Origin of the sequence: Acidithiobacillus sp. AC3 (genome assembly GCF_050261095.1) — a bacterium.
GTDB classification, from domain to species: Bacteria; Pseudomonadota; Gammaproteobacteria; order Acidithiobacillales; family Acidithiobacillaceae; genus Igneacidithiobacillus; species Igneacidithiobacillus copahuensis.
This window is the reverse complement of the sequence record NZ_CP189838.1, coordinates 286,576-342,228: the sequence shown is the minus strand read 5'-3', so window position 1 is coordinate 342,228 and position 55,653 is coordinate 286,576. Positions and strand designations below refer to the sequence as shown.

General features: G+C 59.2%; 56 protein-coding genes, 5 tRNA genes and 1 pseudogene (2 of these 62 cut by a window edge). 15 read left to right on the top strand and 47 right to left on the bottom strand.

Annotated features, from left to right (window positions below; translation table 11 throughout):
- The 24 genes from rplV to ACQAYK_RS01490 form a co-directional block, all read right to left on the bottom strand.
- Positions 1-277: the 5' portion of a 50S ribosomal protein L22 gene (gene rplV, locus ACQAYK_RS01605; RefSeq protein WP_215871590.1), read on the bottom strand. It extends 56 nt beyond the left edge of the window; 277 of the gene's 333 nt are visible here — the first part of the coding sequence; its start codon is at positions 275-277; its stop codon lies beyond the left edge, outside the window.
- 10 nt (positions 278-287) lie between these two features.
- Entirely contained in the window at positions 288-563 is a 276-nt protein-coding gene (gene rpsS, locus ACQAYK_RS01600; protein ID WP_215871591.1) for a 30S ribosomal protein S19, read from the bottom strand.
- Positions 564-583: 20 nt separating this feature from the next.
- A complete protein-coding gene (gene rplB, locus ACQAYK_RS01595; protein WP_480082224.1) occupies positions 584-1,408 on the bottom strand; it encodes a 50S ribosomal protein L2 in 825 nt (274 codons plus the stop codon).
- A gap of 18 nt (positions 1,409-1,426) precedes the next feature.
- Positions 1,427-1,720: a 50S ribosomal protein L23 gene (rplW, locus tag ACQAYK_RS01590; RefSeq protein WP_215871593.1), complete on the bottom strand. Its 294-nt coding sequence runs from the start codon at positions 1,718-1,720 to the stop codon at positions 1,427-1,429.
- On the bottom strand, positions 1,717-2,334 hold the full coding sequence (gene rplD / locus ACQAYK_RS01585; RefSeq protein ID WP_215871594.1) for a 50S ribosomal protein L4: 618 nt from the start codon (positions 2,332-2,334) through the stop codon (positions 1,717-1,719). The genes rplW and rplD overlap by 4 nt, the downstream gene beginning before the upstream one ends.
- Positions 2,335-2,348: 14 nt before the next feature.
- The gene (gene rplC / locus ACQAYK_RS01580) at positions 2,349-2,981 is read right to left on the bottom strand and encodes a 50S ribosomal protein L3 (protein ID WP_215871595.1); all 633 of its coding nucleotides are present in this window, start codon (positions 2,979-2,981) and stop codon (positions 2,349-2,351) included.
- A 10-nt stretch (positions 2,982-2,991) separates the two neighbouring features.
- Positions 2,992-3,300 (bottom strand): 30S ribosomal protein S10, encoded by a 309-nt coding sequence (gene rpsJ / locus ACQAYK_RS01575; protein ID WP_215871596.1) that lies wholly within the window; start codon positions 3,298-3,300, stop codon positions 2,992-2,994.
- Positions 3,300-4,490 carry an elongation factor Tu gene (gene tuf, locus ACQAYK_RS01570; RefSeq protein WP_255790042.1) on the bottom strand — a complete coding sequence of 397 codons (1,191 nt, stop codon included), beginning with the start codon at positions 4,488-4,490 and terminating at the stop codon, positions 3,300-3,302. Before tuf (ACQAYK_RS01570) ends, rpsJ begins: the two co-directional genes overlap by 1 nt.
- A 22-nt stretch (positions 4,491-4,512) precedes the next feature.
- Entirely contained in the window at positions 4,513-6,612 is a 2,100-nt protein-coding gene (gene fusA / locus ACQAYK_RS01565; RefSeq protein ID WP_215871763.1) for an elongation factor G, read from the bottom strand.
- Between the two features lie 33 nt (positions 6,613-6,645).
- Positions 6,646-7,116 carry a 30S ribosomal protein S7 gene (gene rpsG, locus ACQAYK_RS01560; protein WP_215871764.1) on the bottom strand — a complete coding sequence of 157 codons (471 nt, stop codon included), beginning with the start codon at positions 7,114-7,116 and terminating at the stop codon, positions 6,646-6,648.
- A 27-nt stretch (positions 7,117-7,143) separates the two neighbouring features.
- On the bottom strand, positions 7,144-7,515 hold the full coding sequence (rpsL, locus tag ACQAYK_RS01555) for a 30S ribosomal protein S12 (RefSeq protein ID WP_215871765.1): 372 nt from the start codon (positions 7,513-7,515) through the stop codon (positions 7,144-7,146).
- Between the two features lie 110 nt (positions 7,516-7,625).
- Positions 7,626-11,774: a DNA-directed RNA polymerase subunit beta' gene (gene rpoC / locus ACQAYK_RS01550; RefSeq protein WP_215871766.1), complete on the bottom strand. Its 4,149-nt coding sequence runs from the start codon at positions 11,772-11,774 to the stop codon at positions 7,626-7,628.
- Positions 11,775-11,807: 33 nt separating this feature from the next.
- On the bottom strand, positions 11,808-15,896 hold the full coding sequence (gene rpoB, locus ACQAYK_RS01545) for a DNA-directed RNA polymerase subunit beta (RefSeq protein WP_215871767.1): 4,089 nt from the start codon (positions 15,894-15,896) through the stop codon (positions 11,808-11,810).
- Positions 15,897-16,008: 112 nt separating this feature from the next.
- Positions 16,009-16,398 (bottom strand): 50S ribosomal protein L7/L12, encoded by a 390-nt coding sequence (rplL, locus tag ACQAYK_RS01540; protein ID WP_215871768.1) that lies wholly within the window; start codon positions 16,396-16,398, stop codon positions 16,009-16,011.
- Positions 16,399-16,422: 24 nt separating this feature from the next.
- Positions 16,423-16,941: a 50S ribosomal protein L10 gene (rplJ, locus tag ACQAYK_RS01535; protein WP_215871769.1), complete on the bottom strand. Its 519-nt coding sequence runs from the start codon at positions 16,939-16,941 to the stop codon at positions 16,423-16,425.
- 148 nt (positions 16,942-17,089) lie between these two features.
- Positions 17,090-17,779: a 50S ribosomal protein L1 gene (gene rplA / locus ACQAYK_RS01530; protein ID WP_215871770.1), complete on the bottom strand. Its 690-nt coding sequence runs from the start codon at positions 17,777-17,779 to the stop codon at positions 17,090-17,092.
- Positions 17,780-17,782: 3 nt separating this feature from the next.
- On the bottom strand, positions 17,783-18,211 hold the full coding sequence (gene rplK / locus ACQAYK_RS01525; protein WP_215871771.1) for a 50S ribosomal protein L11: 429 nt from the start codon (positions 18,209-18,211) through the stop codon (positions 17,783-17,785).
- Between the two features lie 49 nt (positions 18,212-18,260).
- A complete protein-coding gene (gene nusG, locus ACQAYK_RS01520; RefSeq protein ID WP_215871772.1) occupies positions 18,261-18,794 on the bottom strand; it encodes a transcription termination/antitermination protein NusG in 534 nt (177 codons plus the stop codon).
- Between the two features lie 2 nt (positions 18,795-18,796).
- On the bottom strand, positions 18,797-19,144 hold the full coding sequence (gene secE / locus ACQAYK_RS01515) for a preprotein translocase subunit SecE (RefSeq protein WP_215871773.1): 348 nt from the start codon (positions 19,142-19,144) through the stop codon (positions 18,797-18,799).
- Between the two features lie 20 nt (positions 19,145-19,164).
- A tRNA-Trp gene (locus ACQAYK_RS01510) sits at positions 19,165-19,240 on the bottom strand.
- 68 nt (positions 19,241-19,308) lie between these two features.
- Positions 19,309-20,499, bottom strand: coding sequence for an elongation factor Tu (gene tuf, locus ACQAYK_RS01505; protein WP_255790039.1), 1,191 nt, complete (start codon positions 20,497-20,499; stop codon positions 19,309-19,311).
- Between the two features lie 44 nt (positions 20,500-20,543).
- A tRNA-Thr gene (locus ACQAYK_RS01500) sits at positions 20,544-20,619 on the bottom strand.
- Between the two features lie 6 nt (positions 20,620-20,625).
- Positions 20,626-20,699 (bottom strand) — tRNA-Gly (locus ACQAYK_RS01495).
- Between the two features lie 20 nt (positions 20,700-20,719).
- A tRNA-Tyr gene (locus ACQAYK_RS01490) sits at positions 20,720-20,804 on the bottom strand.
- Positions 20,805-21,096: 292 nt separating this feature from the next.
- Between ACQAYK_RS01490 and ACQAYK_RS01485 the strand changes: the two genes are divergently transcribed.
- From ACQAYK_RS01485 to ACQAYK_RS01475, 3 genes are all read left to right on the top strand, one after another.
- A complete protein-coding gene (locus ACQAYK_RS01485) occupies positions 21,097-21,687 on the top strand; it encodes an OmpA family protein (protein WP_215871285.1) in 591 nt (196 codons plus the stop codon).
- A gap of 79 nt (positions 21,688-21,766) precedes the next feature.
- Positions 21,767-23,452, top strand: a complete 1,686-nt coding sequence (gene ubiB / locus ACQAYK_RS01480; RefSeq protein ID WP_215871280.1) for a ubiquinone biosynthesis regulatory protein kinase UbiB — start codon at positions 21,767-21,769, stop codon at positions 23,450-23,452.
- 9 nt (positions 23,453-23,461) lie between these two features.
- Entirely contained in the window at positions 23,462-23,806 is a 345-nt protein-coding gene (locus tag ACQAYK_RS01475; protein ID WP_215871279.1) for a LapA family protein, read from the top strand.
- 4 nt (positions 23,807-23,810) lie between these two features.
- On the opposite strand, the gene ACQAYK_RS01470 is transcribed toward ACQAYK_RS01475, so the two are convergent.
- The 9 genes from ACQAYK_RS01470 to ACQAYK_RS01430 all read right to left on the bottom strand — a co-directional run bounded on the left by ACQAYK_RS01470 (position 23,811) and on the right by ACQAYK_RS01430 (position 30,843).
- Entirely contained in the window at positions 23,811-24,362 is a 552-nt protein-coding gene (locus tag ACQAYK_RS01470; protein WP_215871278.1) for a tetratricopeptide repeat protein, read from the bottom strand.
- 75 nt (positions 24,363-24,437) lie between these two features.
- Positions 24,438-24,899 carry a transcription antitermination factor NusB gene (gene nusB, locus ACQAYK_RS01465; protein WP_255790038.1) on the bottom strand — a complete coding sequence of 154 codons (462 nt, stop codon included), beginning with the start codon at positions 24,897-24,899 and terminating at the stop codon, positions 24,438-24,440.
- Positions 24,896-25,363 (bottom strand): 6,7-dimethyl-8-ribityllumazine synthase, encoded by a 468-nt coding sequence (ribH, locus tag ACQAYK_RS01460; RefSeq protein ID WP_215871277.1) that lies wholly within the window; start codon positions 25,361-25,363, stop codon positions 24,896-24,898. The genes nusB and ribH overlap by 4 nt, the downstream gene beginning before the upstream one ends.
- Complete coding sequence (gene ribB, locus ACQAYK_RS01455; RefSeq protein WP_483167769.1) at positions 25,360-26,490, bottom strand: 3,4-dihydroxy-2-butanone-4-phosphate synthase; 1,131 nt, start codon at positions 26,488-26,490, stop codon at positions 25,360-25,362. Before ribB ends, ribH begins: the two co-directional genes overlap by 4 nt.
- The gene (locus tag ACQAYK_RS01450) at positions 26,490-27,143 is read right to left on the bottom strand and encodes a riboflavin synthase (protein WP_215871275.1); all 654 of its coding nucleotides are present in this window, start codon (positions 27,141-27,143) and stop codon (positions 26,490-26,492) included. Before ACQAYK_RS01450 ends, ribB begins: the two co-directional genes overlap by 1 nt.
- Positions 27,143-28,255 carry a bifunctional diaminohydroxyphosphoribosylaminopyrimidine deaminase/5-amino-6-(5-phosphoribosylamino)uracil reductase RibD gene (gene ribD / locus ACQAYK_RS01445; RefSeq protein ID WP_226827086.1) on the bottom strand — a complete coding sequence of 371 codons (1,113 nt, stop codon included), beginning with the start codon at positions 28,253-28,255 and terminating at the stop codon, positions 27,143-27,145. The genes ACQAYK_RS01450 and ribD overlap by 1 nt, the downstream gene beginning before the upstream one ends.
- Positions 28,245-28,730: a transcriptional regulator NrdR gene (gene nrdR, locus ACQAYK_RS01440; protein ID WP_215871274.1), complete on the bottom strand. Its 486-nt coding sequence runs from the start codon at positions 28,728-28,730 to the stop codon at positions 28,245-28,247. Before nrdR ends, ribD begins: the two co-directional genes overlap by 11 nt.
- A 2-nt stretch (positions 28,731-28,732) precedes the next feature.
- Positions 28,733-29,974, bottom strand: coding sequence for a serine hydroxymethyltransferase (glyA, locus tag ACQAYK_RS01435; protein WP_215871273.1), 1,242 nt, complete (start codon positions 29,972-29,974; stop codon positions 28,733-28,735).
- 98 nt (positions 29,975-30,072) lie between these two features.
- Positions 30,073-30,843, bottom strand: a complete 771-nt coding sequence (locus ACQAYK_RS01430; RefSeq protein ID WP_226827088.1) for a hypothetical protein — start codon at positions 30,841-30,843, stop codon at positions 30,073-30,075.
- 88 nt (positions 30,844-30,931) lie between these two features.
- On the opposite strand from ACQAYK_RS01430, the gene ACQAYK_RS01425 reads away from it, so the two are divergent.
- The 3 genes from ACQAYK_RS01425 (at position 30,932) to ACQAYK_RS01415 (ending at position 34,006) form a co-directional block, all read left to right on the top strand.
- Complete coding sequence (locus tag ACQAYK_RS01425) at positions 30,932-31,486, top strand: hypothetical protein (RefSeq protein WP_215871272.1); 555 nt, start codon at positions 30,932-30,934, stop codon at positions 31,484-31,486.
- 64 nt (positions 31,487-31,550) lie between these two features.
- A complete protein-coding gene (locus ACQAYK_RS01420; RefSeq protein ID WP_215871271.1) occupies positions 31,551-32,420 on the top strand; it encodes a tetratricopeptide repeat protein in 870 nt (289 codons plus the stop codon).
- A gap of 65 nt (positions 32,421-32,485) precedes the next feature.
- Entirely contained in the window at positions 32,486-34,006 is a 1,521-nt protein-coding gene (locus ACQAYK_RS01415; RefSeq protein WP_215871270.1) for a Do family serine endopeptidase, read from the top strand.
- Positions 34,007-34,008: 2 nt separating this feature from the next.
- Here the strand turns inward: ACQAYK_RS01415 and xerD are convergent, their stop codons facing one another.
- The 13 genes and pseudogenes from xerD to ACQAYK_RS01350 all read right to left on the bottom strand — a co-directional run.
- Positions 34,009-34,923 carry a site-specific tyrosine recombinase XerD gene (gene xerD, locus ACQAYK_RS01410; protein ID WP_226827090.1) on the bottom strand — a complete coding sequence of 305 codons (915 nt, stop codon included), beginning with the start codon at positions 34,921-34,923 and terminating at the stop codon, positions 34,009-34,011.
- On the bottom strand, positions 34,910-35,398 hold the full coding sequence (locus tag ACQAYK_RS01405; RefSeq protein WP_215871268.1) for a methylated-DNA--[protein]-cysteine S-methyltransferase: 489 nt from the start codon (positions 35,396-35,398) through the stop codon (positions 34,910-34,912). The genes xerD and ACQAYK_RS01405 overlap by 14 nt, the downstream gene beginning before the upstream one ends.
- Positions 35,395-36,606 carry a hypothetical protein gene (locus tag ACQAYK_RS01400; RefSeq protein WP_215871267.1) on the bottom strand — a complete coding sequence of 404 codons (1,212 nt, stop codon included), beginning with the start codon at positions 36,604-36,606 and terminating at the stop codon, positions 35,395-35,397. The genes ACQAYK_RS01405 and ACQAYK_RS01400 overlap by 4 nt, the downstream gene beginning before the upstream one ends.
- Positions 36,606-36,950 carry a 50S ribosomal protein L19 gene (gene rplS, locus ACQAYK_RS01395; RefSeq protein ID WP_215871266.1) on the bottom strand — a complete coding sequence of 115 codons (345 nt, stop codon included), beginning with the start codon at positions 36,948-36,950 and terminating at the stop codon, positions 36,606-36,608. The genes ACQAYK_RS01400 and rplS overlap by 1 nt, the downstream gene beginning before the upstream one ends.
- Positions 36,951-36,961: 11 nt before the next feature.
- Positions 36,962-37,708: a tRNA (guanosine(37)-N1)-methyltransferase TrmD gene (gene trmD / locus ACQAYK_RS01390; protein ID WP_215871265.1), complete on the bottom strand. Its 747-nt coding sequence runs from the start codon at positions 37,706-37,708 to the stop codon at positions 36,962-36,964.
- Positions 37,708-38,217: a ribosome maturation factor RimM gene (gene rimM, locus ACQAYK_RS01385; RefSeq protein ID WP_215871264.1), complete on the bottom strand. Its 510-nt coding sequence runs from the start codon at positions 38,215-38,217 to the stop codon at positions 37,708-37,710. The genes trmD and rimM overlap by 1 nt, the downstream gene beginning before the upstream one ends.
- Positions 38,201-38,461, bottom strand: coding sequence for a 30S ribosomal protein S16 (gene rpsP, locus ACQAYK_RS01380; protein ID WP_215871263.1), 261 nt, complete (start codon positions 38,459-38,461; stop codon positions 38,201-38,203). The genes rimM and rpsP overlap by 17 nt, the downstream gene beginning before the upstream one ends.
- Positions 38,462-38,535: 74 nt before the next feature.
- A complete protein-coding gene (gene ffh, locus ACQAYK_RS01375) occupies positions 38,536-39,912 on the bottom strand; it encodes a signal recognition particle protein (protein ID WP_215871262.1) in 1,377 nt (458 codons plus the stop codon).
- A 221-nt stretch (positions 39,913-40,133) separates the two neighbouring features.
- Entirely contained in the window at positions 40,134-40,682 is a 549-nt protein-coding gene (locus ACQAYK_RS01370; RefSeq protein WP_226827092.1) for a hypothetical protein, read from the bottom strand.
- A gap of 21 nt (positions 40,683-40,703) precedes the next feature.
- On the bottom strand, positions 40,704-43,814 hold the full coding sequence (locus tag ACQAYK_RS01365) for an efflux RND transporter permease subunit (RefSeq protein ID WP_215871261.1): 3,111 nt from the start codon (positions 43,812-43,814) through the stop codon (positions 40,704-40,706).
- On the bottom strand, positions 43,807-45,186 hold the full coding sequence (locus ACQAYK_RS01360; protein WP_215871260.1) for an efflux RND transporter periplasmic adaptor subunit: 1,380 nt from the start codon (positions 45,184-45,186) through the stop codon (positions 43,807-43,809). Before ACQAYK_RS01360 ends, ACQAYK_RS01365 begins: the two co-directional genes overlap by 8 nt.
- Positions 45,183-46,478 carry a TolC family protein gene (locus ACQAYK_RS01355; protein ID WP_215871259.1) on the bottom strand — a complete coding sequence of 432 codons (1,296 nt, stop codon included), beginning with the start codon at positions 46,476-46,478 and terminating at the stop codon, positions 45,183-45,185. The genes ACQAYK_RS01360 and ACQAYK_RS01355 overlap by 4 nt, the downstream gene beginning before the upstream one ends.
- 725 nt (positions 46,479-47,203) lie before the next feature.
- Positions 47,204-47,485 (bottom strand): annotated as a pseudogene (locus ACQAYK_RS01350) (IS5/IS1182 family transposase); the annotation flags it as partial.
- A gap of 31 nt (positions 47,486-47,516) precedes the next feature.
- Here ACQAYK_RS01350 and ACQAYK_RS01345 point away from each other — a divergent pair.
- The 7 genes from ACQAYK_RS01345 (at position 47,517) to sppA (ending at position 54,051) form a co-directional block, all read left to right on the top strand.
- Positions 47,517-48,785 (top strand): ISNCY family transposase, encoded by a 1,269-nt coding sequence (locus tag ACQAYK_RS01345; RefSeq protein WP_483167768.1) that lies wholly within the window; start codon positions 47,517-47,519, stop codon positions 48,783-48,785.
- A gap of 151 nt (positions 48,786-48,936) precedes the next feature.
- Positions 48,937-49,800, top strand: coding sequence for a diiron oxygenase (locus ACQAYK_RS01340; RefSeq protein WP_215873140.1), 864 nt, complete (start codon positions 48,937-48,939; stop codon positions 49,798-49,800).
- Positions 49,797-50,087: a hypothetical protein gene (locus ACQAYK_RS01335; RefSeq protein WP_226826838.1), complete on the top strand. Its 291-nt coding sequence runs from the start codon at positions 49,797-49,799 to the stop codon at positions 50,085-50,087. Before ACQAYK_RS01340 ends, ACQAYK_RS01335 begins: the two co-directional genes overlap by 4 nt.
- Positions 50,088-50,097: 10 nt before the next feature.
- The gene (locus ACQAYK_RS01330; RefSeq protein WP_215873139.1) at positions 50,098-51,729 is read left to right on the top strand and encodes an alpha-D-glucose phosphate-specific phosphoglucomutase; all 1,632 of its coding nucleotides are present in this window, start codon (positions 50,098-50,100) and stop codon (positions 51,727-51,729) included.
- Positions 51,730-51,741: 12 nt separating this feature from the next.
- A complete protein-coding gene (locus tag ACQAYK_RS01325) occupies positions 51,742-52,095 on the top strand; it encodes a YtxH domain-containing protein (RefSeq protein WP_215873138.1) in 354 nt (117 codons plus the stop codon).
- A gap of 34 nt (positions 52,096-52,129) precedes the next feature.
- Positions 52,130-52,206, top strand: a tRNA-Pro gene (locus tag ACQAYK_RS01320).
- A gap of 30 nt (positions 52,207-52,236) precedes the next feature.
- A complete protein-coding gene (gene sppA / locus ACQAYK_RS01315) occupies positions 52,237-54,051 on the top strand; it encodes a signal peptide peptidase SppA (RefSeq protein WP_215873137.1) in 1,815 nt (604 codons plus the stop codon).
- A 78-nt stretch (positions 54,052-54,129) separates the two neighbouring features.
- Here sppA and ACQAYK_RS01310 read toward each other — a convergent pair whose 3' ends face one another.
- The gene (locus ACQAYK_RS01310) at positions 54,130-54,993 is read right to left on the bottom strand and encodes an MBL fold metallo-hydrolase (protein WP_226826840.1); all 864 of its coding nucleotides are present in this window, start codon (positions 54,991-54,993) and stop codon (positions 54,130-54,132) included.
- A gap of 174 nt (positions 54,994-55,167) precedes the next feature.
- On the opposite strand from ACQAYK_RS01310, the gene ACQAYK_RS01305 reads away from it, so the two are divergent.
- Together ACQAYK_RS01305 and ACQAYK_RS01300 are read left to right on the top strand one after the other, a co-directional pair.
- Positions 55,168-55,596: a YeeE/YedE family protein gene (locus tag ACQAYK_RS01305; protein WP_215873136.1), complete on the top strand. Its 429-nt coding sequence runs from the start codon at positions 55,168-55,170 to the stop codon at positions 55,594-55,596.
- A gap of 18 nt (positions 55,597-55,614) precedes the next feature.
- Positions 55,615-55,653: the 5' portion of a YeeE/YedE family protein gene (locus tag ACQAYK_RS01300; RefSeq protein WP_215873135.1), read on the top strand. Its footprint extends 411 nt past the window's final position; only the first 39 of its 450 coding nucleotides appear in the window; its start codon is at positions 55,615-55,617; its stop codon lies beyond the right edge, outside the window.

Genomic DNA, 55,653 nt, shown 5'->3' with positions numbered 1-55,653 from the left:
CGCGTCCCTTCGCGCGGGCAGCGAAGCGCTTCAACACCGAACCGCCGTCGATCATGATCGATTCAACCACCAAGGCATCGACATCGGCGCCTTCGTTGTTCTCGGCATTGGCGATGGCGGACTCCAAGCATTTGCGAATCGGCAACGCCGCCTTTTTCTGGGTAAAACGCAGGATATCCAACGCCTTATCCACCGGCATTCCGCGCACCAGGTCAGCCACCAGGCGAGCCTTTTGCGGCGACATCTGCAATCCTTTCAATACTGCCGTTGATCTCATCTCCGTGTCCTCAACGCTTGGCTTTCTTGTCGGCTACGTGGCCCTTGAAGGTCCGGGTCAGGGCAAACTCGCCGAGCTTGTGCCCCACCATGTTCTCGTTGACCACAACGGGTATGTGCTGTTTTCCGTTATGCACGGCAAAGGTCAAACCGATAAAATCGGGCGTAATGGTGGAACGACGCGACCAGGTCTTGATCGGCTTGCGACTATTGCTCGCCTGAGCTTCCTGGACTTTTTTGTCGAGATGCTGGTCCACGAAAGGACCCTTCTTGATGGAACGTGGCACGACGAATTCCTCTCCCCTGATCAGGACTTCCGGCGGCGGACGATCATGCCGCTGGTACGTTTGTTGCGACGGGTACGATACCCCTTGGTCGGCTGCCCCCAGGGCGACACCGGATGACGCCCACCCGAGGTGCGACCCTCACCACCACCGTGTGGGTGATCGACCGGGTTCATGGCCACGCCGCGTACCGTGGGACGGATACCCCGCCAGCGGGTGGCACCGGCCTTGCCCAACTGCCGCGTCCCATGCTCGTCGTTGCCGACAACACCCAATGTGGCGCGGCAGGATACATGAATTTTGCGCACTTCACCAGAGCGCAAGCGAATCTGCGCGTAGTCTCCCTCACGCGCCATCAGCTGCGCGGAGGCGCCAGCCGAACGGGCAATCTGCCCGCCCTTGCCAGGACGCAATTCGATATTGTGGACCACGCTACCTACCGGAATCTTGCGCAGCGGCATACAGTTACCGGCACGCACCGGCGTCTCTTCGCCAGAGATCAGGGTGTCACCAGCGGACACGCCTTTGGGAGCGAGGATATAACGACGCTCACCGTCGGCGTAACAGAGCAGAGCCAAATGGGCGCTGCGGTTGGGATCGTATTCGATCCGCTCCACCTTGGCAGGTATGTCATTCTTGTTACGACGAAAATCAACCAAGCGATAATGCTGACGATGTCCACCACCGGCATGCCGGCGCGTCACTCGTCCATTGTGGTTGCGACCGCCAGTGTGTGCTTGACTGGAGGTCAACGCTTTGACCGGAGCGCCTTTGTGCAGCTCCGGATTGACCACCTTGATGACGAAACGACGTCCAGCGGAGGTCGGTTTGGTTCGTACGAGAGCCATGTTTATCCCCTATCTCTCTCAGGCAATGCCAAGGTCGATGCTGTTGCCTTCGGCAAGACGCACGTAGGCTTTCTTCCAGGAAGAGCGACGCCCAGCATGGCGTCCCATACGCTTCGCCTTACCCGCGTAGTTCAGTGTCTGTACGGACAGTACATTGACTTGGAACAGCCGTTCGACCGCGGACTTGATCTCGCTCTTGGTGGCGTCACGCGCGACCCGGAAAGCGTACTGATTTGCTGCCTGGGTCTGCATGGTGCTTTTCTCGCTCACGATCGGCGCAAGCAAGACCAGAAACTGACGTTCGTTATTCATCCATACACCTCCGCAAACTTGTTGGCGGCGGCGGCGTCCATCAACACTCGCCCGTATCGCAGGAGGTCTGCGGGACCTACATCCTGCCACTCGGCCAAGCCGACGTGCGGAAAATTCCGCAGCGACAAAAAGAAATTGATCGGGGCTTCTGCCAACACTACCAGCACGTCATCACCACCTGCGGCTTGCAACCAAGTCCGTCCGTGCTTGGCCTTGGGTTCGGCAAAATCTTCTGCGGCGATGATCTGTAACCGATCCTGCCGAAGCAACTCCGCCAGCGCACTGCGCATGGCACCGGCCCACATTTTCTTGTTGACCTTTTGTTTGTAACTTTGCGTCACGCCAGGGAAGGCGCGGCCACCGCCGCGCCAGATGGGACTCCGGATACTGCCCGCACGCGCACGACCGCCACCTTTCTGTTTCCAGGGCTTGCGACCGCCGCCGCGAACGGCGGCACGATTCTTCTGCACCGCTGTACCGCTGCGCAGGCCCGCCAGTTGCGCGACCACCACCTGATGCAGTAACGCTTCGTTGTAGGGCGCGTCGAACACGGCGTCCGCCAGCTCTATCTTATCGCCCTTGCCACTACTGATATGAATGCTTTCTACTTCCATCGTCGTGCTCCCGTTTACCCGCGCACGGTGGGACGCAGTACAACATCCCCCTCGTTAGCGCCGGGCACACTGCCCTTAATCATCACGAGACGCCGCTCGACATCGACACGTACGACCTCGAGATTCAGAGTCGTTACCCGCTCGTTGCCCAAATGCCCGGCCATCTTCTTGCCTTTGAACACCCGACCGGGAGTCTGACGACAACCAATGGAGCCCGGGGCCCGGTGGGATAGCGAATTACCGTGGCTGGCGCGATTACTGCGAAAGTTGTGACGCTTGATGGCACCCGCAAAACCCTTACCCTTGCTGATACCCGTCACGTCAATCCGCTGTCCCACCGTAAACATGTCCAGCGACAGCTCTTGTCCAGCTTGATAAGAACCGGACTCATTCAGCCGAAACTCACGCAAAAAACGGCGCGGCTCAACGGCGGCCTTACGGAAATGTCCGGCCATTGCCGAGCTCAAACGTTGTGGCCGGACACTACCTACACCGACCTGGATCGACTCATACCCGTCGCCGTCTTTGCTCTTTACCTGGGTCACGACGTTTTCTGCGACGTGGATAACGGTAACCGGAACCACCTTGCCACCCTCGCCAGCCACCCGCGTCATACCGATCTTGCGACCTATCATGCCGATCGTCATTATTTTCTCCTTACAGCTTGATCTCTACATCGACGCCCGCCGCAAGGTCGAGCTTGATGAGCGCATCGACGGTCTTGTCGTTGGGGTCAAGAATATCCATGAGCCGCTTATGAGTGCGTTGCTCGAACTGGTCACGGGCATTTTTGTCCACGTGCGGCGAACGCAGCACGGTGAAGCGCTCGATCTTGGTGGGCAGCGGAATCGGACCACAGACCCGCGCGCCGGTGCGGCGCGCAGTCTCGACGATCTCCGCGGCGGAGATGTCGAGCATCCGGTAGTCGTAAGACTTCAGGCGAATACGAATCTTGGAACCTTCCATCACTCCACCACCTTCGAAACGACGCCGGCGCCGACGGTACGGCCGCCTTCGCGCACCGCAAAACGCAGACCGTCTTCCATCGCGATCGGGGCGATCAGCGTGACCTTGAACTGTACGTTGTCTCCCGGCATCACCATCTCCACGCCTTCCGGCAGATCAACCGCTCCCGTCACGTCCGTGGTACGGAAGTAAAACTGCGGTCGATAGCCATTGAAAAACGGCGTGTGGCGACCACCCTCTTCCTTCGACAAGACGTACACTTCGGCTTCAAACTTGGTGTGCGGCTTGATGGTACCCGGCTTCGCCAGGACCTGCCCACGCTCCACTTCGTCCTTCTTGGTGCCGCGCAGCAAGACGCCAACATTGTCTCCCGCCTGCCCCTGATCCAGAATCTTGCGGAACATCTCGACACCCGTCACCGTGGTCTTGGTCGTCGGACGAATACCCACAATCTCGACTTCCTCACCAACCTTGACCATGCCGCGCTCAATACGCCCCGTCACTACCGTACCACGACCGGAAATACTGAAAACGTCTTCAATCGGCATCAGGAAGGTCTTGTCCACCGGACGCTCGGGCATCGGAATGTAGCTGTCCATCGCGTCCGCCAACTTGAAAATCGCCGGCTCGCCAATGTCACTCTGATCCCCTTCCAGGGCCTTCAGCGCCGAGCCAATCACCACCGGAATGTCATCACCCGGGAACTCGTACTTGGACAGCAGCTCGCGCACTTCCATCTCGACCAGTTCCAGCAACTCGGCGTCATCTACCATGTCAGCCTTGTTCAGGAATACAACGATGTACGGCACGCCCACCTGACGCGCCAACAGGATGTGCTCGCGGGTCTGCGGCATCGGGCCATCAGCAGCCGAGCAGACGAGAATCGCGCCGTCCATCTGTGCAGCGCCGGTGATCATGTTCTTGACGTAGTCGGCGTGCCCAGGGCAGTCCACATGCGCGTAGTGACGGTTCGCCGTCTCATACTCCACATGCGAGGTCGCAATCGTGATGCCGCGCGCACGCTCTTCCGGCGCGTTGTCAATCTGATCATAGGCCCGAATCTCGCCACCAAACTTCGCCGACAATACCTTCGTCAGCGCCGCCGTCAGCGTGGTCTTGCCGTGATCCACGTGACCAATCGTTCCCACGTTTACGTGCGGCTTCGTCCGCTCAAACTTTCCTTTGGACATGACTACCTTCTCCCGTTACAACTCAGCGCTGACTTTTCTTGACGACGGCCTCGGCAACATGCCCAGGCACTTCCATATACTTCTCGAACTGCATACTGTAAGTGGCTCGCCCCTGCGACAGGGATCGCACCGTGGTGGCATACCCGAACATCTCTGCCAGCGGGACTTCGGCCTTGATGATCTTGGCGCCTGCCTCATCATCCATACCTTGCATCACTCCGCGGCGACTATTGATGTCGCCAATGATGTCGCCCATGTACTCTTCCGGCGTCACCACTTCCACTGCAAAGATGGGCTCGAGCAACACCGGGTTTGCCTTGGCGGCACCTGCCTTGAAGCCCATGGATCCAGCGATCTTGAACGCCGCCTCGGAAGAGTCGACGTCATGATAGGAGCCATCGAAGATGGTAACCTTGACATCCACCACCGGAAAGCCGGCGACTATACCACTTTCCAAAGCCTCTTGCACACCCTTTTCGGTTGGCCCGATGTATTCTTTAGGGACCACACCGCCGACTACCGCGTTTTCGAACAGAAAGCCTGAACCGGGCTCGAGTGGCTCAAGACGCAACCAGACGTGGCCGTACTGACCACGACCACCGGACTGCCGCACGAACTTACCCTCGGCCTCGACAGACTTACGAATCGTTTCGCGATAAGCCACCTGTGGCGCACCTACGGTCGCCTCGACGTTGAATTCGCGCTTCATACGGTCGACGATGATCTCCAGATGCAGCTCCCCCATACCAGAGATGATAGTCTGACCGGATTCCTGGTCGGTGCGCACCCGGAAGGAGGGATCCTCTTGGGCCAATTTGCCCAGCGCGATACCCATCTTCTCCTGATCACTCTTGGTCTTGGGCTCTACCGCCACGTGAATGACCGGCTCAGGGAATTCCATCTGCTCCAGGATGATGGTCTTATCCATATCACAGAGGGTATCGCCGGTGTATGCCGTTTTCAGACCCACAGCCGCGGCGATGTCGCCGGCCAGCACTTCCTTGATTTCCTGCCGTTCATTGGCATGCATCTGCAGGATGCGGCCGATGCGCTCGCGCTGTCCGCGTCCTGGGTTATAGACCGTGGATCCTGCATTGAGTACGCCGGAATACACGCGGAAGAAGGTGAGCTGTCCGACAAAAGGATCCGTCATGATCTTGAACGCCAACGCCGAGAACGGCTCCGTATCACTGGCAGCACGACTCATATCAGCGCCGGTATCGGGATCCGTCCCCTTCACGGCCGGGATGTCGACTGGCGAGGGCATGTAATCCAGAACTGCGTCCAACATGGCCTGCACGCCCTTGTTCTTGAACGCACTACCACAAAGCACCGGAACGATTTCGCTGGCAATTGTCGCCTTGCGCAGGGCAATCTTGAGCTCGTCAATGGAAATCTCCTCGCCCTCGAGGTATTTCATCATCAACTCTTCATCGGTGTCGCAAATCGCTTCCACCATCACATGATGCGCTGCCTCAGCGGCTTCCTGGAGGTCGGCAGGGATCTCTTCTTCGACAAAGGTGGTGCCTTGGGTCGCGTCGTCCCAGTTGATCGCCTTCATCTTCATCAGATCGATCACACCACGGAAGCGCTCTTCCTCACCAATCGGCAGCTGGATGGCCACGGCGTTGCCTTTCAGCTTGCTGCGGATCTGTTCCACCACGCGCTGAAAATTGGCACCCTGGCGGTCCATCTTGTTGACGAAGGCCATGCGTGGCACGCCATATTTGTTGGCCTGCCGCCATACGGTTTCCGACTGCGGCTGCACGCCGCCAACAGCACAGAATACGGCGACGGCGCCGTCGAGCACACGCAGAGAGCGCTCGACTTCGATGGTGAAATCGACGTGTCCGGGCGTATCGATGATGTTGATACGATGCTCGGCACGCTTGGCATCCATACCCTTCCAGAAACAGGTGGTCGCCGCGGAGGTGATAGTGATGCCACGCTCCTGCTCCTGCGCCATCCAGTCCATGACCGCTGTACCTTCGTGCACCTCACCGATTTTGTGGGAGACACCGGTGTAGAACAGGATGCGTTCGGTAGTAGTGGTCTTACCAGCATCAATGTGGGCCATGATGCCGATGTTACGATAACGTTCGATGGGGGTTGTGCGCGCCACGAATGAGTCCTTGCGATTGCGAAGCGAAAAGGGTTACCAGCGGAAGTGCGAGAATGCCTTGTTGGCCTCGGCCATACGATGCGTCTCTTCCCGCTTGCGAACGGCGTTTCCACGATTTTCCGCTGCCTCGAGAATCTCCGCTGCCAGGCGATTGCCCATGGACTTCTCATTCCGCTTGCGCGCGGAGTCGCGCAGCCAGCGCATAGCCAACGCCATTCGGCGATCGCTACGGATTTCGACCGGCACCTGGTAGGTGGCACCACCAACACGCCGGCTTTTGACTTCCACTACCGGACGCACGTTGTCCAAAGCCTTGCGGAAGATCTCCATGGCATCTGCCTTGCTCTTCTCGGCGACGATATCCAGGGCGCCATATACAATCTTTTCGGCGACACTCTTTTTGCCATCGCGCATGAGGACGTTGGCAAATTTGGCAAGGACTTCTTCCTTATACTTAGGATCCGGCAACACGATCCGCTTGGGCACTTCTCTACGTCTTGGCATCTCTCTACTCCTTGGAATCCGGAACCCTTACTTGGGCCGCTTGGCGCCGTACTTCGACCGTCGCTGCTTGCGATTCTTGACGCCAGCGGTGTCGAGGGTGCCGCGAATGATGTGGTAGCGAACACCCGGCAGATCCTTCACGCGTCCACCGCGGATCAGAACGACAGAGTGCTCCTGCAAGTTATGCCCCTCACCCGGTATATAGCTACTGACTTCGTAACCGTTCGTCAGACGCACACGCGCAACTTTCCGCAACGCAGAATTGGGCTTTTTCGGCGTGGTGGTGTACACGCGGGTACAGACACCCCGCTTCTGCGGATTAGCCTCTAGGGCGGGTACCTTGCTCTTGGCCACCGGAGCCTTGCGCGGCTTGCGGACCAACTGGTTCAGTGTGGGCATACCTTCTCCAAAAACGAAGGGCGGCTCGTCACCTGCCGCCAATGAGAGCGCGCATTTTATGGACGCGCGCCCGAACTGTCAAGAAAGATCAGGGCACTGCGAAGTCTCGTTCAGCTGGCAGCGACCGTTTCCGTCTCGCTCTCGCTGCCACCGTCGAACAGACTCTCGCCACGATTGCGGCGACGGCGGTGCTCGTGATAAGCAAGCCCAGTGCCCGCAGGCACCAGACGACCAACAATCACGTTCTCCTTCAGGCCACGCAGATCATCGACCCGACCAGAAACCGCGGCCTCGGTGAGAACGCGGGTGGTTTCCTGGAAGCTGGCCGCAGAGATGAAGGACTCCGTGGACAGACTCGCCTTGGTGATACCGAGCAGCATCGGCGTGAAACGCGCCGGCTCCTTGCCCGCTGCTTCGAGGGCGGAATTTTCTTCCTCTACCCGGGCCCGATCGACCTGATCGCCAGTAATGAAACTACTGTCACCGGCATGGCTGATCTCTACCTTACGCAGCATCTGTCGCAGGATGACTTCGATATGCTTATCGTTGATACGCACACCCTGGAGGCGATAGACATCCTGGACCTCGTCAACGATGTAATTGGCCAATGCCTGCACCCCCAGGACACGGAGAATGTCGTGCGGCACCGGCTGCCCTTCCACCAAAGGTTCCCCGGGGCTGACTCGCTCACCTTCGTAGACGGTGACGTGACGTCCCTTGGGAATGAGGTACTCGTGGGTATCGCCATTTTCGTCGGTGATCAGCAAGCGCTGCTTGCCCTTGGTATCCTTACCAAAACCGACAATACCGTGGTGCTCGGCAATAATGGCATAATCCTTGGGACGCCGGGCTTCGAAAAGCTCGGCCACACGCGGCAAACCACCAGTGATGTCACGGGTCTTACTGGTGCCTACTGGCAGACGCGCCAGGGTGTCGCCCGGCTGCACCTGCGTACCATCCTGGACGGCGATGATCGCACGCGGTGGCAGGTAGTAACGCGCAGGAAGATCCGTTCCCGGCAACTTGAGATCCTTGCCCTTGGCATCCTGTAGAAGGACCACGGGACGCAGATCGCGGCCGCTGGCCGGACGCTGTTTGGGATCGATCACTGCCTGGGTGCTCAGGCCGGTGATGTCGTCGGTCTGGGAGATGACGCTCTGGCCCTCGATGGCATCCTGCAGTGAGATCGTACCCGCGATCTCGCTGACAATGGGGCGCGTATGTGGATCCCACTCGGCAATCCGCTTGCCAGGCGTTACCGCCTCGCCATCCTGGACTAGGATGGTGGCACCATAAGGCACCTTATAGCGTTCCTTTTCCCGGCCTTGTTCGTCAGTGACGGCAATTTCGCCATTACGGCCGACGACCACGTGGCGCCCGCTGGGGTGCTCCACTGAGCGCAAGCTGCTGTGGTAGCGAATCAAGCCACCCTGCTTGATGTCGATGCTGCTCTGCGCCGCGGCACGACTTGCCGCGCCACCGATGTGGAAAGTCCGCATGGTCAGCTGAGTGCCGGGCTCACCAATGGACTGCGCCGCGATCACACCCACCGCTTCGCCTGCATTGACCAGGTGGCCGCGCGCCAGATCGCGTCCGTAGCAAAGGGCACAGACCCCATAACGCGATTTACAGGTCAGGGGAGACCGCACCTTGAGGGCATCCACACCCAGTTCGTCGAGCTGCCCAAGCAGCTGCTCGGTAAGCAAGGTATTCCGCGGAATGGCAACCTCACCGGTGTTCGGATGCAAAATATCCTCCGCCGTCACCCGCCCGAGCACGCGCTCGCGCAACGCTTCGACCACCTCACCGCCCTCCACCAGGGCCATCATCGGCAAACCTTCCTCGGTGCCGCAGTCATGCTCGACCACCACCAGATCCTGGGTCACGTCTACCAGACGACGAGTAAGATACCCGGAGTTGGCGGTTTTCAGGGCGGTGTCGGCGAGGCCTTTCCGCGCGCCGTGGGTGGAAATGAAGTACTGCAATACGTTCAGCCCTTCGCGGAAATTCGCGGTGATCGGCGTTTCGATGATCGAGCCATCCGGCTTGGCCATCAATCCGCGCATACCGGCCAGCTGGCGTAACTGCGCCGCCGATCCACGCGCGCCGGAGTCGGCCATCATGTAGATGGAGTTGAAGGAGACCTGCTCGGTTTCCTTGCCATCGGGCAGGGTGACCTTTTCCTTGCTCACCCGGTCCATCATCGCCTTGGCGACCTCTTCGGTGGCGCGCGACCAGATATCGACCACCTTGTTATAGCGCTCGCCTTCGGTAACCAGACCAGAGGTGTACTGATCCTGGATGGTCTTCACCTCATCCTCGGAGCGTGCCAGGATGACGTCCTTTTCTGGCGGCGTGACCATGTCGCCGGCGCCGAAGGAGATGCCAGCGCGGGTCGCCATGCGATAACCGGTGTACATGAGTTGATCGGCAAAGACGACCGTGTCCTTGACCCCAAGGGTGCGGTAACAGGTGTTGATCAGTTCGGCGATAGCCTTCTTTTTCAGCACCCGATCGATCACCGCGAACGGCAAGCCTTCGGGCAGGATGTCGCTGAGCAGGGCTCGGCCCACCGTGGTTTCGATGCGTTCGCCACGGAAACGCATGGTGATGCGCGCGTGCATACCGACCTCGCCGTTGTCGTAGGCGCGGCGCACCTCGGCACTATCGGCAAAGCGCATCCCCTGCCCCTTGGCGTCGAGACGTTCCTGGGTCATGTAGTACAGGCCCAGCACGATATCCTGGGATGGGACGATGATCGGATCGCCGTTGGCCGGGCTGAGGATGTTGTTGGTGGACATCATCAGCGTACGTGCTTCGAGCTGCGCTTCGAGAGAAAGCGGTACGTGCACGGCCATCTGGTCACCGTCAAAGTCGGCGTTATAGGCAGCACAGACCAACGGATGCAACTGGATGGCCTTGCCCTCAATCAGCACCGGCTCAAATGCCTGGATACCCAGACGGTGCAGAGTGGGCGCACGGTTGAGCATGACCGGATGTTCGCGGATCACCTCTTCGAGAATATCCCAGACCTCCGGCTTTTCGGCCTCCACCAGGCGCTTCGCCGCCTTGATCGTGGTCGCCAGTCCGCGCTCTTCCAGTTTGTTGAAGATATAGGGCTTGAACAGTTCCAGCGCCATCTTTTTCGGCAAGCCGCACTGATGCAGGCGTAACTCCGGGCCCACAACGATCACCGAACGACCGGAGTAGTCGACACGCTTACCGAGCAGGTTCTGCCGGAAACGGCCCTGCTTGCCCTTGATCATGTCGGCCAGGGACTTGAGCGGGCGCTTGTTCGGACCGGCAATGGCGCGTCCGCGACGACCATTGTCGAGCAACGCATCTACCGCTTCCTGCAACATGCGCTTTTCATTGCGTACGATGATGTCCGGAGCCTTCAGCTCGAGCAGGCGCTTGAGGCGGTTGTTACGATTGATCACCCGCCGGTAGAGATCGTTCAGGTCCGAGGTCGCAAAGCGGCCGCCGTCCAAGGGTACCAGCGGACGCAGATCCGGTGGCAGCACCGGCAGGACTTCGAGAATCATCCACTCGGGTCGGTTACCAGAGCTGACGAAGGACTCGAGGATCTTCAATCGCTTGGCCAGCTTCTTGGTCTTGGTGTCGGAGTTACTGGCGAGAAGCTCCTCGCGAATCTGCTCGATCTCGCTTTCCAGCGGGATACCCTTGAGCAGTTCCCGGATGCCTTCTGCGCCCATCATCGCGCGGAATTGATCACCATACGCTTCCAGGGCATCGAGATACTGATCCTCGCTGAGAATCTGTCCGCGCTGCAGGTCCGTGACCCCGAGATCGACATCGATAACCACATAGGCCTCGAAATACAGGACCCGCTCGATATCCCGCAAGGGCATATCCAGGATCATGCCCATGCGGCTGGGCAGAGACTTCAGGAACCAGATGTGCGCCACTGGGCTGGCCAGCTCGATGTGCCCCATGCGCTCGCGACGCACGCGCGCCTGCGTGACTTCCACACCGCACTTTTCGCAGACCACGCCACGGTGCTTGAGGCGTTTGTACTTACCGCAAAGACACTCGTAGTCCTTGATTGGACCAAAGATCTTGGCACAGAAAAGGCCTTCGCGCTCGGGTTTGAAGGTCCGATAGTTGATGGTCTCCGGCTTCTTGACTTCGCCGTAGGACCAAGAGCGGATCTTGTCCGGCGACGCAATGCCAATACGGATGGCATCGAATTCTTCCTGCCGATCGTTCTGCTTGAAAAGCTTGAGGAGGTTATTCAAGTGACTCTTCCTTATCCGAAGCCTGCGGATACCTTAGACCGATTGTTCCAGTTCGATGTCGATGGACAGCGACCGCAGTTCCTTCAACAACACGTTGAAGGACTCCGGCATTCCCGCGTCCATGCGGAAATCACCCTTGACGATGGATTCATACATTTTGCTGCGCCCGGAAACGTCATCGGATTTGACCGTGAGCATCTCTTGCAGGGTGTAGGCGGCGCCGTAGGCCTCCAGGGCCCAGACCTCCATTTCCCCGAAGCGCTGGCCGCCAAACTGCGCCTTACCGCCCAGGGGCTGCTGTGTGACCAGACTGTACGGCCCAGTAGAGCGGGCGTGCATCTTGTCATCGACCAGATGGTGCAGCTTGAGCATGTACAGGTAGCCCACGGTGACGGGACGGTCGAAGGCTTCGCCACTGCGGCCGTCGTAGAGGGTGACTTGGCCATTCCGCGGCAGGCCGGCGAGTTCGAGCATATCGCGAATGTCTTCTTCGCTCGCACCATCAAATACTGGTGTCGCCATGGGTACGCCATTGCGTAGGTTCTGAGCCAGTGCCAGCACCTCGTCATCGCTTAGGCTGCCGATGTCTTCTACCTTACCCGTGCGATTGTAGATTTCCGTCAGAAATCCGCGCAGCTCGGCCATCGCCCGCTGCTGATCAAGCATTTCCGCAATGCGTCGTCCCAGACCCTTGGCTGCCCAGCCCAGGTGGGTTTCGAGGATCTGCCCGACGTTCATACGCGAGGGCACGCCGAGGGGATTGAGGACGATATCGACAGACGTCCCATCAGCCAGGTAGGGCATGTCTTCCACCGGTACGATCTTGGAGACTACACCCTTGTTGCCGTGGCGACCGGCCATCTTGTCGCCGGGCTGCAACTGCCGCTTCACGGCCACGTGCACTTTGACCATCTTCAGCACACCCGGGCTCAGATCATCACCCTGGGTCAGCTTCCGCCGCTTCTCTTCCAGAACCGCATCCAGGCGTTCGCGCTGCTGCTCGAGCTGGGCGCGGATCTGCTCCAGCGCCTCGTTACTCTCCTCACTGCGCAGGCGAATATCGAACCAGCGGTCCCGCGCCAACTCCTTCAGATAGGTCTTGGTGATCTTTGCCCCGGCCGCAAGACCCGCAGGACCACCCTCGGCCACCTTGCCGAGCAACAGGCGTTCGATCCGCTGATAGGTATCCGCCTCGAAAATGCGGTACTCATCCTGCACGTCTTTGCGAATCTTCTTGAGCTGTTCCTCTTCGATCGCCTTGGCCCGCGCGTCTTTGTCGATGCCATCGCGGGTGAAGACCTGCACGTCGATGACGGTGCCATACATACCCGCCGGCATGCGCAGGGAATTGTCCTTCACGTCCGAGGCCTTCTCGCCAAAGATTGCGCGCAGGAGTTTCTCCTCGGGAGTCAGCTGCGTCTCCCCCTTGGGGGTGACCTTGCCGACGAGGATGTCGCCCGGGCCAAGCTCCGCGCCGATCACGACAATACCGGAGTCATCCAGATGGCGCAGGGCGCCTTCGGAGACGTTGGGAATGTCGCGGGTAATCTCTTCCGGCCCGAGTTTCGTGTCCCGGGCATAGACCGGGAACTCCTCGATATGGATGGTGGTATAGCGATCTTCCGCCACCACGCGCTCGGAAATGAGGATGGAGTCCTCGAAGTTGTAGCCGTTCCAGGGGGTAAAGGCGACCAGAATGTTCTGTCCCAGGGCCAATTCCCCCAGTTCCGTACTCGGGCCATCTGCCAGAACGTCTCCCCGCGCAACCTCATCGCCAACGCGTACGATCGGCTTCTGGTTGAGGGTGGTATTCTGGTTGGAGCGCGAATACTTCACCAGGTTATAGATATCTACTCCCGGTTCCCCAGGCTGCGTTTCGTCGTCATTGACGCGCACAACGATACGCGCACCGTCGACACTATCGACGACGCCACCACGACGAGCGGTAATGGCCGCACCAGAGTCGATGGCAACGACCCGCTCCATACCGGTACCCACCATCGGGGCATCGGAACGCACGGTAGGCACCGCCTGCCGCTGCATGTTCGAGCCCATGAGCGCGCGGTTGGCGTCGTCATGTTCCAGGAAGGGAATGAGGCTCGCCGCCACGGAAACGATCTGCCGCGGGGAGATATCCATGAGCTGTACCTGATCCGGCGCTACCAACAATGTCTCGCCCTTGTTTCGGCAGGAGACGAGCTCGTCCAGCAGGTGATTGTCCGGGCCCAGCGGCGAGTTCGCCTGGGCGATGACGTAGTCACCTTCGTCGATGGCGGAAAGGTAGATCACCTCATCCGTGGCCTGCCCGTCGATCACCTTGCGATAAGGGGTCTCCAGAAAACCGTAGGCGTTGGTGCGCGCAAAACAGGCGAGACTGTTGATGAGACCGATGTTGGGTCCTTCCGGCGTCTCGATCGGGCAAATGCGCCCATAGTGGGTAGGATGCACGTCGCGCACCTCGAAACCGGCACGCTCACGCGTCAAACCGCCCGGTCCCAGGGCCGAGACACGGCGCTTGTGAGTGACTTCGGAGAGCGGGTTGGTCTGATCCATGAACTGCGAAAGCTGGCTCGAGCCGAAAAATTCATTGACCACCGCCGCAATCGGTTTGGCATTGATCAGATCCTGCGGAGTCAGTCCCTCGCTCTCGGCTAGCGCAAGACGATCCTTGACCGCCCGCTCGACGCGTACCAGTCCGAGACGGAACTGATTTTCCATGAGTTCGCCGACAGAGCGTACCCGCCGGTTCCCCAGGTGGTCGATGTCATCGATCTCGCCGATACCATTGCGCAGATCCACCAAGACCTTCATCACCGCAATGATGTCCTCGTTGCTCAGCACCCCCGCGCCGGTAATTTCTTCCCGGCCGACACGGCGATTGAACTTCATCCGTCCCACCTGCGAGAGGTCGTAGCGCTCGGGGCTGAAGAACAATCCCTGGAACAGGGTCTGCGCAGAATCCTTGGACGGTGGTTCACCCGGGCGCATCAAACGATAGATCTCGATCTGCGCCTCATGGGCATCCCGCGCGGTATCGATGCGCAGGGTCTCAGAAATGTACGGACCGCGATCAACTTCGTTGATGTACAGGGTTTCGATATGCAATGGCGCAGTTTGGCGCAGCTTTTTCAACGCCTCGTCATCGATCAGATCGTTGGCCTGGAGCACGAGTTCGCCGGTGGCTTCATCCACCAGATCCCGGGCGAGGACCTTGCCTAGCAAAAACACTTCCGGCACTTCCACCTCGATCGCGTCACCGATCTCTTGGAGTTGCCGCACATGGCGGGCGGTAATGCGCTTACCCTTGGCGATGATGATCTCGCCGGTCTTGGGATGAGCAACATCGAAAACGGCAATGTCGCCCTGCACGCGGCTGGGCCGCAGTTGGTAGAAGATCTGCGCGCCTTCGATGCGGAACTCTTCGGTATCGAAGAACATCCCCAGGATATCTTGGGTACCATACCCAAGAGCCCGCAACAGCGTCGTTGCCGGCAGCTTCCGACGTCGGTCGATGCGTGCGTAGAGGTGATCCTTCGGATCAAACTCAAAATCGAGCCAGGAACCACGGTAAGGAATGATGCGCGCATTGAAGAGCAATTTCCCGGACGAGTGGGTCTTGCCGGCATCATGGGCAAAAAACACGCCCGGCGACCGATGCAACTGCGACACGATCACCCGCTCGGTGCCATTGATGATGAAAGAGCCATGCTCAGTCATCAACGGCAGCTCACCCATGTATACGTCCTGTTCCTTGACGTCCTTGATGCGCTTCGCTCCCGTGCTATCGTCCTTTTCATAGAGCGCCAGACGCAGGCGTACGCGCAGGCCGGCGCAATAGGTAGCGCCGCGTTGATGACACTCCATGACATCGAAGACCGGACGTTCGAGACGATAACTGACATAGTCCAGTCGCGCATTGCCAGAATAGCTCTCCATGGGGAAGAGCGAGCGGAATACCGCTTCGAGGCCCGTATCGCTGCGCGCCGCAGCGGGAGTTTCAGCCTGGAGAAACTCGCGATAAGAATCCATCTGGGTCGCCAACAGGTAAGGCACCGGAAGGATACTTTGGCTGTTACCAAAGTCTTTACGAATCCGTTTCTTTTCCGTAAAAGAGTAGGCCATGAGTGCTCCGCGCGATAGTCGCTAGATTACGAACCAAAAAGACGGCATGCCGCCAATAATGAGGGGCTGACGACCAAAGGTCGCCAGCCATGTGGGGCAGAGACAGGAAATCTTACTTGATCTCGGCCTCGGCACCCGCTTCCACCAACTGCTTCTTGATGTCTTCCGCTTCCGCCTTGGCAATACCTTCCTTTACCGGCTTCGGGGCTCCATCCACCAGGTCCTTGGCCTCTTTCAGACCCAGACCGGTAATGGCACGCACCACCTTGATGGTATTCACCTTGTTGGCACCAGCGTTGGTCAGGATGACGTCAAATTCCGTCTGCTCCTCCGCTGCAGCAGCCGCTTCGCCAGCGCCGCCCGCAGCGGCACCCGGGGCAGCCACGGCAACCGCAGCGGCGGATACGCCAAACTTCTCTTCCATGTCCTTGATCAGCTCGGAGAGCTCGAGGACGGTCATGCCAGCAATGGCATCCAGAATTTCTGCTTTTGATAAGGCCATGATCTTATTGCTCCTAAAAATGAATTACGCTGCTTGATCGCGCACAGCCGCGAGGGTGCGGACGAAACGCCCGGGAACCTCGTTGAGGGTACGCACAAAGGTAGAGATGGGTGCCTGCATGGTTCCCATGAGCTTGGCCAGCAATTCTTCCCGCGAGGGCATCTTGCTGAGCTGCTGGAGCGCCTTCGCATCCATCAACTTGGCTCCCAGGGCGCCACCGGTAATGACGAGCTTGTCGTTGCCTTTCGCAAAGTCTGTCAGGACCTTGGCCACGGCCACGGGGTCTTCGCTGGCCGCGAAAACCAGGGGACCGCTGAGCAACGGGTTCATCACCGCAAAGTCGGTGTCTGCCAATGCACGTTTGAGAAGGGTGTTCTTCACCACCTGCACATGCACTGACTGCTTGCGCGCCGCAACGCGAAGCGCCGTCATCTGAGCGACGCTCAGACCCCGGTACTCGGCTACCGCCATCGCTTGCACATTCGCCAACTTTGCTTGCAGGGCAGCAACTACTTGCTCTTTATCAGCGAGTTTGAGACTCACGGTTTGCTACCTCCAGTTGGACAGAGGCGGCCAGAAATTCCTGGCGCGCCGTCGCCTACGCAGGGTATGGGTTTGAGGCCGAGGCCCCCTGCGGTCTTTGAACGCCGGCTTGCGCCGACACATCCCGCCAAAATGGCAGAATTCCTCTCTACAGCCCGGCGGGATCCACGGCGACGCCGGGACCCATGGTCGGGTTGACACTGATCTTGCGAATATAAATACCTTTACTGGTGGCCGGCTTCGCCTTCTTCACGCTGTCGAGCAGAGCAAGGAAATTGGCATGCAGATCCTCTACCGAGAAAGACGCCTTGCCGATACTGCTGTGGACGATACCACCCTTATCAGCGCGGTAACGGACCTGACCGCCCTTGGCGTTTTGCACCGCCGTGCGAACGTCGGCGGTTACCGTGCCAACCTTCGGATTGGGCATCAAACCACGCGGGCCCAGCACCGGACCGAGGGCGCCCACCACGCGCATGGCATCCGGGGTGGCGATGACCACATCAAAATCCATCTGCCCCGCCTTTACCTGCTCGGCAAGATCTTCCATGCCCACCAGATCGGCTCCCGCCTCTTTGGCTTCGTTGGCCTTTTCCCCGGTGGCGAAGACCGCTACGCGCATCGTCTTGCCAGTACCCTTAGGGAGCACGACCGCGCCGCGGACCACCTGATCTGACTTGCGCGGATCAATGCCGAGACCAATGGCGACATCCACCGATTCCGGGAATTTGGCGGTGGCGGTCTGCTTTACCAGAGCCAGCGCTTCTTCGAGGTTATAGCGCTGGCTGCGGTCGATCAAGGCACGCGCCGCAATGATACGCTTCGATTTCTGTGCCATCGCTTATCCCTCCACCGTCAGACCCATACTGCGGGCCGTTCCACGAATACTGCGCTTGGCCGCTTCCAGATCCTCGGTATTCAGATCCGGTAACTTGGTCTTGGCAATTTCTTCTACCTGCGCTTCCGTCACCTTACCAACCTTATTGGTATTGGGACGCCCACTACCCGACTTGAGCCCGGCAGCCTTCAGCAGCAGCACCGGCGCTGGCGGCGTCTTGACGATGAAACTGAAGCTCTTGTCGGCAAACACCGTGATGACCACCGGCAGCGGCAGTCCCGGCTCGATGCCTTGGGTTTGCGCATTGAACGCCTTGCAAAACTCCATAATGTTCAAGCCGCGCTGACCCAGAGCCGGACCAATGGGTGGACTGGGGTTGGCCTGGGTGGCCTTCACCTGGAGCTTGATATAGCCCGTAATTTTCTTTGCCATGCTGACTCCTTGAGGTACAAGCGCCGTGCGGCTCCCTCAGATGATGAAATCAGATCTTTTCGACCTGACCGAAATCCAGCTCCACCGGAGTGGAGCGTCCAAAAATGGTTACCGAGACGCGCAGCTTGCTCTTCTCGAAATTCACCTCTTCGACCACGCCATTGAAGTCCTTGAAGGGACCTTCAATGACGCGAACCTGCTCACCTGGCTCAAAAGTGAACTTGGGACGCGGTTTCTCCACCCCTTCCTTGATACGCTCGAGAATCGCGTCGGCCTCTGCTTCGGAGAGGGGATGCGGTTTACCGACACTTCCGCCTACGAACCCGGTAACCCGCGGCGTGTTTTTGACCAGATGCCAGGTCAGATCGTTCATCTCCATCTGCACCAACACATATCCCGGGTAAAACATCCGCTGGGAGGTTGCCCGCTGGCCATTGCGCATCTCTACCACTTCTTCCACCGGGACCAGGATTTCACCAAACTGATCCGCCAAACCCTCGCGCCGAGCGCGCTCACGGATCTCTGCCTGCACCCGCTTTTCGAAACTGGAAAAGGCATGTACCACATACCAACGCATTGCCATGACTAGGCGCCTCCCAAGGCAAAACGCACGACCGCTAGCAAGGCCAGATCCACCAGCCACAAAAACAGGGCGATGACAATGATCAGCCCGAGAATGACTGCGGTGCTGCGCAGCAGTTCAGGGCGGCTGGGCCACACCACCTTCCGCAGCTCTACATAGGCCTCACGGAAGAACTGCAGCAGTGTAGACGCGCCCTCACTCCAGACAAAAAAGCCTAGCGCGACCAAGAGACCCACAATCAGGGCGATACTGGGTACGTACGTGCCGAAATGGAGCGGAATCAGAAAATAGGCGAGCACTCCCAAGGCAGCAAAAAATGCCGCAGCATAGAGTTTCACTTTTTCTGACATGAATGCCGCTTCCTAAAAAATGGCAGGGCAGGAGGGGCTCGAACCCCCAACCTGCGGTTTTGGAGACCGCTGCTCTACCAGTTGAGCTACTGCCCTGCAGAAACATAGGCGGCCATATCGGCCGCCATCAATGGAGTCTAGCAAAGTAGACCCCAACCCGCGAGTTACTCGACGATCTTCGAAACGACGCCGGCGCCGACGGTACGGCCGCCTTCGCGCACCGCAAAACGCAGACCGTCTTCCATCGCGATCGGGGCGATCAGCGTGACCTTGAACTGTACGTTGTCTCCCGGCATCACCATCTCCACGCCTTCCGGCAGATCAACCGCTCCCGTCACGTCCGTGGTACGGAAGTAAAACTGCGGTCGATAGCCATTGAAAAACGGCGTGTGGCGACCACCCTCTTCCTTCGACAAGACGTACACTTCGGCTTCAAACTTGGTGTGCGGCTTGATGGTACCCGGCTTCGCCAGGACCTGCCCACGCTCCACTTCGTCCTTCTTGGTGCCGCGCAGCAAGACGCCAACATTGTCTCCCGCCTGCCCCTGATCCAGAATCTTGCGGAACATCTCGACACCCGTCACCGTGGTCTTGGTCGTCGGACGAATACCCACAATCTCGACTTCCTCACCAACCTTGACCATGCCGCGCTCAATACGCCCCGTCACTACCGTACCACGACCGGAAATACTGAAAACGTCTTCAATCGGCATCAGGAAGGTCTTGTCCACCGGACGCTCGGGCATCGGAATGTAGCTGTCCATCGCGTCCGCCAACTTGAAAATCGCCGGCTCGCCAATGTCACTCTGATCCCCTTCCAGGGCCTTCAGCGCCGAGCCAATCACCACCGGAATGTCATCACCCGGGAACTCGTACTTGGACAGCAGCTCGCGCACTTCCATCTCGACCAGTTCCAGCAACTCGGCGTCATCTACCATGTCAGCCTTGTTCAGGAATACAACGATGTACGGCACGCCCACCTGACGCGCCAACAGGATGTGCTCGCGGGTCTGCGGCATCGGGCCATCGGCAGCCGAGCAGACGAGAATCGCGCCGTCCATCTGTGCAGCGCCGGTGATCATGTTCTTGACGTAGTCGGCGTGCCCAGGGCAGTCCACATGCGCGTAGTGACGGTTCGCCGTCTCATACTCCACATGCGAGGTCGCAATCGTGATGCCGCGCGCACGCTCTTCCGGCGCGTTGTCAATCTGATCATAGGCCCGAATCTCGCCACCAAACTTCGCCGACAATACCTTCGTCAGCGCCGCCGTCAGCGTGGTCTTGCCGTGATCCACGTGACCAATCGTTCCCACGTTTACGTGCGGCTTCGTCCGCTCAAACTTTCCCTTGGACATTCAGAAGACCCTCTCCAATCAAAACCAAAAGCGACGTAACAAAATGGAGCCCACAACCGGATTTGAACCGGTGACCTCTTCCTTACCAAGGAAGTGCTCTACCGACTGAGCTATGTGGGCCAAACTTGGAGCGGGTGATGGGAATCGAACCCACACCATCAGCTTGGAAGGCTGAGGTTCTACCATTGAACTACACCCGCACGACCGAACTCGGCAAATCTGGTGGAGGGGGGAGGATTCGAACCTCCGAAGGCAGAGCCGTCAGATTTACAGTCTGATCCCTTTGACCGCTCGGGAACCCCTCCAGCGGTAGCGGCGAATTATTACTTCGTCCCCCGCCACTGTCAAGACTTTTTCAGCGCTTTAACTGATCGGGCGGACACGCATTTTGACACCGATTGATGCCTTTCCAGACTGAGGCGAGGCACACGCGCCTTGACAGCGTTGTCGAATTACAACATTCTTCCGCTTGTTGTAAAAATACCGTCGCCTTGTCCGTGGCGCGGCTCTACATTTGGTATTGAGGAGGGTATTACAATGTCGAACAATCTGCGATTGACGCTGGCGCTTTCTGTCGCTGCGGTACTGAGCTCCAGCATGGCTCTGGCTAGCACCAGCCCTTACGAGGGGTATGCGGTAACTGCCCAGGGAGCACCGGTGGTCACTGCCAAAGGTCAGTGCGTGCGCGGCGGACGACCGGACGGCGACGGGCCCGCTCCCGCCTATTGCGTGCCTCCGGTAAAGGTCGCGGCCCCAGCTCCGGCGCCCGCACCTGCACCCGCCCCAGCACCTATCGCGCCCGTCGAGCAGACAGTGCTGGTCAGCAAACCGATCACCATCACCGGAATCAACTTCAAGTTCGATTCTTACAAACTCCTTGACCATGACATCAAGGTTCTCGATGAGGTGGCCGACTTTGCCAAAAATCATCCTGACGCGGTGCTCAACGTAAATGGATACTGCAGCAAGGTAGGTACGTACGCGTACAATCTGAAGCTGTCCAAGCAACGAGCCGACAGTGTGGCGCAGTACCTGGAGAACCATGGCGTCAGCCGGAGTCGCATGGTCCTCAAGGGCCATTCCTACGATGATCCAGTTGCCACCAACGCTACCGCTCAGGGACGTTTCCTCAACCAGCGTGTAGAAATCAACAGCACGATCAAGGTCGAAAAGACCGTAACCAAATAAGAGCAGACCGCTGCTTGGTTCTGGGCCCTGCGGGGCCCTTTTTCGTCCTATTCTCTGGTAAGCATGCTAGAATCCCGCCATGCGCCAATCTTATCTCCGTTCCCTTCGCATCTTCGAGATCACTCGCGTTCTGGTTCGCTACCGACTGGATGAGTTGCTCTATTATCTGCCGTTGCTAAAGCCGTATCAGGCCATCCTCAAGCTGAACCCCGGGCGCTGGATCATGCCCAAGCCGGAGGGGAGTTTTGGTGCCCGTCTGCGCCTCGCTCTCGAAGCCCTTGGCCCGACCTTCGTCAAACTCGGACAGATGCTATCCACGCGGCGGGACTTGTTGCCGGAAGAGATCACCCGCGAGCTCGCCAGACTACAGGACGCGGTACCTCCCTTTCCATCGGCTCAAGCACGGCAGATCATTGAGCATTCTCTAAGAAAACCGGTTGCAGAACTCTTCGCCGAGATAGAGAGCGAACCCGCTGCCGCGGCATCCATTGCTCAGGTCCATTTCGGTCGCCTGCATGATGGCCGCGAAGTGGCGATCAAAATCCGCCGACCAGGTCTAAGCCGCATCATTGAACAGGATCTGGGGATTCTCGCCTGGCTGGCCGAGCTTGCCGAACGCTATTCCCAGGAAGGCAGACGTTTACGAGTGTGCGCAGTGGTTGCGGAATATGCCAAGACCCTTCGGGGCGAGCTGGATTTTCTGCGCGAAGGAGCTAATGCGAGCCAGTTGCGCCGCAACTTCATCAACGAGCCAGATCTTCTCTACATTCCAGAGGTGTATTGGGACTACTGTAGTGAAGAGGTTTTAGTAATGGAGCGCATACGTGGCATTCAGATTGGGCAACGCGACGCGCTACGGGCCGCCGGTATCGATTTTGATCAGCTGTCGCGCCGTGCCGCCGAGATCTTTTTTCGCCAGGTATTCCGTGACTCCTTCTTCCACGCCGACATGCATCCTGGCAATATCTTCATCGATCCGAGCAATGGCCGTTTCATTGCCGTTGATTTCGGCATCATGGGGAGCCTGGACGAGGCCAGCCAGCATTATCTCGCCGAGAACATGGTCGCCTTTTTCGGCCGCGACTATCGGCGCGTGGCTGAAGCCCACATCGAGGCCGGCTGGGTACCGGCAGATACCAACGTCCAGGATTTCGAAACAGCGATCCGCGCCATCGCCGAGCCAGTGTTTGAAAAGCCTTTACACGAAATTTCCGTGGCCCAACTGCTTCTGCGCCTGTTCCAGACCACCCGCCGTTTCCAGATGCAGACCCAGCCGCAACTGCTACTCTTACAGAAGACGTTGGTGAATGTGGAGGGGATTGCGCGGGACTTCAACCCCACCCTGAATATCTGGGAGGTGGCAACACCACTATTGCGCGACTGGTTGAATCGGCAGCGCGGTCCGCGGGCATGGTGGACACAATTTCGCCGGCACGCGCCGCAGTGGGGCTTGGTGTTACCTGAACTACCGGAACTGGTGCACAACCTGCTGCAAAAGGCCCAGCGTGGCGAGCTGCAAGTGCCCGTGCAGAATGAGGAACTGGAGGCTATTCGGCGGGAGTTACGGCGCGGTCTGCAGCGCCTTGCCGTGGTGACCAGTTCGGTGATCGTGGTTATGGGATTGGCCCTCATTGCCGCGGTCGAAGGGGACCTGAGTACCCTGGTGCTGGATCTTCCTATCTGGCTATGGTTGCTCAGCCTACCTTTCGTCGGCTGGGCACTAACGCGCTGGTTTCAGGCGGTCTTTGTTCGATCACAAAACTAGGAGAGGCACATGTGGATTTTCTTTTCCCTGATCATTGCCGCCTTGGCAGTGATATTTGCGGTGCAGAACAATGCCCTCAGCGCTGTTCGCTTCTTTACTTGGGAGTTTCAACAGTCGATCGGAGTGATCGTCCTGATTGCCTTCGTTGCCGGGGCGCTGGCGAGCACCATTTTTTATCTGCCGACGCATCTGCGCAATCGCTGGCGGATTCGCAAGCACGTCCGGCAGATCGGCGAGCTGGAGACGAAGCTGTTGGGTGAGCAGAACCACAGGTTGACCCTGGAGCAGGAGCTGCATAAGACGTCCGGATCGGAGCAGCGGGAGTCAGAAGACTGCCCGCCGCAGAATCTCTGATCACTTACGGGGTAACGGGGGTCTTTTCGGCGACCTGCTGGAGGTTTTTCGCCTGCCACTTCTCCAACACCGCCAGGTTCGTCTTGGCTTGCGCTACGCCCAGCCCAGCTGCCTTTGTCCACCAATAGGCGGCCTTCTGGAAATCCTGTTTGACACCGAATCCCTGATAATAGAGGTTACCGAGATTGTACTGGGCCGAAGCCACATTCTGCTCTGCTGCACGCTGCCACCATTCGGCAGCCTGCGCATAGTTCTGCGCCACTCCCTGACCAAAATAATACTGCATTCCGAGATTGTACTGTGCCTTGCCATAGCCAATCTTGGCAGCTTTTTCGAACCACTGCGCCGCCAGCGCATAATTTTGTGGCACCCCCTGGCCAAGCGCGCAGTGGGTACCGATGTCATTTTCCAGCTTGGCGGTGGTGAGCAGGGCGGGGGACGTGCTTGCCGCATCCTCCAAAGTGGCTTGTTCGGCCTGGCCAGCCCATGCCGACGCGGAGAGGATGGTGCTGGAAACCAGTACAGCAGAGATAGCTATGGACTGTGAAATCTTCATGGTACCCTCAAAAGAAAACTCCTGGAGTCAGAAGGTTACATCAGAAAGCTCATGCATGGCTATAGCTACATGACGCTACTTTTCGGCGCTGTGGGGACTGAGTTCCACGGCCCGCCAGCGGCGGGCAAGCTGGTCCAGAACGCCATTGATGAAGCGGTGCCCCTGGTCGGCGCCAAAGGCCTTATCAAGCTCGATGGCCTCATTGATGACCACCCGATAGGGGGTGTCCGGTGCAGAGTGTAATTCAAAGGCGGCGAGGCGCAGGATGGCACGCTCGATCTCGTTGACCTCATCTTCCCAGCGACGATCGCTGATGGCTTCGATGATCGCCGGGTCGAGGGCGTCTACCTGGCCGCAGAGTGCCGCCCAGATCCGATCGAAGAAGGCTATATCCGCCGCTTGCAGGCGCTCCGGATCGGCATGGAACTGTTCCGCCAGCTCCTGACAGGAGCTGGGATTGAGCTGCCATTGGTACAATGCCTGCACCAACGCCATTCGCGCCAGACGGCGCCGGCTGGGGCTACGGGGCTCGTTCACAGGTTTTTCAGCAACTGAACCATTTCCATTGCCGTGAGAGCGGCATCAAAGCCCTTGTTACCGGCCTTAGTGCCCGCTCGCTCAATGGCCTGTTCGATGCTATCCGTGGTGAGGATGCCGAAAATTACCGGTACGCCCGTCTCGAGGCCAACCTGGGCGATGCCCTTGGCCGCCTCGCCTGCGACATAGTCGAAATGGGGTGTACCACCGCGAATCACCGCCCCCAAACAAAGGACGGCGGCATATTTGCCGGAGCGCGCGAGCTTTTGCGCCAATAACGGGATCTCATAGGCTCCAGGGCTGTAGATGACCTGAATCTGTTCGTCGCTGGCGCCATGGCGTTTGAGACCGTCAATGGCACCCTGCTCCAACTGCTGCGTGATAAAACTGTTGAAGCGGGCAACCAGCAGCGCGTAGCGCTCGCCAGCGCCGACCTGCAACGTACCTTCGATGCGCTCGATCATGGGTGTTTTCCTGTTTCGAGAAAGGGAAGTTGGCCGACGATTTCGAGGCCGAAACCGCCAATGCCGCGATACTGAAACTGACTGTCACTGAGGACCAGGGCCTGATGGACGCCAAGATCGGTGAGGATCTGCGCGCCAATACCGAAGGTGCGGAGAATTTTTCCCGAGTCTCCTGCCTGTCCAGGCCCCTGCGGCCGTGCCGGCAATTCGGCAATCTGGGCAAGGAGGGTCGCGATGTCGTCGGTATGTTGCAGATATACCAGAACACCGGTCTCTTCCTGCGCCAGACGCGCCAGCGCGTGGGCCACGGGGCCTTGATCCCCGAGAAAGAGATCCGTGAGGGTCTTTCCCACCTGCACCCGCACCAAGACCGGCTTGTCGCTCTCTTCCGGCTGCCCCTTTACCAGAGCAAAGTGGGTCTCACCAGCGATCCAGTCGCGATACAGATGCAGAGTGAACGTGCCCCAGGAGCTCTGCCAGGGCCCACTACCCTCGCGCCGGACAATGCGCTCGCGCTCCAGGCGATAGCGGATCAGATCGGCAATGGTCCCAAGCTTCAGACCATGGCGCGCGGCGTAGGGCAGCAGGTCCGGTAAGCGCGCCATCTCCCCATTTTCGTTGAGAATCTCGCAGATCACGCCCGCCGGCTTGCAACCCGCCAAACGGGCGAGGTCAACAGCGGCCTCGGTGTGGCCAGCACGCACCAATACGCCGCCGGGCTGCGCCGCCAAGGGAAAGATATGCCCCGGCATGACGAGATCCTGGGGACCAGCGCCATCGGCAATGGCTGCCTGAATCGTCGTGGCACGATCGGCAGCGGAGATTCCAGTACTGACCCCACGCGCCGCCTCAATCGAGACCGTGAAGGCAGTGCCCAGCTGCGCAGTGTTGTGCCGCACCATCTGCGGGAGCTGCAGTTGTTCACAACGCTCCTGGGTCAGGGGCAGACACACCAGACCGCGGGCCTCCCGCACCATAAAGTTGATGGCCTCGGGGGTGGCATGCTCTGCCGCCAGGATCAGATCGCCTTCGTTTTCGCGGTCCTCGTCATCCATGAGGATGACCATTTTCCCAGCCCGAATATCGGCGAGAATCTCTTCCGTAGGGCTGATATGCGTGTCCGTCATCAAATGAATCCTTTCGCGGCCAGACTTGCGGCGTCGAGCCGGGATTCTACCGCGCTTTTCCCGGTCTCGGCCATGAGGCGCTCCAGATAGCGAGCGAGAAGATCGACCTCCAGATTGAGTCGTTGCCCCGGTTTCCAGAACTGGGCAGTAGTCTGCGCCAGACTGTGTGGAATAAGATTGAGTGCAAAACCATCAGGATACAGGGAATTGACGGTAAGACTGACGCCATCCACGCAGATGCTTCCTTTAGCCGCGATGTAGCGCCGCAAATCCTCGGGTACCTGCACCCGATAGACCTGGGAGCGGCCGGAGGCCTGCGCGCTGAGCAAAGTGCCAACTCCATCGACATGGCCAGCCACCAAATGCCCACCCAAACGGTCGGCAAGACGCAATGCCTTTTCCAGATTGACCTGCGCACCTAGGGCCAAAGCGCCGAGGGTGCTGCGTTCCAGGGTTTCCCGCGAGACATCGACGGCAAAACGTCCAGGCTCCAAGGCGACTGCCGTCAGACAGACGCCGGACACCGCAATGCTATCTCCCAACTGCACGTCGCTCAGATCGAGATCGCCAGCGGCAACCCAGAAGCGTTGATCACCGCCGAGGTGCTGGCGTTGCTGCAGAGTTCCCAAGGCCTGGACGATTCCGGTAAACATCAAGCCTCCTGCTGACAGAGATAGCGAAGTTTTACGTCTTGTCCCAACACCTGGCTTTCCCGAAGGCGCCAGCGCGGAATCTGCCCAAGCTCCGTGAAGGGCCCGGGCTCGGCAAAGGCGCGGGCGTCCCGCCCCAGCAAGAGGGGAGCAAAGTAGAGTAGATATTCATCGACCATTCCAGCATCGAGAAGACTGCTGGACAGCCGTCCACCCGCCTCGACCATAAGTTCGTTGACTTCTTCGGCTGCCAAAAACTGCATGAGCGCAGTAAAATCGACCCCGACTCCTGAACTTGCCGGCGGCAAAGCGACGAGGCGGGCACCAGCAGCGACCAGAGCCGGACCAGAGGCACCATCGGCATCATCTCGATGCACAATCCACGTCCTACCCGGGCTACGCAAGAGAGCGGCCGTGGGCGGGGTACGCAGGTGTCCATCGAGGACGATCTTGACCGGGTAGCGCAGGGGCGCGGATTCCAGGCGTGGGGCCAGCCGCGGATCGTCGGCCAGGACCGTACCTACGCCAACCAGGATGGCACTCGCCTGCGCCCGCTCCTGCTGCACGTCCTCCCGCGCAAGCACCCCGGTCAGCCATTGGCTCTGATCATTCGCGAGGGCAATCTTGCCGTCCAGGCTGCTGGCCTGCTTGATGCGAATCCAGGGACGACCCGTGCGCATGCGCTGGATGAAACCACGATTCAGCCACGCGGCTTCCTCTTCCAGGCAGGGCAGATCGACTTCAATGCCGGCAGCACGCAGGCGGGCAATGCCCTGACCCGCCACCAGGGGATTGGGGTCTGCCATCGCCACCACCACGCGACGTACCCCGGCGGCAATCAGGGCATCACTGCAGGGCGGTGTGCGGCCGTGATGAGAGCAGGGTTCGAGAGTAACATAGAGCGTTGCGCCGCGCGCCGACTCCCCCGCCTCGCGTAGGGCAAGGACTTCCGCATGTGGCCCACCGGCCTGCAGATGCGCTCCGCGCCCCAGCTCCCTGCCATCGCGCAGCAGAATCGCACCGACTCGTGGATTCGGGTGGGTGCTGTAGCGGCCCTCCTGCGCCAACGCCAGGGCCTCACGCATATACTGAATGTCGTTTTCGTCAATCGCCATCGTTGCTGGACTCAGCGTCATTTCCGGGATCGAGCAGGGCCTGAATCTCGCTGCTGAAAGCATGCAAATCATCAAAACGGCGGTATACCGAGGCAAAACGCACATAGGCAACCGGATCGAGCTCACGCAACGCGCTCATCACCAGATCGCCAATGCGACGGGCCGAAATCTCTCGTTCCGGATGGCTGCGAATCTGTTTCTCGATCTTACGCAGCGCAAGATCCAATTCCGCAGTAGAGACTGGGCGTTTACTCAGTGCACGCCGCAAACCGGCAAGGAGTTTCTCCTGCCGATAGGGCTCCCTGCGGCCGTCTGCCTTGACCACCATGGGAAAGGCCAGGTCGGCACGCTCATAGGTGGTGAAGCGCTGGCCGCAAACCGGACACTCCCGACGTCGCCGCACCGCTTCGCCATCATCGACAATGCGGGAATCGACGACACGGGTGTCGTCATGCGCACAAAAGGGGCAATGCACCGTCAGCCATAGACCGGGAATTTCCGGCAGAGATCCAGAATGCGAGTCTGCGCACTCCGCAGTACGGCCGAATCTTCATGGGCATCGAGGACGTCGGCAATAGCGATCCCGAGAATCTCCATTTCGCCCTCGGCAAAACCGCGGGTGGTCGCCGCCGGGGTACCGATACGAATGCCGCTAGTCACCGCCGGCGGACGGGCATCGAAAGGCACCGCATTTTTATTGACCGTGATATTGGCATGCCCCAAGGCCTCTTCCGCCTCTTTCCCGGTCACCGTCTCGCCCAGATCGAGGAGAAAGAGGTGATTATCGGTACCGCCAGAAACCGCCTGATAGCCCCGGCCCGCCAGGACGGCGGCGAGCTTCTGCGCATTGCGGATGACCTGGGTCTGATAGGTCTTGAATTCCGGCTGCAAGGCCTCCTGAAAGGCAACCGCCTTGCCGGCGATGACGTGCATCAGCGGGCCACCCTGAATGCCCGGGAAAATCAGGGAATTGACCTTTTTGGCGTACTCTTCACGGCAGAGGATCAGCCCCCCACGCGGTCCACGCAGGGTCTTATGCGTCGTCGTGGTGACGAAATCGGCATGCGGCACTGGGCTTGGATGCAACCCCGCGGCCACCAGGCCGGCAATGTGCGCCATGTCGACCAGAAGGTAGGCGCCAATACTGCGGGCAATCTCGCCGATCCGCGCAAAGTCGATGATGCGTGAGTAGGCGCTGGCCCCCGCAACGATCATTTTCGGGCGTTCCTGCTCGGCTTGTGCCGCCATGGCGTCGTAATCGATGCGTCCATCCTCACGGCGCACGCCATAGGCAACCACGTCGAAGACCTTTCCCGACAGATTCACCTTGGCGCCGTGGGTGAGATGACCGCCGTGGGCAAGGCTCATGCCCATGATCTTGTCACCCGGCTTGAGCACCGAAAAATACACGGCCTGATTGGCCTGCGAGCCGGAGTGCGGCTGCACATTGGCATGTTCGGCGCCAAACAGCTGCCTGGCCCGATCGATGGCCAGCTGCTCCACCACGTCGACATACTCACAGCCGCCATAGTACCGCTTGCCGGGATAGCCCTCGGCATACTTGTTGGTGAGCACCGAGCCTTGCGCCGCCATCACCATCGGACTCGTATAGTTTTCCGAGGCAATCAATTCGACATGATCTTCCTGCCGCACGCGCTCGTGCTCCATGGCCGCTGCCAGAGCGGGGTCAAAATCGGCGACTGTTTGGGAAGAAAACATGGGGGGCTCCTGCGTCTATCAATTTTCCAGGCGGAACAGTAGCAAGGCGAGCAGCATTCCCTCAAGCGCAAAATCTGCTGCCTGGCCATGAAGAAGATTCAACTGGCGCGCACTTTCTGCGGTTGCGCCTGCAATACCGGCAGCTGTACCGATCTGCCCGCACGCTTGCGCCGCGGCCGCTGCTTGTTGGCAAAGATGTCTTCATACGCGACATGGACGATGGGAGGCCCGAGTACCCAGACCAAAAGCGCCAGCCATACTTGCGCCGGCAACGGCAGAATGACGCTGGCAACCAGGAGTATGGCCCATAAAGCAATGAGCGGATCACGCAACTCCTGACGAAACAGCAGTGCAAGCGTCGTTTCGACTTCCGCCTCCAGCCAGCCATGCCCCTTGTGCAGCGCTAGGGCCACACCAAAGAAAGCCGGGGAAAACCAGAAATACGGGGTCAGGGCGAAATCGGTGAGGCGCTCACTGAAGCCCATCCACCAACCCCAGAACCCCGGTTCCTGACCCAGCTGCCAGTTGCCCTGCGCACCGCTCAACAGCTCCCCGAGAAGTACCGTTTCGCGGCCAAATTCGAAAAGCAGACCAAACAGCGTCAACACCATTCCCCACAACACCGCCACACTGAGGGCGTGGCGGATTTGCGCACCGGTATATTCCTGCCCGTCACAGCGCCCAGCCAGGTACAATCCGCCCAGGAGTCCGAGGGGGGCAAAACCGTACATGAACCAGAAGGGCAACGGCAGGGCGGTGAGAGCCAAAGGCACCAGCAGGTAGCGCGCCCAGCGCCCGGGATGCTCGCGGACGATGTCGACGCCGCCGTGCACCCAACTTTCCATTCGCTGCAGCCATTTTTTGGCCAAAACCATCCCTCCGCTACCGCCGTCTTTTGACATTCTAGTGAAGGCAGGATACAAACTCAAAGAAATTGGTGATCTTGGGAACACGCCGGTGCCGGAACTTCCAGCCTTTCGCGAACAGGTACGCAGGGCGCACGCGCAACTTATTCATCAGGTCGTTGCCGTCTGTCAGAACGCCGATCGACGGCCAGCACTGGCGGACAGTCTGCGCGCAGCCAGCGCCAACGGTTGGCAAGAGCTCGTCACGCGCCTGGAACGAATCCTGGCGGGCGAGAGGGATGCGACACTGTTGCTCGGTCTGGACGACGAAGACCGCATTGTCGTCGAGAGCGTCCTGCAGGGTCTGCAGGATCCCCTCTCTCTCCCGTCCCCCGGCACCCAGGCCGATCCGAGCTTCGCCGCTCCCGGGATTGCCGGAATCGTCGTCGCTGCCCAGCGGGGCGATATCCAGGCCCTGCAATGGCTCGGGCAGATGGCCGGCCAGATGCAGCGGGCTGGGGGCGAGATGGCAAAGTTGGGCGCCTGTCTGGGACCATTATCCCAAGGAAAAACCGACGTGGAGCGTCTGGGCAAAGGACTGGGCGCCAGCACCCGCGGCCTGCTGCAGCAGATCGTCGAGGAAATGCACAAGCTGCAGGCCCAGTGACGCGCTCACGGCAACAAAGTATCGTGTAGTCATGTTCAGAATCCGAAGAGCAGGAGTGGAGTAGATGGCGTCTGGTTCCCACGTGATTGACGTAAACCTGGGCAACTTCAGTGAGGCCGTGGAAGCCGAATCCTTTCGTCGCCCGGTCGTGGTGGATTTCTGGGCTCCCTGGTGCGGCCCCTGCCGCGCCCTGGGTCCGGTTCTGGAGCGCTTGGCCGACGAGATGCAGGGAGTATTTTTACTCGCGAAGATCAACTCGGATGAAAATCCCGAGCTCTCTCGGCAGTATTCCGTTCGGGGAATCCCGGCGGTCAAAGCCTTTCGTGATGGCAAGGTCGTCGACGAGTTTGCCGGCGCCCTGCCCGAGTCCGCCGTTCGTCAGTTCCTCGACAAGATGTTGCCCAAGGTCGGCGACGAGCAGCGCAAGGCGGGGCTTGAAGCCCTCGCAGGCGGCGACACCGAGGCCGCCGAGCAGGCCTTTCGCGCCGCCCTCGAGCAAGATGCCCGCAATGATGAGGCCCGCCTGGAGCTTGCGCGTCTTTTGCTCGGTCGTGGCGATCACGACGCCGCCGAGCTCGAATTGGCTGCTCTAAGTCCCGCCTTCCAGGTGCGGGAGGACGTCGAGGCGCTGCGGGCACTACTGGAATTTTCGGCAGAACTGCGCGATGCGCCGTCCAGCGCGGAAATCGCGCGGCGCTTGCAGGAAAGCAGTGGTGATGAGCAGGCGCAGGCCATGTACCAACATGCGCTGCGCGAGCTGTTGCAAGGTCATGAGCAGGCAGCACTGGAGCAACTCGTCGAGATGGTGCAGGCGCATCGAAAATATCGCGACGACCTTGCCCGTAAGACCCTCCTGAAGATTTTTCTCGTACTGGGCAAGGAACATCCCTTGGTCAACGAATATCGCAGCAAACTGGCGCGGGCACTCTATTGAGCCTGTTCTCTGGCGGATGCTCTCCGTCGCACCGCCCTGGCGGGTACCCCAAGGAGTAAGACCGAATGTCCGGCCCCATTTCCCGTTTCTCGCAACGTCGTGCCATCCTCTCAGCGTTCACTCTGGCCCTGCTTGCCTCTGGTTGTGCGCAAGCGCAGGTGAGTAGCGAAAAGCCAGCTGGCAGCCAGGCAGCGCCGGCTGCTGCGGTCACGCAAAGTACTCCCCTGCGGCCCCTGGTGAATCTTCCTGATTTCACTCCCCTCATCGACCGTTATGGCCCAACGGTGGTAAATATCAGCACGACCTCCGAACAGACGATTCCCGGGGCCGGCAATCCCTTCCCGCCAGACTCGCCTTTCTACCGCTTTTTTGAGCATTTTGGCGCACCCAATAGTCAGTCCAAGCAGCCTCCGCAGGAGAAGGTCGAATCTCTCGGCTCCGGCTTCATCCTGAGCAGCGATGGCTACATCGTCACTGCCGCCCATGTCGTGCGTCACGCCAAGCACATCATTGTCACCCTCGCCGATCACCACGCCTATCCGGCCAAACTCGTCGGCTTGTCGGTGCGCTACGATACCGCCCTGTTGAAGATCGACGCCAACAGTTTGCCCACCGCACCCATAGGCAACTCGAGCGATCTCAAGGTGGGACAATGGATACTCGCGGTCGGTACCCCCTTCGGTTTCTCCAACTCTGTCACTCAGGGCGTGGTCAGTGCCCTGGATCGACCACTACCGGACGATGAGTACATTCCTTTCATCCAGAGTGACGTGCCTATCAATCCCGGCAACTCTGGCGGTCCCCTTTTCAATATGTATGGTCAGGTCGTGGGCATCAATGATCAGATCTACACCAACAACGGTGGCTACATGGGCTTGTCTTTCTCCATCCCCATCAATACGGTGATGTCGGTGGTAGAGGATCTCAAGGCACATCGCGCTATTCAGTTTGGCTATCTCGGTGTCGAGGTCCAGAGTGTGACACCAGACATGGCCGAAGCACTGCATCTCAATGAACCCGTGGGCGCCCTCGTCGCCTCGGTCGAGCCGGACAGTCCCGCGGCACGTGCGGGCCTGCGTGCCGGCGATGTCATCGTCACCTTCGCGGGCAAGCCGGTCTACAGTGTCGGCCAACTGCCCTTGCTGGTAGGCACGAAAAAGCCTGGAACTCGGGTAGAAATTGGTATCTTACGACACGGCAAAGCGGTGAATCTGCCGATCACCGTCGGCGCCTTGCCCAGCCCGCAGAAAGCCAGCGATCTGGAGAGCAGTCCGACACCAAATCCTGGCGTGCTCAAAATCGAACGGCTGGGCATCTCCACCAAACCGCTGCCTGCCAAAGTAAAACAAGAGCTGGGAATCAATCAGGGCGTAGCGGTAGTGGACGTACACGAAGGGGCGGCGGCCGAAGCCGGCGTGCAGCCGGGGATGATCATCGAACAGTTTGATCAGCAGGTGGTCCAGAGCCCGCAGCAGCTGCAACGTCTGGTTGCAGCGACTCCTGCAGACAAACCGGTTCCGGTACTGGTCCGACAAGGAAAATCGAGTATTTTCATTGTCCTGCGCCTACCCAAAAAAGGCGGCTGAAACTAGCCGCGCGGGTGGTGCGCGGCGTGCAGGGCCTGGAGCCGTGCCTGGGCAATGTGCGTGTAGATTTCCGTCGTACTGAGCTGGGCATGTCCCAGCATCAACTGTACGCTGCGCAGGTCAGCGCCGTGATCGAGCAAATGGGTGGCAAAGGCGTGGCGCAGACTGTGGGGAGAGAGCCGGCAGCGGATGCCAGCAATCCTGCCATAGTGTCGGATTAGCTGCCAGAAACGTTGCCGGGTCATAGGCGCTGCCCGCTGGCTGAGAAACAGGGCAGCTTGGGCACCCTGCTGCAAGAGCTCGGGGCGAGCGCGCCGCAAATAATCGACAAGCAGGTCCTGGGCCCGCTCGCCAATGGGCACCAAGCGTTCCTTACGTCCCTTGCCGAAGGTCTTCAGCACCCCGGCTGCTATGTCTATCTGTGATAACTGCAGGGTCACCAACTCCGATACCCGCAGACCGGTCGCGTAGAGCAGCTCCAGCATGGCCGCATCCCGCAGACCCAGGGGATGGCTTTGATCCGGTGCGGCAAGCAGCGCCTCGATCTCGGACTCCGTTGGCACCTCCGGCAAGTGCCGTCCCAAACGGGGCGAGCTGAGGTCCAGACTGGGATCGCGGCGGATCCAGCCCTCACGCAGGGCATGGGCGTAAAAGCTTCGTAGACTGGAGAGCTGCCGCCGCACGCTGCGCAGGGCCGCACCAGCGCTCAGGCGAGTGGCGAGAAAACCTGCCAGGTCGGCGTGCTCTGCCTGACGTAAACGCATCTCGCGCGGCTGCAGATACCGGAACAAGCTGTCAAGATCCTGGCGGTAGGCCTGCAGCGTATTGGCACTCAGGTTTTTCTCCAGCCACAAGGCATCGAGAAATTGGTGAACATCCTCGTCCAGCCCCCCTGCAGGGTTCTTAGGCTTGTCCATGCCACACCCCCTCGTGCTGAAGAAGAAGTTTTTTGTAGCTGAGCGCTGCCCCCTCCCGCTCGCCCGCATAGCCGCCAAGACCGTCCTTGGCGAGTACCCGATGGCAGGGGATGAGGATGGCGATGGGATTGCGACGGCATGCCTGGCCAACCGCGCGGGGTGTGTTCTGCAAACGGCTGGCGAGTTCACCATAACTGCGGATCTGGCCCAGAGGAATCTCCTGCAGGGCACGGCAAACCTGCTGCTGAAACGGCGTGCCGAGTACCCGCAACAAAAGCCGCCTGCGGCATCGTTCATAGGCCTCGAAGTCGCCTGCCGCATAGGCTACCAGCGCCTGCGCAACCGGATGATCGGCGGGGAGATCGGGCAACTCTTCGACTTGTCCGAAAACGGGACTCAGGCCAATCAATGCAGCGTCACAAAATTCCAGGGTCAGCGTGCCGATCGACGCGACGCTGTAGCGCCACCGGCTCACGATTCCGGGTACAGGCGCAGAAAAACCAAGGGATGAATCCATAATAGCGGTCCGGCGAGTTCCTGGGTAGCCCTTTGCGTCTCCTGCCAATGTGCCCAGAAGTCTGTCGCGGGCTCGGCAGCTACGCTGAGATATTGCTCGGCCCGCCGACGATACCAGGTTGCCAAGGTCTCGCTGCCGAGGGCTTGCACCTGGAGAATGCGCTGCCAGTCCTCACGGAAGGTTTGCGGCGTAAGCTCCTCGGACAGAGCATGGCGGAAAGCTGCGAGTTCAGCATATCCCGGCCAGTCTTGCTGCGCCTCCCAACCGGCGAAGCGAAACAGATCAGCAGCCGCACTGAACAGTATGCGGCGACAACGACGCAAGCTACGGTGGGGCATCTGGAGTATCGCCGCCAACCACAGGTAGATCTCTCCCAGTTCACGCAGTTGGGCGCTCGCCGGATATTCCAGAATCATCAGGCCCAGCGCCAGAAAAAGCTGACGCAATGCGGCAATCGGTTGGTCCCCCATACCGCGAAGATGCTCCATATAGGCACCCAGATCACGCTCGCGCAGACTCTGCAAGAGCGCCTTGCCACTATCCGCGCGCCGCTCCGCCCGCCCCTCGGGAACCACCACCGCACAAGCCTCGGGCAGGCCCCAATGTTGCTGCAATGCAGCCAGGGTAAGCGCGACAAAATCTTCCGCAGACACGACGGCAGCGAGCTGTGCCCAGGCATGGAAGAGACTGCTGCGCAGCCCATGGGCGAAACCATCTTCTGCGACCCGCAGGCGCAGACGATCGATGATCAGGTGCCGAGCCTTGACATCTTCGGCCATGCTGCGCAACAGCGGCAACAGGCGTTTCTCGTCCCGTTTTTCGACGGCCTCGGCCAGGATATCGAGTTCCATGTCGATCGGTAGGGGGGCATCGGGTGTTATCTGTAGCCATTCGGCGGGAACCGGCGCGCCCGTCGCCATCGTCGACCAAGCCCGCGCGACCAGATGGCCAGGCAGGGAATTCGCGGCAATGGTCACGCTGAGTCGCGCCATCCAGCAGCGACTGAGATGCAGATCGGCCTGCCCCCGAGACAGAGGCAGGCCCTCCCGCAAAAAAGCTGACTGCAAGGGCAGACGCGCAGCAGCGTCTGCCCAGATGCGATCCTGCTCTGGTGTCGCAGCCATCCGCCATTGCTCCAGCAAGGCGGTAGACTGCAAGGCGGTCATCAGCCGAGCTTTTCGCGGATGCGCGCGGCCTTACCAGAGAGATCACGCAGATAGTAGAGTTTAGCGCGCCGGACATCGCCGCGACGCTTCACTTCTACCTTGGCAACCAGCGGGGAGTGCATCGGGAAAACGCGCTCGACGCCTTCGCCACTGGAAATTTTGCGCACCGTGAAGGACGAGTGGGCACCCCGGTTACGCCGGGCGATACACAGACCCTCGAATACCTGAACCCGCTCGCGCTCGCCTTCCTTCACGCGAACATGCACCGCTACGGTGTCACCGGCGATGAAGTCGGGGATCTCGTTCTTGGCCTCTGCCAGATTGATTTCATCAATGATATTCACAGCACTTCTCCTTACACCCTGCCACTTTCATCCGCGCTCTCTGCTTCCTGCAGACAACGTATATCCTCAACCGACAACTGGCGCCGCACCCAGAGGTCCGGGCGCCGCGCCCTGGTTCGCAACAGCGACTGTCCCCGACGCCAGCGCGCAATCCGCGCATGATCACCCGACAACAAAACCGCAGGCACTCCCACTCCTTCCCATTGCTCGGGTCGGGTGTAATGCGGACAATCCAGCAGGTCCGCCGCCGCAAAACTATCCTCCTGCGCCGAAGCCTCATGGCCGAGGAAGCCGGGCAGAAGGCGCGCCGTTGCCTCCATCAGCACCAGTGCCGGCAACTCCCCGCCGGCGAGGACATAATCCCCCAGCGACCACTCCTCATCGACCTGCGCCATGACGCGCTCATCGATGCCCTCATAGCGCCCGGCTAGGAGGATCATCCCCGCGCGGTGGCTGAAGCGCTGGCAATCCGCCTGCCGCAGGGGCCGCCCCTGAGGCGATAGATACGCCACCGGTGCCTCCGGATTCTCCCGCCGCGCACGAGCGATGGCCGCCAACAGCGGCGGCGCCATCATCAGCATCCCCGGACCACCGCCAAAGGGGCGGTCGTCCACCCGCTGATGCGGAAGATCACTGAAATCCCGAGGATTCCAGACCTGCAGTGCGAGCAAACCGCGCTGCCGACCGCGGGCCAAAACTCCCGCCTGAAAATATCCTTCTATCAGCTCTGGAAAAATGCTGATGACATCAAAACGCATCACCAGTCCTTTTCCCAGTCAAGCACGATACGACGTTGTACTGCATCCACCTGCACATCCGCTGTCCACGGGATCAGGGTTTCCGCACCTTGCTCGTCCTGCACCACGAGAACATCGTTGGCGCCAGTCTCCAACAGGTTTTTCACCTGCCCGAGCCGCTGCCCGGTATGGTTGATCACCTGCATACCGATCAAGTCTCGCCAGTAATATTCGCCTTCCGGTAGCAGCGGCAGCTCTTCGGCAGGAACCGTAATTTCTTGCCCGATCAGTGCCCGCGCCGCTTCGCGATCCTGGACTCCGCGCAGCTGCGCAATCACGGCTCCGGCCTGCAGCCCACCGGAGAGCACAGCGACCGGGCGGTGCTCTACACCCAGATACCAGAGGGCATGATCCAAAATGCCCTCACGCTCCTCGGTATAGGAAAAGACCTTGACAGCGCCGCGGACACCATAGAGGCCGGAAATGCGCCCCAGGGGCACCCATTCCGCGGTTTCAGGCGGCGTTGACACCCGTCTTGCTCACGCCCTCGGCCTTGAGGAAGCGCGCCACGGTATCCGAAGGCTGCGCGCCCTGGGCCAGCCAGTAGGCAGCACGTTCCTTGTCGAGCCGGAGCTCCGACGGATTACTGACGGGATTGTAAAAACCCAAACGCTCGATGAAGCGTCCGTCACGCCGCGCCCGACTATCCGCCACCACGATGTGGTAGAAGGGCCGCTTCTTGGCGCCACCCCGAGCCATCCGAATCACTACCATGTCCGTTCCTCACAAAAGTACAATACCGCAACCCGCGCGGCGGGAAAGGCGCGAATCATAACCAAAAATTTCACTTATTGAAAGGGCATACCGCCTTTCATGAGATTGCGCGGATTCATCCCCAGCAAGCGTCCCAAGCCCTTGCCCCCCTTGCCCATCTTTTTGAACATCTTTTGCATCATCTCAAACTGTTTGAGTAGCTTGTTGACTTCGGCGACAGTCGTGCCAGAGCCTGCCGCAATTCGGCGGCGGCGAGAGGCCTTGATGATTTCCGGGTGGCGCCGTTCTTCCATGGTCATGGAATTGATGATCGCTTCCAGCCGCCGCATCGGCTTTTTGTCCTGCAGGGCCTCCTGCGCTTCGCTGGGGATTTCACTCATCCCCGGCAGCTTGTCCAGGATGCTGGTCAGCCCGCCCATGCGCTCCACCTGACGCAACTGTTCACGAAAATCTTCGAGATCAAAGCCCTTGCCTTTGCGCAGCTTGTCGGTCATCCGCTGCGCCTGCTCGACATCGACTTCCTGCTGTACCTGCTCCACCAGACTGACGATGTCACCCATGCCGAGGATACGCGAGGCCATCCGCTCTGGGTGGAAGGCCTCCAGCCCCTTGCGCACCTTCTCGCCCACACCGAGAAACTTGATCGGCTTGCCGCTGATGGCGCGAATGGAGAGGGCGGCGCCACCGCGCGCATCGCCATCGGCCTTGGTGAGGATCACTCCGGTCAGCGGCAGGGCAGTGTCAAAGGCCTTGGCGGTGTTGACCGCATCCTGGCCAGTCATGGCGTCGACGACAAAGAGCAATTCCGTTGGCTGTACTGCAGCGGTCAGGTCCCGGGCCTCGGCCATCATTTCTTCGTCTACGTGCAGCCGTCCGGCGGTGTCGACGATCAGCACGTCGTAGACCTGCTTGCGTGCCGCATCCAAAGCATCCCGCGCGATCTGCACTGGCGCCTGACTGGGATGGCTGGGAAAGACCTCGACGGCGATGTCCCGTCCGAGACTGGCGAGTTGCTCCATCGCCGCCGGCCGATAGACGTCGGTACTGACCATCAACACCCGCTTCTTTTCTCGCTCCTTGAGCCAGAGGGCGAGTTTGGCACTCGTGGTGGTTTTCCCAGAGCCCTGCAGCCCGGCCATGAGGATCACCACTGGCGGTCGCGCCTGCAGATCGAGACGGTCATTATGAGAACCCATCAGACGCGTCAGCTCGTCGTTGACGATCTTGATGAAGACCTGTCCGGGGCTCAAGCTGCGCAACACCTCTTCGCCGAGGGCCTTCTGTCGCACTTCGGCCACAAAATCCTTAACCACCGGCAACGCCACGTCAGCCTCCAACAGCGCCATACGCACGTCGCGCAGGGCATCGCGGATATTGTCTTCACTGAGGCGGGCCTGACCACGCAAGGCCTTGAAACTTTGGTTGAGACGTTGGCTGAGGGATTCGAACATGGGTACCTCGACAAAGCGGATTATCATTTTGCGCGCTCAAGGATACGGGCGCAACGCCTTCCGGCTGAGATTCAGATTCTTCAGAAGAACCACGCCATTATGCCAGAAAGCCGGCTATTCCAAGTGGGTTCCCACACGATAGACGCCTTCACCACCGATCTCGCCAATCCCACCGCAGTGCAATCCATTGCCCGAGCGGGTGGCCTCGACCCTCTACCAAATTACATCATCTTGCGCATCATCGCCGGCATGCCATCCTGGACGAAACGATTGATTTCTCGGGCATGCGCGTGAATGACTCGCACCATTTCTGGGTCATTGGAGGTTTCCGTCACGGCGATCCCGTCCTTGAGCATGGTGAGCTTGCGCTGATACAGAGTTGGATGTGCGAACATCACTGGAACACTGCGACTCATCGGGTATGGGAAAGGACGATCCTCCGCCAGTCGGGCATACATCTGCTCCACATGAGCCTGTAACAGTGCCACCGTTTCTGGTACTGCAGATATCGTAACGGCATGGATACCATCGGGTAGAAAGGTCACTTTGCGATGCACCTGGCGATGTCGCTCAAATAGTTCCATCCCGGTCTGCATGGGCCCCCGATTTTCTGGGGACATCATCGCCCGCATGCCTTCTTCATCTGGCCCGTTGCGCATCATGCCTCCCATCATCCCGCCTATACCTGAAGCACTGGCGGCACCGAGACGAACATACCCCAACAGTGCCAGGGCCGAAAAAATCGACTTCATCATTTGCCTACGATTCATCGTCATCTCTCCTGTATAGGACTATCCCAGTTTCCACCGTCGTTTTTGCCACAACGCATATAGCGCCGGAATCACCAATAGCGCCAACAAAGCCGCGCTGAACATTCCCCCAACCACCGGAGCTGCGATGCGACGCATCATGTCCGCTCCCGTTCCGTGGCTGAACATAATCGGCAGAAGACCCACAACGACCAACGTGAGGGTCATAGCCAGTGGCCGTAGTCGCAGCATGCTGCCTTCTATAACCGCCAATTGCAGGTCATGCCAATTCTCCAGAGCGCTGCGTGCTCTCCGGCGGTAGACTGCCTCATCGAGATACAAAAGCATGACCACGCCGAATTCCGCTGCGACGCCAGCGAGTGCAATAAATCCAACGACTACGGCTATCGATAGCTTGTAGTGCAGCAGATAGACCAGCCAAAGCCCCCCGAGCAGAGAAAAAGGAAGCGTCACCAGCACGATCCCGACCTCCACCACGTTACGGAAATTGAAATAGAGCAGTATCGTGATCAATAACAAGACGGCAGGGACCACCAACAACAGGCGGTGGTCAGCACGCTCCATGCTTTTATATTCTCCGACCCAATCGATAGTATATCCAGCAGGTAACGGGACATGTTGGGCGAGTGCCTGCTTGGCAGCCGCGACATAGCCGCCGATACTGGTGCCGGGCTTGAGGTCAATCGTCACCCAGGAGTTCAGCTGACTGTTATCGCTAGTCAGCATCGCCGGACCTTTTTCAAAGCGGACACGCGCTACCTGCGCGAGCGGAATCTGGGCACCACTGGGTGCCGTGATATAAGCGTTCCTCAAAGCGCTTAGAGACTGTCGTTCGGCGCGCGGATACCGAAGATCGACGGGAAAACGCTGCACCCCCTCTACTGCGGTGGTCAGGACCTTGCCACCAATCGCCGTTTCCACGACTCGATTGACATCAGCCACTGAGATACCATAGCGTGCCGCCGCCTGACGCTCTGTATGGATGACAATATAGCGTCCACCCAGGGCATGCGCAGCGTATACCGACTCGGTACCGGGGACAGACGCCAAGGCTTGCTGTATTTTCTGACCGAGCTGGTTCAAGGTAGTCAAATTCGCCCCGGTGATTTTGATGCCCAGCGGGGTCTGTAAACCCGTCGTCAGCATATCTACGCGTCCTTTGATAGGCTGCGTCCAGTCGTTACTCAGCCCCGGTATTTGCAGTGCTTGATTGAGACGACTCCGTAACCGATCAAGGGTCATCCCGATTGGCCAATGCTGCCTCTTGCGCAGGGTGACGACCGTATCAAACATGGAAATGGGCGACTGATCTGTCGCCGTTTGCGCCCGTCCAGCTTCGCCGAACACGGTTTTGACTTCGGGAAAGCTTTTGAGGATGCGATCTGTCAACTGCAGCAGGCTACCCGCCTCGCCATAAGAGATCGCTGGGTTCTGAGCAACCGGCATGTAGAGCAAGGTACCTTCGTCGAGGGGGGGCATGAGCTGGGTACCTAGTCGCTGCCACGGGTAGATCATGGTCAACGATAGCAACCCAGCCAGTATCAGAATCAGCCAGGGTAACCGCAGCACGCCATGGATAACCGGGCGGTACAGCGACGCCAGTAGGCGATTGATCGGGTTCTTGCGCTCGGCGGGAATTCGCCCTCGGATCAACCAGGCCATGAGGAGCGGTACCAAGGAAATGGATAGCAGAGCCGCCGCCGCAATGGCGAAGGTTTTGGTGAAGGCAAGAGGAGCAAAGAGTTTGCCTTCCTGACCACCGAGGGCAAAAATTGGCAGAAACGACACCGTAATGATCAACAGAGAAAAGAACAATGCTGGTCCGACTTCGAGCGCCGCCTCGCGCGCTGCGATCCAGGGGTTTGTCTCTCTACCCTCCTCCATCCGTTTATGCATATTCTCGATCATGACCACGGGAGCGTCGACCATGACCCCCACGGCGATCGCGATTCCGCCGAGAGACATGATGTTGGCCGAAATTCCCAGGCCATACATGACCGCAAATGCGGTCAGAATGCCGACCGGCAACGTGATCAACACCACCAGCGCGGAGCGGGCACGCAGCAAAAATAGAAAAGTTACCAGGAGTACTGCAATACACTCCTCCAACAGTTTGCCACTCAGGGTGGCAATACTGCGTTGGATAAGTGGCCGCTGGCTGTATGTGGTGACGATCTTTACACCCGTGGGGAGGGAAGATTGCAGACTATGCAGCTTCTGTTCTACCCGCCGAATCAGCGCGTTGGCATTCCCGCCCTGATTCATCATGACGATTCCCCCGACTACCTGCCCTTGTCCGTTCAACTCGGCGATGCCGCTCGGCAATACCGGGCCTAACTGCACCCGGGCAATTTGCTCCAGGGTAATGGGTATTCCATCCCGCACCGCCACGGAAACCTGGCGAAGATCCTGCAGGGAATGAATGTACCCAGAAGTGCGCACGATATACCGAGACTCGCCCAGATCAATGACGGACCCACTGGTTTCTCCATTCGCCGCGCGAATGGCCGCTTCTACCTGGGGCAATGAGACATCCTCGGCAATCATGCGCTGCGGATGGACGACAACTTGATACTCCTGCTCCATTCCCCCTACGGTAGCCACCTGGGCCACCCCTGGTATCCCCTGCAGGGCAAACTTCAAAAACCAGTTTTGCAGGGTGGTCAATTGTGCTAGGTTCAGGGTCCCTTTTGGATCGGTCAGGGCATATTCGTAGATCCAGTCGACGCCGGAACTGTTCGGACCCAGTGCAGGTATCACACCCCTCGGCAATTCACCCTGCGCCTGTTCGAGATACTGGAGAACGAGGTTGCGTGCTTGGAAAATAGGGGTACCGCCTTTGAACAAGACATACACATAGGAATCCCCAAACATCGAATACCCCCGTACCGCTCGCGCACCAGGGACCTCCTGCAAGGTAGTTTCCAAGGGATAGGTGACCTGATCCTGCACGACTTGGGGGGCCTGTCCCGGATAGCTGGTCTTAACGATCACTTGGGTAGGAGAAATGTCGGGGATCGCCTCCAGAGGAATTGCATACATTCCCAGGATGCCGGCCACCGTCACGATCAGGGTGGCCAGAATGACCAGGAGCGGATTATCGATGGATGCCCGAACGATGGCTTTAATCATGTCCGTCGCCTCCCATGTGCATGCCCGCCATTGATTCCGCTGAGGAAGTCTTGCGCGTCGCTGCGGCAGGAGAGGGAATTTCCGCTTTGCTCGGCGCAGTGTGCTTCGAGCTTAGGTTCCCGCCCAACATACGGGCCCGTACAGATTGGAACTGCGACTCGGAATAGAGCAGGAACTGGGCATTGTTCACCACTCGCTCACCGGCATGCAGACCTTGTGGGATTGCGGTCCAACCATCGGCCGTGGCTCCAGCTTGGACTTGCGCAGGGAGAAAATGTCCGTCGGCTTGGTAAAGCATCACAAAATTCCCTTGCACGGTGCGAAGAATGGCGCTATCGGGCACGGCCAGGACTTTGTGCGCCTGGGTCCACACCTGTGCCGTGACATACATTCCTGGCCGCAACGTCCTCTCGGGATTAGCGAAGGACAAACGCGCCGTGACCGTGCGGCTTTGGGGATTTTGTGTGGGATACAGAAAGCTGAGTCGGCCTTTCCAGATCTTTCCAGGGAACTCCTCGGAGCGTAGTTCTACGCGATCCCCTATATGTACCCAAGGCAGTTGGTAGCCATAGAGTGCGACCTGCACCCAAACTCGATCGAGATTTGCAATCTCCATCATATTACTTTGCGAGGAGAGATATCCGCCCTGGTGGATCGGCAACTTCTGCACCACACCAGAAATGGGGGCATAAACGGGGACCTGCCGCTGTGCCACCCCGCTGCGACGCAGTGCGGCAATCTCCGTCGACGACAACCCCAGAAGGCGCAAGCGTTCTGTTGCCGCCGCACGCAGCTCTTCGCTTGTCGCATCTTTATCTGGACCACTCGCTTGGACAAGTAAATATTCTTGCTCGGCACTATAAACTTCCGGCGAATATACCCGAGCCAAAACGCTCCCAGCTGCAACCGGGTCACCCACCGCACGAACCGCGAGGTTGGTGATCCAACCAGAAAATCGTGGGGTGACGGTGTACACACGGTTTTCGTCCTCGGCCACCGTGCCCACAGTGGTGAGGACACGGCCAATCCGTCGACGTTGCACAGCAACCACGCGTACACCGAGTTGTTGCACCATCCGCGAATCCACCGTGAGCCCAGTTGCAGAAGCCGCAGGTGCATGGGCATATACCGGGATATAGGCCATGCCCATGTTGTCTTTCATAGGATGGGTTGCATGGATTTTCGGGTTCATGGGATTGGCCCAATACAAGATACGTGGCTTGGCGGTTTTGGTCTGGACCGGCGCGGATGGCGATTTCAGGAGAGGCGATTTGCTCGGTGATTGCGCAGGCAACCACAGCACCAGCGTGGCACCGATCCCGGCACCGAGCAGGAGAGAGGCGAGAGAAAATCCCCAGAGACGCTTGTTCATGGTTGCACCCCGCGATATTGCGTTGCCAAAAAATCCAACTGCGCGATCGCCAGAGCTCGATCCCGGCGGGCAGCAAGGGTGTTCAGCGCAGTGGCGAGTACGGTATTCTGGGCGCGCAATACTGATTGCAATCGCCCTCGTCCGCTTCGGAAATCCGCGAGTTCGGCGGCATAGGTCTGCTTCGCCAAGGGGAGTAAATCCTGCTGGTCACGCTCATCTTCGGCAGCCGCAGCCTGGTATTGGGCATAAGCACTTCGCAGCTCTCGCGCGATACGCAGGCGTTGTTCGCCATAGTTATCAACCGCAGCCATCTGCTTTTCTTGCGCGGCGGCAATGATCTGGTCCTGACGATTGGCTGGAAAAATCGGCAGGCTGAGGTTGACACCCACGGAAAGCCAGTTCGGACTACCGGGCATGAAGTCTTGTCCATAGGACGTGCTGACGGTAATCGAAGGCAGCAGACTGCGATTCGCCACCCGCACAGCCACTTGCGCGGCACGTTCGCTTGCCGCAGCTGCCTGTAATGTCGGCTGACCAGAAATCCTCGCGACCAAAAGCGACAAGGCGGGCGGCGGAGATGCATGTGGCCACTGCCACTCCAATCGCGGAGGAGCGGAAAGCCCCAAAAGTTCGGTGATACGTGCTTCGGCGCCTGTTTGCTCAGAGCGAATCCGATCTTTTTCGTTTGCAAGAGCGAGGCGTTCCAGACGAGCACGCAATACCTCGGCTTCCTCGATTCTACCAGCACGATAGGCGGCCATCGCTGCCTGCTCCGTCAGCCGTGCCAATTGCTCTTGGCGAACGAGGATCCGTATTTCGTTGTGCCCCACCTGGGCCTGAATCCAGCTTTGCTGTAAGAGCCAGCGCAGTTCAGCCAATCGCTCCGCCTTGCTGGCAGAGGCCGCGCGGGCTTCCATGCGAAACTGACGGCTGCGTAGCGCGAGCTGGCCAAAAGGAGGAAATGTCTGGCTCAGCCCTACACTCAGCATGCTCATTTTCTGCTGATTCATGGAAAAATTGTTGGTAGGAAGATTGACCGCACCCAAACTGAGATGCGGATCTGGCAGCTGTGATGCAGCAATGGCCTGATGACGCAAGGCCAGAATTTTTTGCTGATAGGCGGCCAAACTCGGGTTTTGGGAAAGTAGGCGTTCCGCAGCGTCCAGGGTAAGGGTTGTGGAGCCCTCTGCAACAGCAAAGGGCAAAACACTCAGCGTGGCACTGACTGCGACGAGTAGAAGGATACGCAGCTGCGGAGGCCGATTTTCGAATGCTCGGTTGTTGAGTTTCATGGAATGCTCCTGAAAATAACGCGAGAAAACTCGTCCAGCGGACGGGAGGCGCTAGTTCTCAGGGCAATTCAAATCAGGAGGCGGACTCGAGAAAGTGGCGGGGGATGCGCCCAAACAACCAATAGATTCGCAAAAGGGAGTCGGATAAAGCCTTGCAGTAGCAAGGCGAACCAAGCGATTACTACGGTGAGGATGGCCGGATAGACAAGATGCCCGAAGACCGTTCCCTTGGGGGCATGAGCCAGGTCGCAAAGCGCCGAGCAAGAACGCGCACCCATCCCGGCCATCGGACAGTGGTCATCCATACCTATCATGGAAGAAGATCCAGCCTGCATCTTGCCGCTCATCGAGCGCATAGGCATTCCAACCATCATGCTGCAGCGACACCAGTCCGGGAAAAGGGCATTGGACAGGAGTAAGAAAATCAGAAGATAGCCCAAACACGCCCGCAGCAAGCGTTGCAGCTCACCAGCCCGCAGGCGATGCCCGCGTGACAGTATCCTATTTCCCTTGGCGGCGTCATGGAACACTGCGGAGGTCAAACTCCTGTTCGACAGAATTTTAGAAAATTTTATGTATTTTTATGTTAAACCTGAAGCAAGCTTCAGTGTCAAGTGGGTTTTGGTCTTTGGGTTTTGGTCTTATCCGTTAAGCCACGTTACCGCCGACAACCGTGATCGGTGCGACGCGCACGCCATGGCGGGCCTTGGCTTCCTCGACCACACCCGGACGAAGCCAAGACGATCGTAGCCTTTATCGGCAGCAAGGGTGATCCGTCGGCTTCCACCCAGCTCATCCATGAGTTGTAACGCAGCATCTACCTCTGCCGTCCCATCCGCCGTGGTGACCTGTTCTCCCACGATCAAGCCCTCTCGGTTAACCATGAGTACATGCCCCAGATACACCAGCCGCGAGGCATCCCCGGGTGCCTTCTTGTAGAGGCGACAATCGGGGTCCGTTACCGAGGCATGGGTGTCATTGCTGCGCTTCTGCCCACGGAAATCCGAGCGAGGACGAGTGACGCAGGAGCGGATAGAGATGAGCGAGCGGGAGCGCAAGCGGTTTGCGGTGCTGCAGCAGGTGATCGATGGGAGCCGAAGTCAGGGGCAGGCAGCGCTGGCATTAGGCTTGTCAGAGCGGCAGATCCGGCGCTTGCAGCGCGGGGTTGAGCGGGAAGGGGCATGGGCATTGATCAGCCGACGCCGTGGCAGACCCTCCAACCGAAGTGTAGAGACGACGGTCCGGGAGGGCATCCTGGCGCAGGTGCGGGCACGCTATGCGGACTTTGGCCCCACCTTGGCAGCGGAATATCTGCGCGCAGATGGCTATACCGTATCGAAGGAGACGCTGCGTCGCTGGATGATCGCTGCGGGCCTGTGGCAAGCCCAGCGCAAGCGGCGCACCCGCCTGCACCCACCCAGGCCGCGCCGAGCGCGACTGGGGGAATTGATCCAGATCGATGGCAGTCCCCACGATTGGTTCGAAGGCCGTGGGCCGCGCTGCACCCTGATCGCCTTCATTGACGATGCCACCAGTCGGGTCTTGTATGCCCGTTTTACACCGGTAGAAAGCAGCCAAACCTATCTGTCCGCCCTACAGACCTACGTCACGACTCATGGCTGCCCCGTGGCGCTCTACAGCGATCGGCACAGCATCTTCACCAAACACCACCCAGAAGACAACGAACCCACGCAGTTTCAGCGTGCCACCGAAGCCTTGGGAATTGCCACCATCCAGGCCTTGAGCCCACAGGCCAAAGGTCGGGTAGAACGCCTGTTCCAAACGCTTCAGGATCGCCTGGTCAAGGCCTTGCGCCTGAAGGGTATCAGCGATCAGGATGCCGCCAACGCTTGGCTCCCCCAGTACCTGCAGCAACACAATGCGCGCTTTGCCGTGGCGGCTTGCGACGACGAGGACGCCCACCAACCCTATGACGGAAGTCCAGAAACTCTCGCCCGGATCTGCGCCATCCACCACCGCCGTACCCTATCCAAGGACCTGGTGCTGTCCTTCCAAAGACAGCGCTACATCATCCAGACTGGTGGCGCCTCACGCTATGCACTGCGCGGACGGAAAGTCGATGTCGTGGTCCATGCCGACGGGCGAATAGAGCTGGTAACCGGCGCCGAAGTCTTGCCCTACAAGGTCTTCGATTCGCCCCAGGAAATCCCTCATCCTGTCGATGACAAAAGCCTCAACGCTCGCGTCGATGCGATCCTGACTTCCCGACGTTGGTCAGAAAAATCCCGGCCTGCTGCCGACCATCCTTGGCGTCGTTATCCCACCGCAGATCGTCCTGGAAAGTAATCAATGCCCAAAAGAACCGGACATCTCTATCTTGCCCAACGCCGGACATTTCTAATGTGCTTTGACACGCCTTCCGGCTGGTGGCGGGCTTGGAGAGCTTTGGCGGTCATGGCAGAATGCAGAATACGTATTATGCAGGGGCAGAGAGTTTATGGCGGTTGTTTCGCGTCACCACGACGCCCTCATTCAGCGTCTCAGTCGGCATAGCGCAAACTATCGTGATCCACTCGAGGAGATCCCTTGGGACACCCTGGATCCGGAAAAGGCCTGGCTGCCTGAACCCCTTCTTTCTTTATATGGATTACCTGAGTTCGACGCCCTCCGTGCCGAGGAGCGGATACGCCTGTCGCAAGTCGAGTTTGTCTCCTTCTGTGAGCTGGGTCTGTGGCTGGAAGCGCTCTTCATTCAGCGGCTGGGTAGCCACTCCCTGCAGCACCTGTACGGCGACACGCACAGTTACCACTACCAGCTCCACGAACTGCGCGAGGAAGTCGGGCACAGTTTGATGTTCCTCGAGCTGCAACAGCGGGCACAACTCCCCTTCCTTACCCCCCCGAGTCAGCGCCCGCGCTTGGCGACCCTGTTCGCCCGTTTGGCGCCGGAGGGCTCGGCAGCTTTCTGGGCGACGATTTTCATTGGTGAAAACGTCCCCGACCAGATGAGTCGACAAATCTTGAGCGATAAAATGCTGCCGCCGGCGGTTTTGGCGATCAATCAGCTGCATCGTCGGGAAGAGGCCAGGCACATGGCCTTTGCAAGAATCACCGTGCAACGGCGCAGTCGTCGCCTAGGCGGTATACAGCGACGCCTCCTCAGCCCTTTACTGCGCGAGGTGATGCGGCAGTTTTTGTACACTGCGTTTTTCCCGGTGCCGGCGGTATATGCTGCGGCAGGATTAGACTCGGCATCGCGCCTGGCACGCTTGGCGCGACAAAACCCACACCGGATAGCGTTGATGCAGCACTGCGCGGAACCGAGCCGCGAATTTCTTCGTAGCCAAGGATTTTTTGTATGAGCGATCTTCATCCCAAGATGCTGTTCCCTCTCGGTACCATACTGCTCTCTCCCGATGCGCAGAGCATTTTCGAAGCGGGAGACATCGATCCCCAGGAGCTGCTGCGTCGTCATGTGACTGGCGATTGGGAAGAAAGCATGGACGAGGATCTGCGTCGCGCCAGCTTGGCTGCCATCGAAGACGGCGGCATCATTGTTAGCACCTGGCAGATTGGCGGCTATACTTTATGGGTGCGCACCGATGCATCCCGCAGTTCGACGGTGCTGGACATCCCCTTGGATCATTGAGGCTCTGTGCATGGAAATCACCACGGTCAAGACGCAAGCTTTTGCCGATCAACGGCCGGGTACCTCAGGCCTGCGGAAAAAGGTGAAGGTGTTTCAACAGGCGCATTACCTGGAAAATTTTGTACAAGCCGTTTTTGATGCCATTCCCGATCGTGCAGGCAAGACTCTGGTCCTTGGCGGTGATGGTCGCTATTACAATCGCGAGGCCATCCAGACCATCATCAAGATGGCGGTCGCCAACGGCTGGGGAGAACTGCTCATTGGCCGCCATGGGCTCTTCTCTACCCCCGCCGTCTCCCATGTCATCCGCTACTACCGAGCCCGCGGCGGACTCATTCTCAGTGCCTCGCACAATCCCGCCGGCCCCGAACACGATTTTGGCATCAAGTTCAATGGTGAGAATGGTGGCCCGGCCAGCGAATCCCTGACCGAGCAGATCTGGGCGGGGAGCAAGGCCATCAACAGCTACCGCATTGCCCAGACCGAGTACATCGACCTCGATCACGAGCAGGAGTTGCAGCTGGGGAACACCCGCATTCGCATCATCGATCCGGTGCGCGATTATGCCGACTTGATGGAGAGGATTTTTGACTTTCCTGCCTTATCCCGGCTGCTCCAGGGCTCCTTTCGCATGCGCTTCGATGCCTTGCATGCCATCACTGGTCCCTATGCCCAGGAAATACTCGAACGACGCCTCGGCGCGCCGGCAGGCACCGTACAGAACGCCATCCCTCTACCCGATTTCGGCGGCGGTCACCCGGATCCCAATCTGGTCTATGCCAAGCCGCTCGCCGATCTACTGTTTTCCGAGCAGGCTCCGGACTTCGGCGCCGCCTCCGATGGCGATGGTGACCGAAACATGATCCTTGGGCGTGGCGTCTTCGTGACCCCCAGTGACTCCCTGGCCGTGCTGACTGCCCAGGCGCGCTGCATTCCCGCCTACGCCAATGGTCTGCATGGGGTGGCGCGCTCCATGCCCACCAGCCAGGCTGCCGATGTGGTGGCCAAAGCCCTGGGCATCGAATACTTCGAGACTCCCACGGGCTGGAAATTTTTTGGCAACCTTCTCGATGCCGGTCGCATCACCTTCTGCGGCGAAGAGAGTTTTGGTACGGGCTCTGACCACGTGCGGGAAAAGGACGGCCTCTGGGCAGTGCTGGCATGGCTTTCGGTACTCGCCCACAGCGGCCAGTCCGTGCGCGAGATTCTGGATGCCCACTGGCAGCGCTTTGGCCGCCATTATTACACCCGTCATGACTACGAAGAGTTGCCGAGCGAGGTGGCGGAGAAGATGCTGGCCGGGCTGCAGGCGCAACTGCCGGTGCTACCCGGACAGCAGCTGGCGGGACGCGAGGTGCAGGTGGCAGATGATTTCTCGTACACCGATCCCATCGACGGCAGTGTCAGCGAACACCAAGGCCTACGCATTCTCTTTGCCGACGGTGCCCGCCTGATCTTCCGACTCTCGGGAACCGGTACCACGGGAGCCACCTTGCGCATTTATCACGAAGCCTACGAAACCAATCCCGAACAATTCCACCGCGACCCGCAGCGCTACCTGGCTTCCCTGGTAACGCTCGGAAAAGACCTGACTCGCTTGGAAAGCCTTTCTGGCCGCAAGGCCCCCACGGTCATCACGTAACGGAGGTATCTCATGGATTACGATACAGACAATGGTTTGAGTTATGCGGCCCTGGGCGCTGCCCTCGCTGCCGGCGCCCTCGCGGGTGCTGCAGCGGCGCTACTCTTTGCTCCGCAAAGCGGCGAACGTACCCGCGAGCAGTTGCGCCAACAGGCCAACCGGGCCTGGGACCGGATGGCAGTATCGCGTGAGCGCATCAATGAGCGCGTCGAAGAATTGCTCGATACCATCGCCATCTATAGCGAGGAGCTGGTAGAAAAGGGCAAGGACATCACCGAGAAAGAGCGGCAGCGACTGAACGACGGGATCGCCCTGGCCCGCCGCGAACTCGATCGCCTGCGGCGCAAGCTTTCCCGCCTAGATTGACCGAAGTCGTTCCCCACGGCTATCCTAATAGCTTCGGGGAGTGGCGCAGTCTGGTAGCGCGCCTGCTTTGGGAGCAGGATGTCGCAGGTTCGAATCCTGTCTCCCCGACCAAATTCTCCCGTGGCGAAAGGAAACCGACGCATGCGCCGCCTGCTCTTACCGTTTCTGTGGCTGGGTAAGGTTCTTCACTGGCTGCGTCTCACGGTCCTCAATCTGCTGACACTGGTCATTCTGATCCTGATCATTGTCGCCATCGTCCAGCATTTCTCCCGCCCACAGATTCACGTCGCCAAAAACTCCGTCCTCTGGGTCGAGCCACAGGGGAGCCTGGTCTACAGCGAAAGCGACTCCTGGCAGGATCGTCTCCTGCAAAAAATTCACCCCACGCAAGAGCATGTTCTGCTGCGGCATCTGATCGCCAGCATCGATCACGCAGCCAAAGATCCGAAGATACGGGTGCTGGCGCTTGATCTACGGGAATTCCGTGGCGGCAGTCTGACGCAGCTGCTGGATGTCGCCCATGCCTTGCAGCGCTTCCGCGCCCAAGGCAAACTCATCTACGCCTATGCCCCAGAATATTCTACTGGCAACTATGTGCTTGCCGCGCAAGCCAACCAGGTATTTCTGCCGGAATTGGGTATGGCCCTGATCACCCCCTTCTCCAGCGATTCTTTGTATTTCAAGGGCCTGTTCAACAAGATTGGGGTCGATGTTTACGCCTTCCGCCAGGGCAAGTACAAATCGGCAGTGGAACCGCTGACCCGTACAGATATGTCGCCGGCGGCGCAGGAGGAAAATCGAGCCTGGCTGGCGACCTGGTGGCAGTCCTATACGAGCGCGGTGGATCAGGGGCGTGGCCTCTCCGCCGACACCTTGCAGAATTATGCCTTGCACCTTCCCGAATTATTGCAGAAAGCTCAGGGCAATGCGGCGCAGCTGGCGCTACAGCATAAGCTCATCACGCAGATTGGTGATCAGGAGGACTTTCGCGACGCCATTACCAAGGCCTTGGGGCAAAAGAAGCTCCGGCGCATCGGCTGGCAGCGCTACTATACGAGCTTTGCCGCGCATCAGCCGGAGGAGCACGGACCCGAGATCGCTGTGGTACCCATTGATGGCATGCTGGTGCCCGGAGATATGGAAGAGCCCGGCGTGGTTGCCGCCGAGGCGACGGTGCGCCAGCTCGATCACCTGCGCCACGAACGCGACGTCAAGGCCGTCATCTTGCAGGTCAACAGCCCCGGCGGCGACGTCAATGCCGCCAACGCCATCCGCCGCGCCATCGAGCGTTTGCGCAAAGCGGGTAAGCCCGTGGTAGTGAGCATGGGGACCCTCGGAGCTTCCGGCGCCTACTGGCTTTCCACTGCCGCCGATCGCATTTATGCCGAGCCTACCACCATTGCCGCAGACATTGGTGTCTTTGTGCTCGTTCCCAATTATACCGGTCTATTGCAAAAGATTGGCGTTGGCTATTCCGGGGTCAGCAGCCTCCCCCATAGTCCCTCGCTGACACCTTTTGCGCCGCTGGGGAAACCGGAGCAACAGGCCCTCCAGGCGGTAGTCGACCACCTCTATACCCACTTTGTCGGGCTGGTGGCGAAGGCGCGCCATCTGCCCTTTGCAGAGGCAGAAAAAGACGCGCAAGGCCGAGCCTGGAGTGGCGTGGACGCCAAGCGCTTGGGACTGGTAGATGGCTTGGGGGGAATGACAGAGGCAGAGCAGGCCGTTGCCCAACTGGCACATTTGCAGAACGGTCAGTACCATCTGGTGTATCTGCCGCGCCCGGCGGGCGAGTCATCCTTTGCCCAGATCCGCTCCTGGGCACTAGCAAGCCTTGGCTTTTCCCTCCCCCAGGGAAGCGGCGGCGAAGCACTGGCACAGGCGCAGTTGTTGCTGCAGTACTCGCGCCCCTACGGCATATTTGCCTATCTGCCCGTCGATCCAAAGCTTTCCTGAAGCATCCGGAATGGCCAATGATAAAGGGCTGACCACACGACGCAGGTCGTCGGCCAGCCCCAATGCTCTATAGCTCCTCTAGAGCAGGTTCACAGGAATTTTCAGATAACTGACGCCATTGGCCTCCGCGGGCGGCAAGGCACCGGCACGCATGTTTACCTGAACCGAGGGAAGAATCAGTACGGGCATACCCAGGGTGGCATCCCGTTCTGTACGCATCTTGACAAACTCTTCTTCGGAAACGCCATTGTGCACGTGGATATTACCGGCACGCTCTTCCGCCACGGTCCACTCCGCACGCGCTTCCCGCCCTTCCGGGGGATAATCGTGACAAAGATGGAGGACGGTATCCTCCGGCATGCTGAGCAAGCGCTGGATGGAACGATACAGGGTATGGGCATTGCCATTGGGGAAATCGCAGCGCGCCGTACCCACGTCGGGGGCAAAAATGGTATCACCCACAAAGACGTGTTTGCCGATCACATAAGCGCTGTCGGCTGGCGTATGGCCGGGAACGTGCAGCACCGAGACCTGCAGGTTACCGATGGAAAAGGTATCTCCATCTGCAAAGGTCTGATCGAACTGCGAACCGTCGGTCTGAAAACCCTCTTCAGGATGGAAGATCTTCTTGAAAGTCTCCTGCACCTGCCGAATGGTCGCGCCAATCCCGATCTTGCATCCATAGCGCTTCCGCAGCAGATTACCGGCGGACAGGTGATCGGCGTGGACGTGCGTCTCCAGCACCCACTCGGGCTGCAAATCCTGCGAGGTAACGTAGTCGATAACAGATTGTAAAGAACGCTCCGCCGTACGCCCGGACTTTGGATCATAGTCCCACACGGGATCGATAACGGCCGCCTTGCGGGTGGCCGGGTCATGAACCACATGGGTAAAGGTCCACGTGGTCGGATCGAAAAAGGTCTTGATTGCCACTTCCGTCATGGTAGTACCCTCCGTTTGCAAAAACCTACCGTCACTGCACAACTGGAGGTCGCCATAAGAATACAGCTCCCTCTTTTATAATCAGGGGCTTGACTTCATCCCCTAGAATTAGTTTATATATATACAGTAAATAACTCAACTACTGGAGCGTTCTCGATTCTGCGAGGTGATAATATGTTTACTGACCTAGTCTCGTTTCAACCTTGGGTTTCTCTGTTTGGTGGTGCATTGATCGGCTTGGCGGCCGTGCTGTTGCTGGCCATCAACGGCAAGATCGCCGGCATCAGCGGCATCGTGGGTGGGCTCCTGAAGCCTTCCTCCGGTGATGTCGGTTGGCGCCTCGCCTTCATTGCGGGTCTCCTCGCCTCTCCACTCCTCTTGGCAGCGACAGGATTTTCCCTGGGCAAAGGAGAGATCGACCTGGACCTGGGAGCCGTTCTCCTCGGCGGGCTTCTGGTTGGCTTTGGCGCCCGCCTGGGATCGGGCTGCACCAGCGGACATGGAGTAATCGGGCTCGCCCGGCTTTCACGGCGTTCTGTAGCGGCCACCATCAGCTTCATGGCGGCAGGCTTTCTGATGGTCTCTTTGATACATTTTTTCTAAAGAAAGGAGAAACTTCACATGAAACTGCTCAGTGCGCTACTGATCGGCCTTCTTTTT

What these genes read in the sequence shown, in the direction of transcription:
- rplB (WP_480082224.1), bottom strand. Translation starts at nt 1,408, where the DNA reads ATGGCTCTCGTACGAACCAAACCGACCTCCGCTGGACGTCGTTTCGTC.
- rplW (WP_215871593.1), bottom strand. Translation starts at nt 1,720, where the DNA reads ATGAATAACGAACGTCAGTTTCTGGTCTTGCTTGCGCCGATCGTGAGC.
- rplD (WP_215871594.1), bottom strand. Translation starts at nt 2,334, where the DNA reads ATGGAAGTAGAAAGCATTCATATCAGTAGTGGCAAGGGCGATAAGATA.
- rplC (WP_215871595.1), bottom strand. Translation starts at nt 2,981, where the DNA reads ATGACGATCGGCATGATAGGTCGCAAGATCGGTATGACGCGGGTGGCT.
- rpsJ (WP_215871596.1), bottom strand. Translation starts at nt 3,300, where the DNA reads ATGGAAGGTTCCAAGATTCGTATTCGCCTGAAGTCTTACGACTACCGG.
- tuf (WP_255790042.1), bottom strand. Translation starts at nt 4,490, where the DNA reads ATGTCCAAAGGAAAGTTTGAGCGGACGAAGCCGCACGTAAACGTGGGA.
- rpsG (WP_215871764.1), bottom strand. Translation starts at nt 7,116, where the DNA reads ATGCCAAGACGTAGAGAAGTGCCCAAGCGGATCGTGTTGCCGGATCCT.
- rpsL (WP_215871765.1), bottom strand. Translation starts at nt 7,515, where the DNA reads ATGCCCACACTGAACCAGTTGGTCCGCAAGCCGCGCAAGGCTCCGGTG.
- rpoB (WP_215871767.1), bottom strand. Translation starts at nt 15,896, where the DNA reads ATGGCCTACTCTTTTACGGAAAAGAAACGGATTCGTAAAGACTTTGGT.
- rplL (WP_215871768.1), bottom strand. Translation starts at nt 16,398, where the DNA reads ATGGCCTTATCAAAAGCAGAAATTCTGGATGCCATTGCTGGCATGACC.
- rplA (WP_215871770.1), bottom strand. Translation starts at nt 17,779, where the DNA reads ATGGCACAGAAATCGAAGCGTATCATTGCGGCGCGTGCCTTGATCGAC.
- rplK (WP_215871771.1), bottom strand. Translation starts at nt 18,211, where the DNA reads ATGGCAAAGAAAATTACGGGCTATATCAAGCTCCAGGTGAAGGCCACC.
- nusG (WP_215871772.1), bottom strand. Translation starts at nt 18,794, where the DNA reads ATGGCAATGCGTTGGTATGTGGTACATGCCTTTTCCAGTTTCGAAAAG.
- secE (WP_215871773.1), bottom strand. Translation starts at nt 19,144, where the DNA reads ATGTCAGAAAAAGTGAAACTCTATGCTGCGGCATTTTTTGCTGCCTTG.
- tuf (WP_255790039.1), bottom strand. Translation starts at nt 20,499, where the DNA reads ATGTCCAAGGGAAAGTTTGAGCGGACGAAGCCGCACGTAAACGTGGGA.
- ACQAYK_RS01485 (WP_215871285.1), top strand. Translation starts at nt 21,097, where the DNA reads ATGGCTCTGGCTAGCACCAGCCCTTACGAGGGGTATGCGGTAACTGCC.
- ubiB (WP_215871280.1), top strand. Translation starts at nt 21,767, where the DNA reads ATGCGCCAATCTTATCTCCGTTCCCTTCGCATCTTCGAGATCACTCGC.
- ACQAYK_RS01475 (WP_215871279.1), top strand. Translation starts at nt 23,462, where the DNA reads ATGTGGATTTTCTTTTCCCTGATCATTGCCGCCTTGGCAGTGATATTT.
- ACQAYK_RS01470 (WP_215871278.1), bottom strand. Translation starts at nt 24,362, where the DNA reads ATGAAGATTTCACAGTCCATAGCTATCTCTGCTGTACTGGTTTCCAGC.
- ribH (WP_215871277.1), bottom strand. Translation starts at nt 25,363, where the DNA reads ATGATCGAGCGCATCGAAGGTACGTTGCAGGTCGGCGCTGGCGAGCGC.
- ribB (WP_483167769.1), bottom strand. Translation starts at nt 26,490, where the DNA reads ATGACGGACACGCATATCAGCCCTACGGAAGAGATTCTCGCCGATATT.
- ACQAYK_RS01450 (WP_215871275.1), bottom strand. Translation starts at nt 27,143, where the DNA reads ATGTTTACCGGAATCGTCCAGGCCTTGGGAACTCTGCAGCAACGCCAG.
- ribD (WP_226827086.1), bottom strand. Translation starts at nt 28,255, where the DNA reads ATGGCGATTGACGAAAACGACATTCAGTATATGCGTGAGGCCCTGGCG.
- glyA (WP_215871273.1), bottom strand. Translation starts at nt 29,974, where the DNA reads ATGTTTTCTTCCCAAACAGTCGCCGATTTTGACCCCGCTCTGGCAGCG.
- ACQAYK_RS01420 (WP_215871271.1), top strand. Translation starts at nt 31,551, where the DNA reads ATGGCGTCTGGTTCCCACGTGATTGACGTAAACCTGGGCAACTTCAGT.
- ACQAYK_RS01415 (WP_215871270.1), top strand. Translation starts at nt 32,486, where the DNA reads ATGTCCGGCCCCATTTCCCGTTTCTCGCAACGTCGTGCCATCCTCTCA.
- xerD (WP_226827090.1), bottom strand. Translation starts at nt 34,923, where the DNA reads ATGGACAAGCCTAAGAACCCTGCAGGGGGGCTGGACGAGGATGTTCAC.
- ACQAYK_RS01400 (WP_215871267.1), bottom strand. Translation starts at nt 36,606, where the DNA reads ATGACCGCCTTGCAGTCTACCGCCTTGCTGGAGCAATGGCGGATGGCT.
- trmD (WP_215871265.1), bottom strand. Translation starts at nt 37,708, where the DNA reads ATGCGTTTTGATGTCATCAGCATTTTTCCAGAGCTGATAGAAGGATAT.
- rpsP (WP_215871263.1), bottom strand. Translation starts at nt 38,461, where the DNA reads ATGGTAGTGATTCGGATGGCTCGGGGTGGCGCCAAGAAGCGGCCCTTC.
- ffh (WP_215871262.1), bottom strand. Translation starts at nt 39,912, where the DNA reads ATGTTCGAATCCCTCAGCCAACGTCTCAACCAAAGTTTCAAGGCCTTG.
- ACQAYK_RS01370 (WP_226827092.1), bottom strand. Translation starts at nt 40,682, where the DNA reads ATGAATCGTAGGCAAATGATGAAGTCGATTTTTTCGGCCCTGGCACTG.
- ACQAYK_RS01365 (WP_215871261.1), bottom strand. Translation starts at nt 43,814, where the DNA reads ATGATTAAAGCCATCGTTCGGGCATCCATCGATAATCCGCTCCTGGTC.
- ACQAYK_RS01360 (WP_215871260.1), bottom strand. Translation starts at nt 45,186, where the DNA reads ATGAACAAGCGTCTCTGGGGATTTTCTCTCGCCTCTCTCCTGCTCGGT.
- ACQAYK_RS01355 (WP_215871259.1), bottom strand. Translation starts at nt 46,478, where the DNA reads ATGAAACTCAACAACCGAGCATTCGAAAATCGGCCTCCGCAGCTGCGT.
- ACQAYK_RS01345 (WP_483167768.1), top strand. Translation starts at nt 47,517, where the DNA reads ATGAGCGAGCGGGAGCGCAAGCGGTTTGCGGTGCTGCAGCAGGTGATC.
- ACQAYK_RS01340 (WP_215873140.1), top strand. Translation starts at nt 48,937, where the DNA reads ATGGCGGTTGTTTCGCGTCACCACGACGCCCTCATTCAGCGTCTCAGT.
- ACQAYK_RS01335 (WP_226826838.1), top strand. Translation starts at nt 49,797, where the DNA reads ATGAGCGATCTTCATCCCAAGATGCTGTTCCCTCTCGGTACCATACTG.
- ACQAYK_RS01330 (WP_215873139.1), top strand. Translation starts at nt 50,098, where the DNA reads ATGGAAATCACCACGGTCAAGACGCAAGCTTTTGCCGATCAACGGCCG.
- ACQAYK_RS01325 (WP_215873138.1), top strand. Translation starts at nt 51,742, where the DNA reads ATGGATTACGATACAGACAATGGTTTGAGTTATGCGGCCCTGGGCGCT.
- sppA (WP_215873137.1), top strand. Translation starts at nt 52,237, where the DNA reads ATGCGCCGCCTGCTCTTACCGTTTCTGTGGCTGGGTAAGGTTCTTCAC.
- ACQAYK_RS01310 (WP_226826840.1), bottom strand. Translation starts at nt 54,993, where the DNA reads ATGACGGAAGTGGCAATCAAGACCTTTTTCGATCCGACCACGTGGACC.
- ACQAYK_RS01305 (WP_215873136.1), top strand. Translation starts at nt 55,168, where the DNA reads ATGTTTACTGACCTAGTCTCGTTTCAACCTTGGGTTTCTCTGTTTGGT.